Annotated in this window: 47 protein-coding genes and 1 pseudogene (2 of these 48 cut by a window edge); 22 read left to right on the top strand and 26 right to left on the bottom strand. The window is 71.3% G+C overall.

Annotated features, from left to right (window positions below):
* The 4 genes from ACOKM3_RS35560 to ACOKM3_RS35545 all read right to left on the bottom strand — a co-directional run.
* A protein-coding gene (locus ACOKM3_RS35560; RefSeq protein ID WP_426905349.1) for an HNH endonuclease family protein crosses the window boundary here: on the bottom strand, positions 1-636 show its 5' portion. Its footprint begins 99 nt before the window's first position; 636 of the gene's 735 nt are visible here — the first part of the coding sequence; its start codon is at positions 634-636; the stop codon falls past the left edge of the window.
* Between the two features lie 84 nt (positions 637-720).
* Complete coding sequence (locus tag ACOKM3_RS35555; RefSeq protein ID WP_426905348.1) at positions 721-1302, bottom strand: hydrolase; 582 nt, start codon at positions 1300-1302, stop codon at positions 721-723.
* A 56-nt stretch (positions 1303-1358) separates the two neighbouring features.
* Positions 1359-2678 (bottom strand): MFS transporter, encoded by a 1320-nt coding sequence (locus ACOKM3_RS35550; RefSeq protein ID WP_426906979.1) that lies wholly within the window; start codon positions 2676-2678, stop codon positions 1359-1361.
* A 77-nt stretch (positions 2679-2755) separates the two neighbouring features.
* Entirely contained in the window at positions 2756-3211 is a 456-nt protein-coding gene (locus ACOKM3_RS35545) for a MarR family winged helix-turn-helix transcriptional regulator (protein ID WP_426905347.1), read from the bottom strand.
* A gap of 191 nt (positions 3212-3402) precedes the next feature.
* Between ACOKM3_RS35545 and ACOKM3_RS35540 the strand changes: the two genes are divergently transcribed.
* On the top strand, positions 3403-3774 hold the full coding sequence (locus ACOKM3_RS35540; protein WP_426905346.1) for a DoxX family protein: 372 nt from the start codon (positions 3403-3405) through the stop codon (positions 3772-3774).
* Between the two features lie 40 nt (positions 3775-3814).
* On the opposite strand, the gene ACOKM3_RS35535 is transcribed toward ACOKM3_RS35540, so the two are convergent.
* Entirely contained in the window at positions 3815-4627 is an 813-nt protein-coding gene (locus ACOKM3_RS35535) for a MerR family transcriptional regulator (protein ID WP_426905345.1), read from the bottom strand.
* Between the two features lie 46 nt (positions 4628-4673).
* Positions 4674-9992 carry a pullulanase-type alpha-1,6-glucosidase gene (pulA, locus tag ACOKM3_RS35530; RefSeq protein WP_426905344.1) on the bottom strand — a complete coding sequence of 1773 codons (5319 nt, stop codon included), beginning with the start codon at positions 9990-9992 and terminating at the stop codon, positions 4674-4676.
* Positions 9993-10210: 218 nt separating this feature from the next.
* Here pulA and ACOKM3_RS35525 point away from each other — a divergent pair, with 218 nt between their 5' ends.
* Positions 10211-11644, top strand: a complete 1434-nt coding sequence (locus tag ACOKM3_RS35525; protein WP_426905343.1) for an alpha-amylase — start codon at positions 10211-10213, stop codon at positions 11642-11644.
* Positions 11645-11661: 17 nt separating this feature from the next.
* On the opposite strand, the gene ACOKM3_RS35520 is transcribed toward ACOKM3_RS35525, so the two are convergent.
* The 5 genes from ACOKM3_RS35520 to ACOKM3_RS35500 form a co-directional block, all read right to left on the bottom strand.
* Entirely contained in the window at positions 11662-12117 is a 456-nt protein-coding gene (locus ACOKM3_RS35520) for a hypothetical protein (protein ID WP_426905342.1), read from the bottom strand.
* Positions 12118-12189: 72 nt separating this feature from the next.
* Positions 12190-13851: a glycoside hydrolase family 13 protein gene (locus ACOKM3_RS35515; RefSeq protein WP_426905341.1), complete on the bottom strand. Its 1662-nt coding sequence runs from the start codon at positions 13849-13851 to the stop codon at positions 12190-12192.
* A 24-nt stretch (positions 13852-13875) separates the two neighbouring features.
* A complete protein-coding gene (locus tag ACOKM3_RS35510) occupies positions 13876-14799 on the bottom strand; it encodes a sugar ABC transporter permease (RefSeq protein ID WP_426905340.1) in 924 nt (307 codons plus the stop codon).
* A 19-nt stretch (positions 14800-14818) separates the two neighbouring features.
* Positions 14819-15811, bottom strand: a complete 993-nt coding sequence (locus ACOKM3_RS35505) for a carbohydrate ABC transporter permease (protein WP_426905339.1) — start codon at positions 15809-15811, stop codon at positions 14819-14821.
* Between the two features lie 98 nt (positions 15812-15909).
* On the bottom strand, positions 15910-17184 hold the full coding sequence (locus tag ACOKM3_RS35500) for an extracellular solute-binding protein (RefSeq protein ID WP_426905338.1): 1275 nt from the start codon (positions 17182-17184) through the stop codon (positions 15910-15912).
* A gap of 272 nt (positions 17185-17456) precedes the next feature.
* On the opposite strand from ACOKM3_RS35500, the gene ACOKM3_RS35495 reads away from it, so the two are divergent.
* The 6 genes from ACOKM3_RS35495 (at position 17457) to ACOKM3_RS35470 (ending at position 24357) form a co-directional block, all read left to right on the top strand.
* Positions 17457-18542: a LacI family DNA-binding transcriptional regulator gene (locus ACOKM3_RS35495; protein WP_426905337.1), complete on the top strand. Its 1086-nt coding sequence runs from the start codon at positions 17457-17459 to the stop codon at positions 18540-18542.
* 565 nt (positions 18543-19107) lie between these two features.
* A complete protein-coding gene (locus ACOKM3_RS35490; RefSeq protein ID WP_426905336.1) occupies positions 19108-20295 on the top strand; it encodes a hypothetical protein in 1188 nt (395 codons plus the stop codon).
* Entirely contained in the window at positions 20292-22490 is a 2199-nt protein-coding gene (locus ACOKM3_RS35485) for a tetratricopeptide repeat protein (protein ID WP_426905335.1), read from the top strand. The genes ACOKM3_RS35490 and ACOKM3_RS35485 overlap by 4 nt, the downstream gene beginning before the upstream one ends.
* The gene (locus ACOKM3_RS35480) at positions 22487-23068 is read left to right on the top strand and encodes a flavin reductase family protein (RefSeq protein ID WP_426905334.1); all 582 of its coding nucleotides are present in this window, start codon (positions 22487-22489) and stop codon (positions 23066-23068) included. Before ACOKM3_RS35485 ends, ACOKM3_RS35480 begins: the two co-directional genes overlap by 4 nt.
* Positions 23069-23122: 54 nt before the next feature.
* Positions 23123-23608, top strand: coding sequence for an Lrp/AsnC family transcriptional regulator (locus ACOKM3_RS35475; protein WP_266716029.1), 486 nt, complete (start codon positions 23123-23125; stop codon positions 23606-23608).
* A gap of 32 nt (positions 23609-23640) precedes the next feature.
* Entirely contained in the window at positions 23641-24357 is a 717-nt protein-coding gene (locus tag ACOKM3_RS35470) for an HAD family hydrolase (protein ID WP_426905333.1), read from the top strand.
* On the opposite strand, the gene ACOKM3_RS35465 is transcribed toward ACOKM3_RS35470, so the two are convergent.
* A complete protein-coding gene (locus ACOKM3_RS35465; protein ID WP_426905332.1) occupies positions 24305-25969 on the bottom strand; it encodes an AMP-binding protein in 1665 nt (554 codons plus the stop codon). The two genes, ACOKM3_RS35470 and ACOKM3_RS35465, sit on opposite strands and share 53 nt — an antisense overlap.
* 11 nt (positions 25970-25980) lie before the next feature.
* Positions 25981-26634, bottom strand: a complete 654-nt coding sequence (locus ACOKM3_RS35460; protein ID WP_426905330.1) for a TetR/AcrR family transcriptional regulator — start codon at positions 26632-26634, stop codon at positions 25981-25983.
* An 88-nt stretch (positions 26635-26722) separates the two neighbouring features.
* Between ACOKM3_RS35460 and ACOKM3_RS35455 the strand changes: the two genes are divergently transcribed.
* Together ACOKM3_RS35455 and ACOKM3_RS35450 are read left to right on the top strand one after the other, a co-directional pair.
* Entirely contained in the window at positions 26723-29875 is a 3153-nt protein-coding gene (locus ACOKM3_RS35455) for a carboxyl transferase domain-containing protein (RefSeq protein ID WP_426905329.1), read from the top strand.
* 29 nt (positions 29876-29904) lie between these two features.
* On the top strand, positions 29905-30972 hold the full coding sequence (locus ACOKM3_RS35450; RefSeq protein WP_426905328.1) for a Ppx/GppA family phosphatase: 1068 nt from the start codon (positions 29905-29907) through the stop codon (positions 30970-30972).
* Between the two features lie 438 nt (positions 30973-31410).
* Here the strand turns inward: ACOKM3_RS35450 and ACOKM3_RS35445 are convergent, their stop codons facing one another.
* From ACOKM3_RS35445 to ACOKM3_RS35430, 4 genes are all read right to left on the bottom strand, one after another.
* The gene (locus tag ACOKM3_RS35445; protein WP_426905327.1) at positions 31411-32196 is read right to left on the bottom strand and encodes an alpha/beta fold hydrolase; all 786 of its coding nucleotides are present in this window, start codon (positions 32194-32196) and stop codon (positions 31411-31413) included.
* Between the two features lie 937 nt (positions 32197-33133).
* On the bottom strand, positions 33134-34198 hold the full coding sequence (locus ACOKM3_RS35440; protein ID WP_426905326.1) for an LLM class flavin-dependent oxidoreductase: 1065 nt from the start codon (positions 34196-34198) through the stop codon (positions 33134-33136).
* Entirely contained in the window at positions 34198-34710 is a 513-nt protein-coding gene (locus ACOKM3_RS35435) for an SRPBCC family protein (RefSeq protein WP_426905325.1), read from the bottom strand. The genes ACOKM3_RS35440 and ACOKM3_RS35435 overlap by 1 nt, the downstream gene beginning before the upstream one ends.
* 134 nt (positions 34711-34844) lie before the next feature.
* Positions 34845-35342 (bottom strand): winged helix-turn-helix transcriptional regulator, encoded by a 498-nt coding sequence (locus ACOKM3_RS35430; protein ID WP_426905324.1) that lies wholly within the window; start codon positions 35340-35342, stop codon positions 34845-34847.
* Between the two features lie 169 nt (positions 35343-35511).
* Here ACOKM3_RS35430 and ACOKM3_RS35425 point away from each other — a divergent pair, with 169 nt between their 5' ends.
* From ACOKM3_RS35425 to ACOKM3_RS35400, 6 genes are all read left to right on the top strand, one after another.
* Positions 35512-36369, top strand: a complete 858-nt coding sequence (locus ACOKM3_RS35425; RefSeq protein WP_426905323.1) for an AAA family ATPase — start codon at positions 35512-35514, stop codon at positions 36367-36369.
* Positions 36366-37721 carry a vWA domain-containing protein gene (locus ACOKM3_RS35420; RefSeq protein ID WP_426905322.1) on the top strand — a complete coding sequence of 452 codons (1356 nt, stop codon included), beginning with the start codon at positions 36366-36368 and terminating at the stop codon, positions 37719-37721. The genes ACOKM3_RS35425 and ACOKM3_RS35420 overlap by 4 nt, the downstream gene beginning before the upstream one ends.
* Positions 37722-37815: 94 nt before the next feature.
* The gene (locus ACOKM3_RS35415; protein ID WP_426905321.1) at positions 37816-38829 is read left to right on the top strand and encodes an acyltransferase family protein; all 1014 of its coding nucleotides are present in this window, start codon (positions 37816-37818) and stop codon (positions 38827-38829) included.
* A 189-nt stretch (positions 38830-39018) separates the two neighbouring features.
* On the top strand, positions 39019-40371 hold the full coding sequence (locus tag ACOKM3_RS35410) for a uracil-xanthine permease family protein (protein ID WP_426905320.1): 1353 nt from the start codon (positions 39019-39021) through the stop codon (positions 40369-40371).
* Complete coding sequence (locus tag ACOKM3_RS35405; protein ID WP_426905319.1) at positions 40368-41708, top strand: amidohydrolase family protein; 1341 nt, start codon at positions 40368-40370, stop codon at positions 41706-41708. Before ACOKM3_RS35410 ends, ACOKM3_RS35405 begins: the two co-directional genes overlap by 4 nt.
* Before the next feature lie 82 nt (positions 41709-41790).
* Positions 41791-42795, top strand: a complete 1005-nt coding sequence (locus tag ACOKM3_RS35400; RefSeq protein WP_426905318.1) for an isopenicillin N synthase family dioxygenase — start codon at positions 41791-41793, stop codon at positions 42793-42795.
* Positions 42796-42798: 3 nt separating this feature from the next.
* Here the strand turns inward: ACOKM3_RS35400 and ACOKM3_RS35395 are convergent.
* Positions 42799-44264, bottom strand: a pseudogene (locus ACOKM3_RS35395) (aminotransferase class I/II-fold pyridoxal phosphate-dependent enzyme).
* 186 nt (positions 44265-44450) lie between these two features.
* On the opposite strand from ACOKM3_RS35395, the gene ACOKM3_RS35390 reads away from it, so the two are divergent.
* Positions 44451-45482, top strand: a complete 1032-nt coding sequence (locus tag ACOKM3_RS35390; protein ID WP_426905317.1) for a YihY/virulence factor BrkB family protein — start codon at positions 44451-44453, stop codon at positions 45480-45482.
* A gap of 20 nt (positions 45483-45502) precedes the next feature.
* Here the strand turns inward: ACOKM3_RS35390 and ACOKM3_RS35385 are convergent, their stop codons facing one another.
* From ACOKM3_RS35385 to ACOKM3_RS35370, 4 genes are read right to left on the bottom strand one after another with little or no spacing between them, the layout of a single operon-like run.
* Positions 45503-46612 carry an XdhC family protein gene (locus tag ACOKM3_RS35385; protein ID WP_426905316.1) on the bottom strand — a complete coding sequence of 370 codons (1110 nt, stop codon included), beginning with the start codon at positions 46610-46612 and terminating at the stop codon, positions 45503-45505.
* Positions 46605-48734: a xanthine dehydrogenase family protein molybdopterin-binding subunit gene (locus ACOKM3_RS35380; protein ID WP_426905315.1), complete on the bottom strand. Its 2130-nt coding sequence runs from the start codon at positions 48732-48734 to the stop codon at positions 46605-46607. Before ACOKM3_RS35380 ends, ACOKM3_RS35385 begins: the two co-directional genes overlap by 8 nt.
* A complete protein-coding gene (locus ACOKM3_RS35375; protein ID WP_426905314.1) occupies positions 48731-49723 on the bottom strand; it encodes an FAD binding domain-containing protein in 993 nt (330 codons plus the stop codon). Before ACOKM3_RS35375 ends, ACOKM3_RS35380 begins: the two co-directional genes overlap by 4 nt.
* On the bottom strand, positions 49720-50307 hold the full coding sequence (locus ACOKM3_RS35370; RefSeq protein ID WP_426905313.1) for a 2Fe-2S iron-sulfur cluster-binding protein: 588 nt from the start codon (positions 50305-50307) through the stop codon (positions 49720-49722). The genes ACOKM3_RS35375 and ACOKM3_RS35370 overlap by 4 nt, the downstream gene beginning before the upstream one ends.
* A gap of 213 nt (positions 50308-50520) precedes the next feature.
* On the opposite strand from ACOKM3_RS35370, the gene ACOKM3_RS35365 reads away from it, so the two are divergent.
* Complete coding sequence (locus ACOKM3_RS35365) at positions 50521-51162, top strand: TetR/AcrR family transcriptional regulator (protein ID WP_426905312.1); 642 nt, start codon at positions 50521-50523, stop codon at positions 51160-51162.
* A 191-nt stretch (positions 51163-51353) separates the two neighbouring features.
* Here the strand turns inward: ACOKM3_RS35365 and ACOKM3_RS35360 are convergent, their stop codons facing one another.
* The gene (locus tag ACOKM3_RS35360; protein ID WP_426905311.1) at positions 51354-52148 is read right to left on the bottom strand and encodes a LysR family substrate-binding domain-containing protein; all 795 of its coding nucleotides are present in this window, start codon (positions 52146-52148) and stop codon (positions 51354-51356) included.
* A gap of 58 nt (positions 52149-52206) precedes the next feature.
* On the opposite strand from ACOKM3_RS35360, the gene ACOKM3_RS35355 reads away from it, so the two are divergent.
* A complete protein-coding gene (locus tag ACOKM3_RS35355) occupies positions 52207-52611 on the top strand; it encodes a DUF5997 family protein (RefSeq protein ID WP_426905310.1) in 405 nt (134 codons plus the stop codon).
* A 98-nt stretch (positions 52612-52709) separates the two neighbouring features.
* Here the strand turns inward: ACOKM3_RS35355 and ACOKM3_RS35350 are convergent, their stop codons facing one another.
* The gene (locus ACOKM3_RS35350) at positions 52710-53936 is read right to left on the bottom strand and encodes an MFS transporter (RefSeq protein WP_426905309.1); all 1227 of its coding nucleotides are present in this window, start codon (positions 53934-53936) and stop codon (positions 52710-52712) included.
* Positions 53933-54520 (bottom strand): helix-turn-helix domain-containing protein, encoded by a 588-nt coding sequence (locus ACOKM3_RS35345; protein ID WP_426905307.1) that lies wholly within the window; start codon positions 54518-54520, stop codon positions 53933-53935. The genes ACOKM3_RS35350 and ACOKM3_RS35345 overlap by 4 nt, the downstream gene beginning before the upstream one ends.
* Here ACOKM3_RS35345 and ACOKM3_RS35340 point away from each other — a divergent pair.
* The gene (locus ACOKM3_RS35340) at positions 54519-55040 is read left to right on the top strand and encodes a GNAT family N-acetyltransferase (RefSeq protein WP_426905306.1); all 522 of its coding nucleotides are present in this window, start codon (positions 54519-54521) and stop codon (positions 55038-55040) included. The two genes, ACOKM3_RS35345 and ACOKM3_RS35340, sit on opposite strands and share 2 nt — an antisense overlap.
* A 19-nt stretch (positions 55041-55059) precedes the next feature.
* On the opposite strand, the gene ACOKM3_RS35335 is transcribed toward ACOKM3_RS35340, so the two are convergent.
* Complete coding sequence (locus tag ACOKM3_RS35335) at positions 55060-55434, bottom strand: ANTAR domain-containing protein (RefSeq protein WP_426905304.1); 375 nt, start codon at positions 55432-55434, stop codon at positions 55060-55062.
* Between the two features lie 324 nt (positions 55435-55758).
* Between ACOKM3_RS35335 and ACOKM3_RS35330 the strand changes: the two genes are divergently transcribed.
* Positions 55759-56715 carry a helix-turn-helix transcriptional regulator gene (locus ACOKM3_RS35330; protein WP_426905303.1) on the top strand — a complete coding sequence of 319 codons (957 nt, stop codon included), beginning with the start codon at positions 55759-55761 and terminating at the stop codon, positions 56713-56715.
* Positions 56716-56955: 240 nt separating this feature from the next.
* Positions 56956-57671: the beginning of a carbohydrate-binding protein gene (locus tag ACOKM3_RS35325; protein WP_426905302.1), read on the top strand. It continues 883 nt past the right edge of the window; the window shows 716 of its 1599 coding nt (coding positions 1-716); the start codon lies at positions 56956-56958; its stop codon lies beyond the right edge, outside the window.

Here is a 57671-nt window from a genome sequence, read left to right as displayed (position 1 = left end):
GTACGTGCACCAGTAGTCCTTGGCGTCCGGCTGCCACTCGTCGGGCCCCTGGTCACCCTTGGAGCGGTTCGAGTGGGCGGACACCGACAGGAGTTGGGGGTGCTTCAGGTCGTTGGCGAACGTCTTGCGCTGCTCCTGCGTCCACTCGTCGGCGCCGGAGCGCCAGGCGTTGGCGAGCGGGACGGTGTGGTCGATGTCGAGGTCCCCGGAGTCCGTGAACTTCTCGCCGTCGTAGACGCTGACCCAGTTCCCGGAGACCGCGCGGCACTCGTCGTCCGTCTTCACGTCCTTGCCGTCGCGCTTGAGGACCGCTTCGCGGGTGGTGCAGTTGTCGCCCTGCTCCTCCCAGTGCGGGAACTTTTCGCGGCTGTAGCCGGACATGGAGCCGTGGGGCGCCACCTTCAGTTCGGCCAGTTCGGTGCGGGCCTCGCCCGCGCTCGGCACGCCGGGGAGGGTGCCCTCCTGCGCGGGGGCTCCGGTGGTCGCGCTCGCCGAGGTCGAGGGTTCGGCGCCCTGCGCCGGGTCGTCGGACCCACCGCCCACACCCTGACACCCCGCGAGCAACAGCACCGTGAGCGCCGCCGGCACCGCCGACCTGCCCAACCGCCCGAACCGCGTACGTTCCTGAAACCCCATGCCCCGCAACTGCCTTCCGTCGACCGCTTCGTACACCTCGAAGCGTACGGTGCGGCCGACGGAGTGTCAGGGACCGGACATGGCTCAGTGAGTCGAGGCCAGCAGCTTCAGCACCTCGTCCGTCGTGCCGGTCTCCCCCAGGCGCGGGAAGATCCGCTCGACGCTGCCGCGGTGCGCCTCCGGGTCGAGGTCGGTCATGGCGTCGGTGGCGAGGGTGACGTGGTAGCCGTGCTCGTGGGCGGCGCGGGCCGTGGACTCCACGCCGATGCTGGTGGCGACTCCGGTCAGGACGACCTGGGTGATGCCGCGGCGGCGCAGGTGCAGGTCGAGGTCGGTGCCGTAGAACGCCGACCAGTTCCGCTTGGTGACGGTGATGTCCTCCGGGTGCCCGGCGAGCGCGTCGGTGATCTCGTCCCAGCCCTCGGGCATGGCACGGCCGCTGCTGGGCGTCTCGGTGCGGCCGGGCGTCGCGTCGGAGCCGTCGGCGGAGAAGGTGACCCGGACCAGGACCACAGGGAGCCCCGCCCCGCGGAACGCGTCCGCGAGGCGCGCGCTGCGGTCGACGACGTCGGACACGGCGTACGGGGCGCCGGACACGCCCATGAGGCCCTTCTGGAGGTCGACGACGACGAGGGCGGTCTTGGGGTCGAGCGTGGTGAGGGACACGTGAACTTCCTTAGGGGCGAGCAGTGTTGAACAGTCTTGACGGGTGAGTGGTGGCGTCAGTCCCGGCCGACCCGGCGCAGCGCCCGGTCGGCCGCGGTCACCAGGAGCAGCAGCACGGAGACGACGACGAGCATCCAGGCCAGGTCGTGCAGCCCGGCCGTGTCGGCGCCGGCCTTGAAGAACGCGGCGTTCCCTGCGGAGGCGAGCAGCGCGCCGAGGTAGGTGAACGTGCGCAGCAGTCCGGCGGACGCGCCGGTGCGCTCCGGGTCGGCCTGGGCGTAGAGGGCGTTCTGGTTGGCGAGGCCGATGAGGCCCTGCGGGATACCGAAGATCGCACCGATGACGACGAGGAGCCAGATCGGGCTGTCGGAGTTCAGCCCCAACAGGGCGGCCACTCCGACGAGTTGGGCGACACCGCCGACGTACAGCTTGCCGCGCACCTGCGGGCGGCGCCCGGTGAGGACGGTGACACCGATGGCCATCAGGGACATCGGGAGCAGCAGGAGTCCTGCCTGTTCGGGGCCCAGGCCGCGGCCGTCCTGGAGCCACTGGCTGTAGCCGTACAGGAACGCGTACGACGTGGTGTACGCGAGGAGTTGGCGCGCGTACGTGGCGAGCAGCGGGGTGTTGCCGCTCAGTACGCGCAGGTCGATGAAGGGGTCCGCGGAGGCCAGTTCCCTGCGGGCGAAGACCGCGCCCGCGACCGCGCCGATCACCGGCAGGTACCAGTGCGCGACCCCCGGCGACGTGAGGAACAGCATGAACGCGGTGAGCGAGCCGGCGAACAGGAGCATGCCGGGCACGTCCGCGGAGGTGGTGGCGTCGGCTTCGCGGCCCGCCCTGACGTGCTTCGGCAGCCGCAGCGCGCCGAGCACGAGACAGGCGAGCGACAGCGGCACGTTGATCGCGAAGATCAGGTGCCAGCCGCCTAGGCCGATCAGTACGCCGCCGAGGGTCGGGCCGATGACGGCGATGACCTGGTTGGACACCGACAGCGCGGCGAGGATGCCACTGGGGCTCTTCATTCCGGTGCGCTCGGACTCGGTGCGCAGCAGATACATGGAGGCCGGGTACGCGGCGGAGGTGCCGAAGCCGAGCAGCACCCGGGAGACGATCAGCACCCAGAAGCTCGGGGCGAGCACGCCGAGCAGGCCCGCGACACCGACGAGCGCGGTGCCGAGCAGATAGAGCCTGCGCGGCCCGAACGCGTCGACGAGCCGGCCGATCACGGGCTGCCCGACGGCCGTGGCGAGGTAGAGCGCGGAGACGAGCCAGGCCGTCTGAGACGGCGGGACGCCGAAGGCGTGGCCGATCGGGACGAGCGCCACGGCGAGCATCGAGGAGTTGATCGGGTTCAGGATCGACCCGAACATCATCGGCGCGACGAGGCGCCGGTCGAACCCGTCGCCCGCGCCCCGCTTCCGCCCGCTCCGGACGCGCTCGACTATGCCGCTCACGCCTGCGTCACCTCGTCGAGCAGCGCCATCGCCGTGATCACGGCGCGCAGCTGCTCCTCGCTGCCGCGCTCGACGAACTGCCCGGCGAGCCATGCCTGACGGGCCCGGCGCACACCTTGACGGCGCTCGCGCCCCGCCTCGGTGAGCGCGACCAGGCGACGGCGCCCGTCCTCGGGGTCCGCGTGGCGCTCGACGAGACCGCGCTCCTCCAGGGCGATGGCGTGCTTGGCCATGGACTGCGGCCGCACGTACTCGATCGCCGCGAGGTCGCTGGCGGTCGAGGGCCCGTACTTGTCGAGCCGGGAGAGCACGGACGCCTGGGCGGGCGAGAGCTCACCCTCGGGGTCCACGTCGAGCGCCATCAGCTTGCGGCGGAGCCGGCCGATGATCACCCACACCTCGTCGGTGGCCCGGGCCGCGAGCTCCTCGATCGGCGCGCTGTCGTCGTTCATGCCTCCACGGTAGGTCGGCAGCCCAGGCTGTGCAACTTGGGCTGCACAGTTTCTCTGTCGAGTACGAGTGGGTGGTGCCGGTGTCCGGCGTCCCGCACTCTCGACGCCGTTGGTTACCAGTGAGTAAGATCTTGCGGGCCGCGCCACCCCACTGCGCTACCCGTTCGTCCGCCCGCCGCCAGGAGGCTCCTTTGCGTCGCGCCCGTTCCTCCGACCTCCTCGCCGGCCTGCTGGCCGGGGCCGGAGTCGCCCACTTCCTGGTCCCGAAGCAGTTCGACGCCATCGTGCCGCGCCGGCTCCCCGGCTCCCCGCGCTTGTGGACGCAGGCCAGCGGGGTGGTGGAGCTGGCGCTCGCGGCCGGCATCGCCGTCCCGCGCACCCGGGCCCGCTCCGCCACCGCGGCCGCCGCGTTCTTCGTCGCCGTCGTGCCCGCCAACATCAAGATGGCGGCCGACTGGAAGGACCGCCCCGCGCCGCTGCGCCGCGCCGTCCAGGCACGGGTTCCGCTGCAGATCCCGCTGGTGCTGTGGGCACGCAAGGTGGCGCGCGACGCGACGCGCTGAACGTGGTGGGCGCGGGACGGTCCGGGGTGGCGGACTCGGCTCAGGCCAGCGGCTCCTGCAGCTCCGTCACCCACTCCTCCCGGTCCTCCGGGCACTCCAGGCTGATCTCCCTCGGATAGCCGGCCGACCGGTGCCCGTGGGCGTCGATCCAGCGGGCCAGGGTCTGGACCGTCGGCAGGACCGCGTCCATGGAGCCGCGGTGCACGATCGTCGCGGCACGTTCGACGGGCGGCACGTCGAGGATGCGCAGCCCGCCGTCCTCGCGCGGCGCGGCGGACACCTCGACGCCCGCGTGGACGAGGATGCCGCCGCCGGGCGCGTCCTCGTAGCGGGCGATGCCGGGCCCGGTGGGACGGATGCCGGCCGCGTCGAGGCGCTGGAACAGCTCCCCGTACAGCGGCTGGATCACCGGGCTGATGGAGCCGGGCTCGAAGTCGGGGGCCACGGCGGTCAGTTCGGCCACGCGGACAAGTGGCAGGGGCTTGATGACGACGTCGTCGGTGGGCATGAATCCCTCGCTCTCGATGGATCGGAGCCGCGCCTCGACGCCGGTCAGCCGGGCCGCCGCCGCGGCCATCTCCGCCTCCAGGTCCGCGCGCCGCATCCGCAGCATGGCGCGCAGCTGACCGGAGTCGATCTTCTCGTCCAGCAGCTCCCCGACCTGTTCCAGCGTGAAGCCGAGGTCCTTGAGCGCGATCACGCGGTTGAGCCGTGCGAGCTGGGCGGCGGTGTAGTGGCGGTAGCCCGTGGCCGGGTCGACGTGGGCAGGGCGCAGCAGTCCCGTCGCGTCGTAGTGACGCAACATGCGGACCGACACACGCCCGTGCCGGGCGAACTCTCCGATGGTGAACATGATGTCTCCCAGTCCACGGGCTCACACGGTGTGAGGGTCAAGCCGCCTACTTCGCGGTGAACACCGCCACCGTACGGGCCGGTACCTCGAAGGTGCCCGAGCCCTTCGCGTACGACGCCGACTTCACCCCCTCGTCCGAGCCGCCGGCCTGCACCGGATGGAGCCGGTACCCGTTCCCCGCGAGGCCCTCGACCTGCTGCTTCTGCCGGTCGGGCGTCGCGTTGAAGACCACCACGAGGTCGCCGAGCCGCATCGTGATGACACCTGGTGTCTCGTCCTTGCCGGAGAGCGGGAAGGACAGGGACTTCTGGACCTCCGCGGACGTGGACAGCCGGAAGGCCGGCTCGGTGGTGCGGATCTTCAGGAGGTCCTGGTACGCGGCGGACGTCCCCTCCATCTCGGCACAGCCCGGCACCTTCACCGACGCCAACAGGGGCTTCGCGTACGGCCACTTGGCCTTGTTGTCGGCGGCCATCGGCAGGCCCCGGCCGAAGCCGTTGCCCGCGCGGCAGTCCCAGTGGATCGCGTTGAACCAGTCACCGCTGTCGAACGAGTTGCGGTCGAGGGACTTCGAGCGCAGCAGATCGGTGCCGGCCTGGGAGAGCGCCGGGCCCTGCGAGAGGGCCGCCGTGGCCATCGCGAGGACCTGCATGCGGGAGCGGTTCGCCGTGCTCGTGGTCGCGGGCAGTTTGTACGTCAGCGTGTCGTAGAGGGACTCGTTGTCGTGTGCGTCGGCGTAGGCGAGGGCGTCGCCGGGGGCGTCCGCGTAGCCGGCGGGCGCGCCGTTGTAGTCGACGTCGGAGCCCTTGACCGTGCGGCCACCGGTGTCCGTGAACTCGTAGGCCGCTAGGTTCCCCGACAGGCCCACCTTGATGAGGTCCTGGTAGTGCAGCAGTCGGGCCTTCTGCTCGGCCGAAGTGCCGTTCGCCTTCGAGGTGTTGGGGTCGGTGTAGAGGCCGGACGCGAAGCCCTGCACCCCCGGGTCCTCGTCGAAGGGCGAGCCGCCGCGCACCGCGTCCCGCGCCCGGTCGGAGAACGTGGCGATGCCGGTGCCCGCCATGTTCTTCTGCGTGGCCTGGACGAAGCGGGCGTCGTCGGCGATCTCGCCGAAGTTCCAGCCCTCCCCGTAGAGGATGATCTTCTTGCCGTCGACGCCGTCCTTCTTGAGGGTCAGGGCGTCGAGGGCCTTGCGGACGTCCAGGATGTTGGCCTTCGGGTGGTGTCCCATCAGGTCGAAGCGGAAGCCGTCGACCTTGTACTCGCGCGCCCAGGTCACGATCGAGTCGACGACCAGCTTGCCCATCATCCTGTTCTCGGGCGCCGTGTTGGCGCAGCAGGTGGAGTTCGCCACCGAGCCGTCGGCCATGAGCCGCTGGTAGTAGCCGGGCACGGTGCGGTCCAGGACGGATGTCTTGTCCTGACCGCTGGCCGCCGTGTGGTTGTAGACGACGTCCATGACGACCCGCAGGCCGTCCTCGTTCAGCGACTTGACCATCTTGCGGAACTCGACGGTGCGTTCGGTGCCGTCGGGGTCGCTCGCGTACGAGCCCTCGGGGACCGTGTAGTGGTACGGGTCGTAGCCCCAGTTGTAGGCGTCCTTGCCGGCCGTCTTGCCGACGCACTCCTGCTGCTGGTCGCTGTCGGGTGCGGATGCCTTCAAGTCACAGTCGGGTGCGGCCTGTTCGGACTTCTTCTCGGGGATCGTCGCGATGTCGAAGGCCGGCAGCAGGTGCACGTACGAGGTGCCGGACTTCGCGAGTTCGCGCAGGTGCTTCGAGCCGTCGGTGTTCTTGTCGGTGAAGGCGCGGTACGTGCCGCGGTCCTTCGCCGGTGTCGTCTTGTCCTCCACCGAGAAGTCCCGGACGTGGAGTTCCTGGATCTGCGCGTCCTTCATGGGTACGGCCTTGGGCTTGGTCAGGCCCGACCAACCTTGCGGCGCGAGAGACTTGTCGGCGAGGTCGGCGACGAGGCTGCGCTCCGAGTTCGCGGTCAGCGCCACGGAGTACGGGTCGGTGACCTTGTTCGTGACGAGTTTCTGGACGCTGGGCGCCCACACCCGCACGGCGTACCGGTACTCCTCGCCGCGCCACACGGCCGCGGGCCCGGTCGCGGACCAGACTCCGCTCGCGTCGTCGCGGCGCATGGGCAGGGTCTTTCCGGCGAGTTCGAGGGACACCTCACGGGCGGTCGGCGCCCACACCGACAGGGTCACCTTTCCGTTCTTGAACACCGGGCCGAGCGACGCCTTTTGAGCGGCGTCCGCGTAGGTGTCGTCGAGGACGCCTGCCGTCTGCACTCCGGTCGCCGCGAGCAGCGCCCCGTTCGACGCCCGCTGCGTGGCGATCAGCTGGCCGCGCAGCGCCTGACGCACCCGGTCGCGGTCGCGCGGGTCGACGGTGAACGCCGGATAGTCCTTGAGGTGGGGGTACTTGGCCTTCTGTGCGTCGCTCAACGCACCGGGGTTCAGCCGCAGCCACTGACCCTCGTCGGTCAGCGCGCCGTCCTCGACGCCGATCCCGCCTTCCGGCGCGTACACCAGCTGCTGGCTGGTGGCGGCGGTGGCCTTCACCTTCCAGAGGACGGTGTCGGAGTCGATCCACTGCGCCTCGGACTTCGAGAGGTCGAGGTCCGCTCCCGAGCCCACGGATGGCAGGAGGTAATTGGTGTCACCGGCGTTGAGCCATGCCTCCTTGCCGTAGGTGGCGAAGTCGAGCGAGCGGTCCGTGGCGATGTCCTTCTCGTCGCCCTTGTGGAGGATGTAGCTGAGCGACGTCGCGCCGTCGGCGAGCGGCACCTCGAAGGTCACGCCGTACGCGTCCTTGCCGGTGGGTTGCAGCGGCTTCGACCAGTCGGTGGAGTTCGCGGCGCCGGTCCAGGTGTGCAGGCCCCAGCCGTCGTAGTCGCCGTCGGGGCGGTGCACGTGGATGACGGCCTTCTTCTCGTCCTGCGGCGGATAGGCGCCGTCGGGCCTGGTCGCGGCCTGTTCGTCCCTGCCCTGCTCGACCCAGACCTCGCCGGTCTTCCCGAGGTCGACGGTGCGCTGCGGCCCGTCGGCCGTGCCGGACTTGTCGATCGTGTACGACACCGATCCCGCGCCGTCGGGGACCTTCACCCAGGCGAAGGCTCCGTAGGCGTCCCGGCCCACGAACTCGGCCGACGTGTCACCGGACTTGAGGCGCCATCCGTCGTAGTCGCCGTCGGCACGCTTGTAGTGGACGACCGCGTAGTCACGGTCGATGGCCGTGGGCTTCTCGGGCGCGGGTGCCTGCCCCGCCGTCGTGTCGGCGAGGGCGCTCGCGGCGCGTCCGGCGCGGTCGACCACAACTGCCTTGTACCGCAAGGGCGTTCCTGCCGCCACCGTGTCCGGGATGTGCTGCGTGATCTTGTATGGGGCGTGGTCCACGGAGCCGAGCGTGCGCCACTTGCCGTCGCCGGCCTGGGCGGCGAAGACGACGCGCGCGGAGGCCGTGTCGCCGGGGTCGGCGGAGAGGGTGACCGTGCCGGCGGCTCCGGCGGCGGGGGCCTTCAGGGCCAGCGTGGGCTTCGCGGTCGGCGCGGGGAGCTTCGACGAGGCGCGCAGGACGAGCGCGGACAGGGCGGGCACGGTGACCTTCACGCGGCCGTCGGACGCCGCCACGGAACCCGAATCACCGTATACGGAACGGAACTTGGCCGACTCCACCGGCAGCTCGACCGTCTTCGCCTCGCTCGCGTTGTTCACGGCGACGACGTACTCGCGGTCGTCGCCGGTGCGCGAGAAGGCGTACACGGAGTCCTTCGCGTACAGCTCCTTCTGCGCTCCGTCGGTGAGCGCCGGGTTGTCCTTGCGGAGCTTCGACAGCGCGGCGATGGACGTGAACAGCGGGTGCTTCGTGTCGTACGCGGCATCGGCGTGCGTGCGGTCGGTGCCGAGTTCGTCGTCGTCGACGTAGTCCGCGACCTTCGAGCCGAACATCGTCTGCCGGGCGTCCTTGTCGCCGCCGGCGCCGGTGAAGCCCTGTTCGTCGCCGTAGTAGACGACGGGGTTGCCGCGTGACAGGAACATCAACTCGTTGGCGAGCTTGTCGCGTTGGACGAGTTCCGTGTCGGGCGCCTTCGGGTTGTCGGACTTCAGGAAGGTGCCGATGCGGCCCATGTCGTGGTTGCCGAGGAAGGTGACCTGCTCGTACGCGTTCGCCTTGTCGGTGGCGTACTTGTAGTCGTCGGCGAAGACCTTGGCGAGCTTGTCGGCGGAGGCACCCTGCGAGGCGTAGGCGCGGGCCGCGTCCTGGAACGGGAAGTCGAGCGTCGCGTCGAGGCGGCCCTGGGTGACGTACGGCGATGTCACGTCGGTGTCGGCCGAGTAGACCTCGCCGAACATGAAGAAGTCCTTGCGGCCGCGTTCGGCGGCGTACTTGTCGAGCGCCGTCGCCCACTGCGTCCAGAAGTGCATGTTCACGTGCTTGGTGGTGTCGATGCGGAAGCCGTCGACGGCGAAGTCCCGCACCCACTTCTCGTAGATCTTCTCCATGCCGGAGACGACCTCGGGGCGCTCCGTCCACAGGTCGTCGAGGCCTGAGAAGTCGCCGTACGTCGTGGACTCGCCCTCCCAGGTCGAGTCACCCCGGTTGTGGTACATCGTGGGGTCATTGAGCCAGGACGGCACCATCTCGCCGGTGTTCTTCGGTGTGTACGGGAAGGAGTCGGCGTCGACCTTCGCCGTGACACCCTTGCTGTCGTCGAAGGGGCGCCCCTTGGTGTCGAGGTACGGGTAGGCGCCCTTGGGGCGGTAGCCGTACTTCTTCTCGGTGTAATCGACGGTGTCGGCGGTGTGGTTGGTGATGACGTCGAAGAAGACCTTCATGCCCTGGCCGTGGGCCTTGGCGATCAGGTTCTTGAGGTCGGCGTTGCTGCCGAAGTGCGGGTCGACCTGCGTGAAGTCGGTGATCCAGTAGCCGTGGTAGCCGGCCGAGGCGTCCTTGCCCTCGCCCTGCACGGGCTTGTTCTTGAAGATCGGGGCGAGCCAGATCGCCGTGGTGCCCAGGTCCTTGATGTAGTCGAGCCGGTTCGTCAGGCCCTTGAGGTCGCCGCCCTGGTAGAAGCCCTTGTCGGTGGGGTCGTAGCCGGTCGCGAGGCGTGAACCGGTCAGCCCGCCCTTGTCGTTGGCGGTGTCACCGTTCGCGAAGCGGTCCGGGAGCACGAAGTAGTACTGCTCGCGGGTGAGGTCGTGTCGGGCCGGCTCGGCCGCAAGCTTTGCGTCCGACGGTGGCGGAGGTGGCGCGGCGGCGCGGGCCGCCAGGGGCTGAGCCAGCGTCACGAGGAGCGCGGCGGCCGCGGTGTACGCGGCGGCGCGTCTGTGCGGTACGCGAATCGGGCTGCGGCTCACGTCATGAACTCCTCGCGGGATGCGGCGTCTTGGGGCGGACCGGCCACGCGCGTGGGGAGGTCGGGCCGGTCCGCCGCGTGACCGTAACGCCTGCCGGAACACGACTGCAAGAGTTGCGAAAGATGTAGCAAGAAATTTCAACCAGCCCATTGACGGGGCCCACTCGTCTGCCCCACGCTCACGACGCGCCACCAGAACCCCACATTCAGGAGCCGCACATGCAGCACGACACATCCCTCACACCCAAAAGCCCTCGTCGGCGCCGCCGCACAGCCACCGCGGTGGCCCTCGGCGCCCTCACCCTCGGCGGCATGGTGACACTGCCCGCCTCCACCGCGACCGCCGCCGACACCGGCACACCCAACGGTGATGTCATCGCCAACCTGTGGCAGTGGAACTGGACTTCGGTCGCCAAGGAGTGCACCGACACCCTCGACCCGGCGGGCTACGGAGCCGTCCAGGTGGCCCCGCCCGAGGAGTCCCTCAAGCAGGCCGACCTCTACTGGTGGGACGTCTACCAGCCGTACTCGTACAAGCTCGACAGCCGCTTCGGCAGCGCGAGCGACTTCAAGTCCATGGTCGACACCTGCCACTCGGCCGGCATCGAGGTCTACACGGACGCCGTCATCAACCACACGGCCGCCCAGACCGGCACCGGCTACGCGGGCACCACCCTCGGCAACAAGTACGACACCACGGACTACGACCCGGCCGACAGCGACGACTGCAAGAAGACGATCGCCAACTGGTCGGACCAGCAGGAGGTGCAGAACTGCGAGCTGCTCGGCATGCCCGACCTCGACACGGGTGAGTCCGGCGTCCGCGAGAAGATCGCGGGCTTCCTCAACAAGCAGATCGACCTCGGTGTCGACGGCTTCCGCGTCGACGCCGCGAAGCACATACCCACCGGCGATCTGAACGCCATCGTGGGCGCCCTGCACACCACGACCGCGGGCGACGCCCCGTACATCACCCAGGAGGTGTATCCCGGCACCCCACCGGCCACCGGGGACTATTATGGCAACGGTGACGTCCTCGACTTCACGTACGCGGCCGCCATGAAGTCGCAGTTCGGCGGCGGTGACATCGCCAACCTGTCCTCGTTCGGCAGCAGTTGGGGGCTGGCCGACGAGGAGCACTCCAACACCTTCGTCACCAACCACGACACCGAGCGCAACGGCTACACGCTCAGCTACAAGGACGGCGCGACCGCCACCCTCGCCAACGTCTTCCAGCTGGCGCGCGGTTACGGGCGTCCCTCGGTCTACGCGGCCTGGAAGTTCGACCAGAGCGACCAGGCACCGCCGAACGACGGCGGCGGCATGGTCACCGGCACCGACTGCTCGGGCGCCTGGGCGTGCCTGGACCGCGACAAGGCGATCACCGGCATGGTGGGCTGGCACAACGCGGCCGCCGGCAAGGCGGTGGCGGACTGGCAGTCACCCACCTCGAACGTGATCGGCTTCGGGCGCGGTGACACCGGATTCGTCGCCATCAACAACTCGTCCGCCGAGAACACGCACACGTACACGACGAGCGTGCCCGACGGCACGTACGACAATGTCGTCGGCGAGGGCTCGGTGACGGTCTCCGGCGGCAAGGTGGAGCTCAAGGTGCCCGCCAAGGGCGCGGTGGCCTTCCACACCTCGTAGCCGCACCACATAGCTGTTCAGTGCGGGTCGCGGGCGCGCCGCATCGCCCACATCACGTAGGCGGTCGCGCCCGCGACGGCGAGGGCCGCGCCGTAGCCGAACACCATCGCGCTCTCCGGCGGTGCCTCGTCGACATGTGCCGAACCGGAGGCGGAGACCCAGATGCGCAGCGGGCCGAGAGTCTGTCCCGGTTCGAGCGCCTCGTCGTAGTACCCCTTCTCCCCGAGGCCGTGCACGATTCCGTGCACGGCCTCTCCGTGCGGTGTCTTCCACACGAAGGTGTCACTGTTCTCCGCCTGCTCGCTGTTCTCCGTCTGCTCGTTCGCCGTGGCCCAGTACCCGTCCACGTACGCACGTGTCGCCACCAGCGCATGGCGCAGCGGCAGCGCGAAGGCGACGAGCACCAGCGCCCACACCACGGCCCGCACGGCCCAGCGGGCGCCCGGTGTCCGGCCGCCCCTCCCCTGTGACATCACATCCGGGAGCCTATGCCGCAGGGGCGGCACCCGGTCGGGTGCCGCCCCTTTCTGGTGCCGTAGCGGGGGTCAGGCGATCTCCCACCACACCGTCGTGTCGGCTGGCAGCTCGATGTCTCCGTCGGCCACCGTGACCGGCGCCGAGGCGAGCAGCACCGTGCCGGGCGCCGGGATGCGCACCGCCGCGCCCGTCGTGTTGACCGTGCAGGCGAAGCCGGAACGCTCGAAGTGGAGCACACCCTGCGGGGCGTCCCCGTGCCACTTCACACCGTCGCCTGCGCCGAGGCCCGGCGTGGCCCGACGCAGCGCGAGCGCCGAACGGTACATCTCCAGCGTCGAGTCCGGATCGCCGGTCTGCGCCTCGACGCTCAACTCGCCCCAGCTGTCGGGCTGCGGGAGCCAGCTGCCTCCGTCACCGAACCCGTACGAGGATCCCGTGCGGGTCCACGGGATCGGCACGCGGCAGCCGTCGCGGAAGCCGTCCTGGCCCTCGGCGCGGAAGTACGAGGGGTCCTGGCGGACCTCGTCGGGCAGGTCGGTGACGTCCGGGAGGCCGAGTTCCTCGCCCTGGTAGATGTACGCCGAGCCGGGCAGGGCGAGCATCAGCAGGGTGGCGGCGCGGGCGCGGCGCAGGCCGAGTTCGCGGTCGCCGGGGGTGCGGATCTGGGTGCCGCCGGGCGGGTTGGCGTAGCGGGTGGCGTGCCGGGTGACGTCGTGGTTGGAGAGGACCCAGGTGGCCGGGGCGCCGACGGGGCGCATCGCGTCGAGCGAGCTGTCGATGATCTCGCGCAGGCCCTCCGCGTCCCAAGGGGCGCCCAGGTACTGGAAGTTGAAGGCCTGGTGCAGCTCGTCGGGGCGGACGTAGTTCGCGGTGCGCTCGACGGTCGGTGTCCAGGCCTCCGCGACGAAAATGCGCTCGCCGTCGTACTCGTCCAGGATCGTGCGCCACGAACGGTAGATCTCGTGCACGCCGTCCTGGTCGAAGAACGGCATCACGTCGTTGCCGAGGAGCTTCAGTTGCTCGCCGCCGCCGATGTCCGGGAGCCCTTCCGCCTTGACCAGGCCGTGGGCGACGTCGACGCGGAATCCGTCGACGCCCATGTCCAGCCAGAAGCGCAGGATGGAGCGGAACTCGTCGGCGACCGCCGGGTGTTCCCAGTTGAGGTCGGGCTGCTCGGGCGCGAAGAGGTGCAGGTACCACTCGCCGTCCGGGAGCCGGGTCCAGGCGGGGCCGCCGAAGATGGACTCCCAGTCGTTGGGCGGGAGTTCACCGTTCGCGCCCTTGCCGGTACGGAAGTGGTAGCGGTCGCGCAGCGGCGATCCGGGGCCGTCCGCGACCGCCCGCTTGAACCACTCGTGCTGGTCCGAGGAGTGGTTGGGCACGAGGTCGACGATGATGCGCAGGTCGAGGGCGTGCGCGTCGCGGATCACCGCGTCGGCGTCGAGGAGGGTGCCGTACATCGGGTCGACGGCCCGGTAGTCGGCGACGTCGTAGCCGCCGTCGGCCTGCGGCGAGGCGTAGAAGGGGGACAGCCACACCGCGTCCACGCCCAACTCGCGCAGATGCGGCAGGTGTCGGCGGATGCCTTCGAGGTCACCGGTGCCATCGCCGTCGCTGTCCGCGAAGCTGCGCGGATAGACCTGGTAGATGACCGCGTCCCGCCACCAGTCGGTGGCCCGGCGGGTCGTGGTGGCGGCGGCCACCGGCTCGTCCGTGGAGTGCTGGCTCATGATGTCCTTGCTGCGTAGCCGGGTTCAGCCCTTGGTCCCGCCGGCGGTCAGGCCGGTGACCAGGTGCTTCTGGACAAGGTAGAAGAAAGCGGTCACCGGGATGGCGATCAACACCGCGGTCGCCGCCATCAGGTTCCACTGCGCGTCGTGTTCGCTGACGAAGCTCGACAGGCCGATCGCGAAGGTGTACTTGGTGTCGCTGAGCAGGAAGGTGTTGGCGAAGGCGACCTCGGCGAACGCCGTGATGAAGGCGTAGAACGCGGCGACCGCGATGCCCGGCTTCGCGAGCGGCAGGATCAGCCGCCAAAAGGTGCCGAACGGGCTGAGCCCGTCGATCCGGCCCGCCTCGTCGATCTCGCCGGGGATGGTGTCGAAGTAGCCCTTCAGCAGCCAGGTGCAGTAGGGCACGATCGTCGTGCAGTTGATGAGGATGAGGCCCTGGTAAGTGTCGATCAGGCCGAGTTCCGAGAAGATCTCGTAGATCGGCACGATCAGCACGGCGATCGGGAAGGCCTGCGTCAGCAGCAGCACCCACATCAGCGGGCGGTAGCCGGGGAAGCGCATGCGGGAGACGGCGTAGCCGGTGGTCGCCGCGAACAGCACGCCGACGAGCGTGGTGCCGAGCGCCACGATCAGCGTCGAGGCCGCCCAGTGGAAGAACTGGGTGTGCTCCAGGACGTAGCCGTAGTTGTCGAAGGTCGCCTTGCTGAGGATCTTGCCCGGGTGCAGATAGTCGTCCTTGTCGGGCCCGAGCGACAGATACGTCAGCCAGACGACGGGGAAGAGCGCGATGAGGCTCGCCACGGCGAGGACGCCGTGCGTGAGTGCCTTCGCGAGGGGGCTGCGCTCGCCGCGCCTGCGTACGCGCCGGTTGTTCGTGGGAGCGGCGTCGGTCGCGGGGCGCTGTGCGGGGATCCGCGACGCGGAGCGGGTGGTCGTGGTGCTCATGATGTCGGCTCCTGCGGCGTCAGAGGGCGAGCTGCTCATTGCGCTTCAGCCAGCGGTAGTAGAAGGACGTGAAGACGGTGAGGATCGACAGGAGCAGCACGCCGTACGCGGCGGACTGCGCGAAGTCGCGCGGCTGCTGCCCGAAGCCGAGGCGGTAGGCCCAGGTGACGAGGATCTGCGCGTCCGGTGCCGTGTTGCCGAAGAGCAGGAAGATGATCGCGAACTGGTTGAACGTCCAGATGATGCCGAGCAGCACGACGGTGGAGCTGACCGGCCTGAGGCCCGGCAGCGTGATGTGCCGGAAGCGCTGCCAGGCGCTCGCGCCGTCCATCTCGGCGGCCTCGTACAGCGACCCGTCGATGGACTGGAGCCCGCCGAGCAGCGAGATCATCATGAACGGCACACCGCACCACGTGTTGACGAGGATCGCGGCGATCCGCTGGAAGTTCGGGTCCTCCAGCCAGCTCGGCTGCGGCAGATGCAGCGAGCCGAGGGCCACGTTGATGATCCCGGAGTCGGCGAGCATGATGCGCCACGCGAAGACGGTGACGAAGGTCGGGACCGCCCACGGGAGGATCAGCAGCAGCCGGTAGAACGTGCGTCCGCGCAGCTTCTCGTTGAGGAGCAGCGCGAGGCCGAGCCCGATGCAGTAGTGCAGGGCGACGCAGATCGCCGTCCACGCGATGGTCCACACGAAGTGCGACCAGAAGCGGTCGTACGAGGAGGGGCCCCACAGGATGTCGGCGTAGTTGTCGAGGCCGACGAACTTGTAGGTGGCCTCGATCTGGTTGACACCGATGGTGCGGGCCGAGTTGAGGCTGTTGGCGTCGGTGAGCGTCAGGTAGAAGCCGCGCACCAGCGGGTAGACAACGAGGACACCGAGCACGACGACCACCGGGGTGATCATCGCGTACGCGTACCAGTACTTGCGGTACGAGTCCTTGAAGCGCCGGATCGGGCCTGGGCGCGGCGCGCGCTTCTTCGCGGCCGGGCGGTCGACGGCAAGGGTCATGCGGGGCACCTTCTGAATCGAACTGCGGCAGGGCTGCGACAGGGCTGTGCCGGTTCGCGCCCACCCCTCCGGGGCGCGAACCGGCCGTTGCTAGCGGGTCACTTGGAGAAGCCGGGCAGCAGCTTGGCGAACGAGGTCTCCAGGCTGCTCACGCCCTGGTCCAGGGACTCCTTGCCGGTGGCGACCTTCGGCAGCTCCTGGTCCATCGGCGTCCACAGCGAGCTGTACTCGGGCAGCTCCGGGCGCGGCTGCGCGCTGGAGAGCACCTTCTGGTAGCCGGCGATGCCGGGGTCGGCGGTGACCTTCGCGGTGTACGCGTCCTGGCGGGTGGGCAGCGTCGCGTTCTTCAGGGCGATCTGCTCCTGCGTCTTCGCCGACGTCATCCACTTCACGAACTTCAGCGAGGCCTCCTGGTGGGCCTTGTCCGAGCCCGCGTAGAGGGACAGGTTGTGGCCGCCCGTCGGGGCGCCCGGCTTGCCTCCGGACCCTGCCGGGACGGTGGCGATGCCCAGGTTCTTCTTGTCCTTGAACGCGGAGCCCTTGTAGAAGTTCGTGATCTCCCACGGGCCCTGGATGGTCGAGGCGACCTTGCCGTTCACGAACGCGTCCTGGATGTGCGCGTACGCGTCGGCGGTGGCGTCGGCCTTGTGCAGGCCCTTGCCGCTGAACAGGCCCTTCCAGGTGGTGAGGCCCTTCTTGGCAGCGGCGGAGCCGATGGTTATCTTCTTGCCCGCGGGGTCGACGGTGTCGGTGCCCTCGCCCATCAGGAACGGCTCGGCGTAGTAGCCGGCCGTGGAGCCCCAGAAGCCGTCAGCGCCGGTCTCGGCCTTCACCTTGGCCGCGTCCTTCTTCAACTGGTCCCAGGTGGTGGGCGCTTCGGTGATGCCCGCCTTTTTGAAGAGGGCCTTGTTGTAGACGAAGGCGAGGGTGTCGGTGACGAGCGGGACACCGTAGGTCTTGCCGTCGAACTGGGCCTGCTTGATGAGCGACGCCTGGAATTTGTCCTTGTCGGCGAGCGCCTCGGTGCCGTCGAGCGGCAGCAGGTAGCTCTTCTTGGCGAACGCCGGGGTCCAGCCGACCTCGGCGCGCAGCACGTCGGGGGCGCCGCTCGCGCCGGCCGCCGTGTCGAACTTGTTCTGCGCCTGGTCGAAGGGCACGTTGACGTACTTGACCTTGATGTCCGGGTTGGCCTTGGTGAAGTCCTTGGCCAACTGCTTGTACGTGGGTGCCTCGTTCGTCGCGTTCGAGGTGTCCCACCACGTGATGGTGACCGGGCCCGACGCCTTGTCGCCGCTGTCGTCACTTCCACCGCAGGCCGTCGCCGCGAGTGCGAGGGACGCCACCACCGCGGTGGCCACAATGCCACGCCGCATGAGAACTCCTAGAGGGTTGGGCCCGACTGAGCGACGTGAACGTAACAGCGCTGCAAGCCCGAGGAAAGACCTTGCTGAAAAATATTGCAGAGATGGGCGGAGGTTACGGCTTCGTGACCTCCAAGTTGCGGCGCTGAGCGGGTGGTTATCGCCCGTTACATGGGCCTATGTGGCACTGCAAGGGCCTGCAAGCTCTTGCCACGGGGCCGCGTCACAGGGATCATCGGGACTCTTGCAAGCTCCCTCAGCTCTTGGCCCCCACAAGGAGTGCGATGACCCAGCTGCCCGCCCAGGCCGCCCGCAAGGCGGTCCCGGCTCCGCCCGCGACCGCGCGCCTCGCCGACATCGCGGCGCAGGCAGGGGTGAGCGAGGCGACGGTGAGCCGGGTCCTCAACAGCAAGCCGGGCGTCGCCGCGGCCACCCGCCAGTCGGTCCTCGCCGCGCTCGACGTGCTCGGCTACGAACGTCCTGTACGGCTGCGCCGGCGCAGCGAGGGGCTCGTCGGCCTGATCACGCCCGAGCTGGAGAACCCGATCTTCCCGGCGCTCGCCCAGGTCATCGGCCAGGCCCTGACCCGCCAGGGCTACACACCCGTCCTCGCGACGCAGACCCCGGGTGGCTCGACAGAGGACGAGCTGACGGAGATGCTCGTCGACCGTGGTGTCACCGGCATCATCTACGTGTCGGGACTGCACGCGGACACCACCGCGGACATGCGTCGCTACGAGCAACTCCGGGCACAGGGTGTGCCGTTCGTGCTCGTGGACGGGTTCTCGCCGCAGGTGCGGGCGCCGTTCATCTCGCCGGACGACCGGGCGGCCATGCAACTGGCGGTCACCCACCTCGGCTCGCTGGGCCATACGCGGATCGGCCTGGCGCTCGGGCCGAAGCGGTTCGTGCCGGTGCAGCGGAAGATCGAGGGCTTCGTGCGGGCGATGCGCGACCGGTTCGACCTCTCCCCCGACGACATCGAGCGCGAGTTCGTCCAGCACTCCCTGTACACGCTGGAGGGCGGGCAGGCAGCCGCCTTCGACCTGATGGACCGCGGCTGCACGGCGATCGTGTGCGCGAGCGACATGATGGCGCTCGGGGCGATCCGGGCGGCGCGGCAGCGGGGTCTTGAGGTGCCGGACGACATCTCGGTGGTCGGCTTCGACGACTCCCCGCTCATCGCGTTCACGGACCCGCCGCTCACGACGATCCGCAAGCCGGTGCAGGCGATGGGGCAGGCGGCGGTCCGCACGGTGCTCGAGGAGATCGGTGGGACTCCCGCGCCGCACACGGAGTTCGTGTTCATGCCGGAGCTGGTGGTCCGGGGGTCGACGGCGTCGGGTCCGGGCGTCATCGGCCGGCGATAGAAACAAGGCCCGAAGCGCTGAACGCTGCGCCACCCCGCTCCGTATCCCGCACTGAGCCCGGGGCGCACCGGGCTGCTACGGGGGCCGTGCGGGAGGCACGGATGGCACGCAGAGCGCACCGCTGATCACGGGCGGCGCGGCCGACCGAAGGCGCCGCGCCCGTTTCGATCTCTTCTCCTTGCTTGCCGAGTGAACTCTGCTTTCTTTTTTCCCCGTGTGAGGAGTGCCGCTTCCCCCTGCCCGGAAACAGCGGGAAAGCGGCCGCGAAAACAGTTCCGGAAGTTGTGTACGGATGCTTCAATTCCGCGTTGACATGCCCGAATTGGCATGTCAAAGCTTGCTCCAGCACCGCGATTCCGGAATTCGCACCACTCCGATGCCCCGGAAGGGGGAACACCATGAAGAAGATTTCTGTCCGCAAGGCAGGGCCGATCCGTCTGACCACGGCCTGCTACTACCTCTGCGGCGACGCCGCGTAATTTGCGCCTCCTCGGCCGGGGCCGGACCGCCTTCGGGGTCCGGCCCCGGCCACCTGACTTCCGTCTCCCACAAGGGGGTGTGCCGGATGAACGACACCGTTCGTCTGCACCGGCTCACGATGGTCGCCGAGGACGACGGCGTGATGATCGGCCGGCCCGACACCGGTTCGTACGCGGTGTTCCCCGAGGAGGGGGCACAGGCGCTGCGGATGTTCGCCGACGGGGCGTCCGTCGGCGAGGTCGCCGACTGGTACGAGCGCACGTGCGGCGACCCGCTCGACATGGACGACTTCCTGGAAACCCTCGCCGACCTCGGCTTCCTGCACACCGGCGAACCGGTCGTGGAACAGCGGCGGGTGCGCAGGCAGGGGCTCGGCAGAGCGCTGTTCTCCTGGCCGGCCTGGACCGCGTACGCCGTCCTGGTGGCGGCCGCGGTGGCCATGATGGTGCGCGAGCCCGGGCTGCGGCCCTCGTACCACCAGGTGTTCTTCACGCACTATCTGACGCTCATTCCGCTGACCGTCTTCGCGCTCGCGCTGCCGTGCATCGTCGTGCACGAGGCGTTCCACGCGCTCGCCGCGCGGCGGCTCGGCCTGCCGTCCACGCTCGGCATCGGGCGCAGGCTGTACTACATCGTCGCGGAGACGCGGCTCGATTCGCTGCTCAGCGTGGAGCGCGGGAAACGCTATCTGGTCTTCTGCGCAGGCATGTTGGCGGATGTTGTTCTGCTGTGCGGTTTCACGCTGCTTTCGCTCGCGCTTGACACGAACGTAATTCCGTCGTGGATTCACAAACTCTGTCTCGCTGTCGCCTTCACCTGTGTCCTGCGTCTCATCTGGCAATTCCTGTTCTATTTGGAGACGGACATCTATTACGTGGTGACGACCGCCACCGGATGTACGGATCTGCAGAATGCGTCGCGGTTCCGGCTGCGTACCGGGTTCCGCAAAGCACTTCGGCTCGCGCCGCCCACGGCGGACACCGAGTGGTCGCCGCGCGACCGTGCCATGGCCCGCTGGTACGCACCGCTGCTCTTCGCCGGATACGGGTTCTCGCTGGCCTCGCTGGCCTGGGCCGGGATCCCGACCGCCACACGCTTTTGGACGACGGTCGCCGACCGGCTCGGCGATCCGCACACCCCGTTCTGGGACCTGGTCGACGCGGCGGGCTTCCTGCTCCTGTCCGGCCTTCAGATCGGTCTGCTCGTCCACATCACGCTGCGGGACCGGCGGAACCGGTCCCGTACCAAGTCACCTCAAGGAGCCCTGACATGACCGCCCACCTCTCGACACACCACTGGTGGTTCGACGCCACCGCGGACACCACGGCCGCCGAGTCACCACCGTCACCGTCCCTGGAGGTCGCCTGCCACCGCCGGTTACGCGGCCCGTTCACCGCCGCGCACTTCCTCCTGCACCGGGCCGTGCCCCAACTGGTCGAGCGTGACAGCAAGTTGGTGGCGTCGGCGCGGGCGGCCGAGGTGGAGTCGATCGCCCCGGAGCTGATGGAGATCGTGCCGACGCCGCCGCAGACCCTCACCAACCTCGCCGACGCCAAGGAGCGCACCCGCTTCTATGCGGCGACCCGCGCCCTGCGCATCGCGCACGGCGTGGCCGAACTCCTCATGGACTGGGCGCGGGTGGCCCACCCTCGCGGCCTCACCCTCGCCTTCCGGGGCCTGGACGAGGCCGATCCCACGGACCGGGATCTGGTGGCCGTGCTGCTGCGGCGCTGCGATCCCGCCACCCTGACCGTGGTCGTCGACGGCGCGGGGGCGGCCGACGACCTGCTCGGCAAGGCGCTCGCCGCGCACACCCACCGGGTCCCCCGACTCCCCATCGTGGACGCGGAGTTGCTTCCCGACACGGACCTCGCGCAGCGCTACATCGACAGCGACGGCACCAGTGACGACGCCCGTCTGCGGCGCGCCTACGAAGCACTGCCCGCCGCCGAGCGTTCCCGCCGGCACACCCTCCGCGCCGAACTGCTCGCCGGTCGGGACGAGCCGACGCTGCGGCTCGGGGCGATCCCGTACCACCTGGAGCACGGCACGGACCCGCGGGGCGCGGGCGTCGAGGCGATCGTCCAGGCCGTCAACTCCTGCTTCAACAAAGGGTTCTACGAGGCGGTGGTGGACCTCGCCGAACGCGGCAGGGCGCTGCTGGCCGGCGTCGAGCCCGACCGTACGTACTGGAACCTGACGCACAAGACCGGCGCCTGCCTGTGCTATCTGGGGCGCGGCGCGGACGCGTTCGCGTACTTCGAGGAGATGCGGCGCGGCTCCACCTCGCAGGACGCGCACATGGGAACCGCGTACCTCATGGCGATGCTGTACACCCGGTTCCTGCCGAAGGCCGCGCACGACGAGGACCTCGCGCTGGCCTGGGTGAACACGGCGATCGCGATCGCGGACGTGCACCCCGACCCGCACAAGCGGGTCCTGGTACGGGCGTTCATGCGCAACGCACGGGCACTGGTCGAGCTGCACCGCGGCAACGCCGACGGTTCGCTCGCCCTGGTCGAGGAGGCGATGGCGATCACGGACGCCGACTTCGGCCCGGACGAGCAACTCCTGCACCGCTCCGTGCTGTTGTACAACCGGGCGCAGGTGCGCGGCGCGCGCGGCGACCACACCGCTTCGCTGGCCGACTACGACGAGGTGATCCGCCGCGACCCGGACTACGGCGACTACTACTTCGAGCGGGCCGCCCAGCACCGCGCGCTCGGCGCTGCCCACGAGGCGCTCGCCGACTACGCGACCGCGATCCGCCTCACGCCGCCGTTCTACGAGGCGCACTTCAACCGGGCCGATCTGCTGCGGGAGTTGGGCGACGACGCGGGCGCGCTGCGCGATCTGGACCATGCCCTCGCCATCGAGCCGGACCACCTCGACTCGCTGCTGCACCGCGCGGACCTGTCCCTGGAGCGCGGCGACTTCGACCGGGCCCGCGCCGACATCGACCACGGCCTCGGCATCGCGCCCGACAACTCCCACTTCCTCGCCACGCAGGGCGCGTTGCACTCCGAACTGGGCGACACGGGAGCCGCGTACGAGAGCTATTCGGCGGCGCTGAAGGCGGATCCGGGCTGCCTCGCCGCCTGGGCGAACCGGGCCGTCCTCGCCTTCGACGCGGGCCGCCCCGCCGAGGCCGTCGCCGACCTGGACGCGGCCCTCGCGCTCGACGACGACGCGGAGTTACGGGCCAACCGGGCCGTGGCGCTCCAGTCCCTCGGCGATCACCGGCGCGCGGCCGCCGATCTGGACCGGGCGATGGCCTCGGCCGGCGGCGCGCCCGACCCGGAGCTGCTGTACCTGCGGGGCGTCAGCCGCTTGGCCCTCGACGACCCGTCCGGGGCGCTCACGGACTGGCGCGCCCACTTGGCCGCGTACGAGCGCGGCAGCGCCTCGCCGCACGCCGAGGAGATCCACGCCCGCGCCGGGGCCGCGCTGCGGGAGGGCGCGGCGTGACCGCCGAGGCGACGAGTCCGCCGGGTGTCGAAGCGGCCGAGCCCGAACTCGTACGGTCCGCGCTGCGGCGGCACGCCAAGGGGGTCGCCGTGATCACGGTCGGCGGGGAGCGGCCCGCCGGATTCTGTGTCACCTCGCTCGCCTCGCTCTCCCTGGACCCGCCGCTCCTGTCGTTCACGGTCGGCCTGCGGTCGGGTTCGTGGGAGGCGGTGCGGGGCGCGACGCATGTGATGGTGCAGCTGCTCGCGGCCGGTCAGGAGGAGGTGGCGCGGGCCTTCGCGGGCCCGCGCCACGCCCGCTTCGGGCCGGGCACCTCCTGGCACCGCGACGCGCTGGGCCTGCCCGCCCTGGACGGCGTGCTGGCCCGCTTCGTGCTCACGCCGGTCAGCACCCGGCCGGTGGGCGACCACGCGCTGGTCATCGGGCTCGTGGTGCGGGCGGACCGGGTCACGGACGCGGGGCCGCTGGTGCACCACGACGGGACGTTCGTCGGCCTCCCGGGGCTGCCGGGCACGCCCGGCGCGACCGGCGGCACTGGCACCATCGGCACGACAGGCACGACAGGTGCCAGGCACTGAGCCATTGGTACAGTCGGCCGCGTTCCGCCGCGCCACCGAAGGAGCCCGACGCCCATGGCAGTGGACCAGCTCGACACCCGCATCCTGCGGCTCCTCCTGGAACAGCCCCGCACCAGCATGCGCGAGTACGCCCGGATCCTCGGCGTGGCCCGCGGCACGCTCCAGGCCCGGCTCGACCGGATGGAGCGGGACGGTGTGATCACGGGCGTGCAGCCGTCCCTCTCCCCCGCGGCCCTCGGCCACCCGGTGCTCGCCTTCGTGCACATCGAGACCACGCAGGGCCACCTGGGGGACGTCGGGGACGAGCTCGCGGGGGTGCCGGAGATCATCGAGGCGTACTCCACCACGGGCGGCGGTGATCTCCTCGCCCGCGTGGCGGCGCGCGACGCCGAGCATCTGGAGGATGTGATCCAGCAGCTCAACCGCCTGCCCGGCGTGGTCCGCACCCGCACCGAGGTGGCGCTGCGCGAGCGCGTCCCGCACCGGCTGCTGCCGCTGGTCGAGGCGATCGGGAAGGCGGCGGGACAGCCGCGCGGATGATCCGGGGTCCCCGGTCCTGCATCCTGGTTCCCATGAGCGACGCGAACCACCCCTCGTACCACTTCGGCGACACCGCGATCGTCTTCGATCTCGACGGCACCCTCGTGGACAGCGAGCCGAACTACTTCCGGGCCTCCCTGGCCACCCTCGCCCGCCAGGGCGTCAACGACTTCTCGTGGGCCGACCACGAGACGTACGTCGGGATCTCCACGCTGGAGACCATCGGCATCTGGAAGCGGAAGTACGGCATCGAGGCGCCGGACGGCGAGCTGCTCGAGGAGATGAACGCCCGCTATCTGGAGCTCGCGCGCGCCGACACCCATGTCTTCCCGCAGATGCGGCTGTTCGTCGAGCGGCTGCACGCGGCGGGCGTGCCGATGATCGTCGCGTCGGGCTCGTCCCCGGAGGCGATCGACGCGATCCTCACCGGTACCGGGCTCATGGCGCAGCTGCCGCTGTACGTGTCGGCGGACGAGGTCGAGCACGGCAAGCCGGCCCCCGACGTGTTCCTTGAGGCGGCGCGCAGGCTCGGCACGCAGGCCCCGCACTGTGTGGTCCTGGAGGACGCGGCGCCGGGGGCCGCCGCCGCGCACGCGGCCGGCATGCGCTGCATCGCGCTGCCGTATGTCGCGGCGCAGGCGGAGGACCCGGCGTTCACCACGGCCGACCTGCTGTTCAAGGGCGGTCAGGAGGAGTTCACGGCGCGGGCCGCGTGCGAGTGGCTCGAGCGCTCAGCTCCGTCTTCCTGATCTTCCCGGTGGGGGTGAGCGGCAGCTCGTCGAGGATCTCGACGATGTGCGGGACCTTGTACGTCGCCATGGCCCCGGCCGCCCACTCCTTGAGCGCGTCCCCGGTGAGCGCGGACCCGGGGACGGTGCGCGCGAACGCGTACGGGCGCTGACCGCTGTCCGGGTCGTCGACGGCGACGACCGCGGCGGCGAGCACGTCGGGGTGCTGGGCGAGCAGTGTCTCCACTTCCGTCGGGAAGACACTCATGCCCTTCACCTTGATCATGTCCTTGTCGCGGCCCAGGTAGTGCAGGCAGCCCTCTTCGTCGAGGGCGCCGATGTCCCCGGTGTGCAGCCACCCGTCGCGCAGCGCGCTCGCGGTGGCCTCGGGCGCGCGCCAGTAGCGGGTGAGCACGGACGGGCCGCGCACCACGATCTCGCCCCGCTCCCCCAGCGGCAGCGGCTCGCCGGTGGTGAAGTCGACGACCATGAAGTCCGTTCCGGGGACCGGGAGTCCGCAGAACACCGGGTCGCTCAGCAGATCGTGGTCGCCGTCCTGGAAGCCGAGTGTGTTGGTGTCACTGGTGTGTGTCTCGGTCATCCCGTACGAGGCCTCGCGCAGCACACTGTGCTCGCCGACGGCCTCCTTCCACCGCGCGCGCAGGGCCGGGGTGAGCTTGCGGATGAAGGAGACGGTGAGCGGGCTCGACAGGCTCGTCAGGTCGTGGCGCGCGAAGTCGGGGTGGTCGAGGAGTTCGAGGTAGTTCTCGACGGTGCCGGCCATGGTGGTCGCGCCGTGGGTCTCGATGGCGTCGAGGACCTCGCCCGCGTTCCAGCGGGTGAGCAGGATGCTGGTCCCGCCGGAGACCAGCGGGGCGAGGATGCCGAGGTTCTCGCCGGCTATCCAGAAGATGGGCAGGTAGCAGACCGAGACGATGCCGCGCTCGCGCTCCGCGTCCGTGGCCGTGCGGCCGTTGTCGATGGCGGTGGCCGTGTAGACCATGTGCCGCTGGGTGTGTTCGCAGCCCTTGGGGAGCCCGGTGGTGCCTCCGGTGTAGTTGAGGGCGGCGAGCGCGTCGAGGTCGTCGGCGATGGACTCGTGGCGCTCGTGTGCGACTGCCCGCGGCCAGTCGGCGTCGGCCAGCACGGTACGTACGGGGGTGTCGGGGCGCACCTCGTCGACGGCGGGCAGCAGTGCGTCCCGTGTGACGACCAACTCCGGTGCGGCATCGTTCAGTTCATGCCGCAGCTCGGCCGCACGGAACATCGGGTTCACCGGTACGTGCACCGCGCCGATGCGCAGCACGGCGAGCAGGGCGACGACGAAGCGGGCCCCGTTCGGCAGGAAGACGCCGACGCGGTCGCCCGGCCGTACGCCCTGTTCGGTCATCCATCCCGCCAACCGGGCGCTCTGGTCGTCGAGTTGCCGGTAGCTGAGGGTCTCGGCCGCCGTGACGATCGCGGGCCGGTCCGGATGGCGCACGGCCCAGCGGGCCACATGTCCGGGGAGCGTCAACTCCCCGGCCTCGTGGCGGGTTTCGGACGACTGGCGGCCGGACCTGGACTTCACCTGGCGGGCGCGCAGGTCGCGCAGATACGCCTCTGTGTCGATGGTGGACGTGCCGTGAGACAACGTGCGGCTCCCTACTGCTGCGGTGCTGCTCCGATACCGAGAAGGTGCAGGTACATGACGGTCGCGTCGGCGACCGCCCGGTCGTACGTGTCCGGTCGCTCGGCGACGAGCCGCGCGAACTCGATGCTCATGCCGCCGACGGCCCGGGACAGGGTGAGCGGGTCGACGACCGGGTGCGCCCTGCCCTCGGCCGCGACCCGGCGTACGTAGCGGGCGGCGCGGCGGACCGGACGCTCGCGGATCTCCTCCCACAGGGCGCGCACCTCGGCGTCGCCCCGCGCCTGCTGTTCGAGCAGGACGAGCAGCGGCAGGTGGCGCGCGTAGGCGGCGATGAACGCGGCCGTGGAGGCCCGCGCGACCGCAGCCACGTCGTCGGGGTCCACCCCGGGAACGTCCTGCGCGGTGAGGAACGCGTCCCGTACGCGCCCCGCGAGCACCCGGAAGACCTCTTCCTTGGACGCGAAGTAGACGTAGAAGCCGGCCCGTGACACCTCGGCCTGCGTCGTGATGTCGGCGATCGTCGCCGGGCCGTAGCCGAGCCGGGCGAAGACCTGCTCGGCCGCGTCGAGCAGCCGTCCGCGCGCCGGGGCGTCGGTCCGGTCGCGGGCGGTGCGGGTCGCCCATTCCTGCCGCCGGGGCGGTCTGTCCTGCTGACTGCGTGCCACAGCGCCCAGAGTATTGACGTTGACGTCAGTGTCAATGAACATGACGGAATCCGTTCCTGAATCCGAATTCGACTTCCCGGAGGGGCACATGGGGTCTGCCGCCGTTCTCGTCGCCAACCGAGGGGAGATCGCCGTACGGGTGCTGCGCGCCGCCGCCGAACTCGGGCTGCGCACGGTGGCCGTGCACGAGCCGGGCGACGAGGCGCACCTGCACCTGGCGGACGAGGCCGTGCCGCTCGCGGCGGGCGGCTATCTGGATGCCGAGGCGCTGGTCGCGGCCGCGCGCCGGTCCGGGTGTACGTATCTCCACCCCGGCTACGGCTTCCTGAGCGAGTCCGCGGCGTTCGCGCGCCGGTGCGCGGACGCCGGGCTCACCTTCGTGGGCCCTTCTCCGGAGGTGCTCGACCTGTTCGGGGACAAGGCACGTGCCCGTGCGCTCGCGGTCGGGACCGGGGTGCCGGTGCTGCCCGGCACGGAGGGTGACACCACGCTGGAGGAGGCGCGGGCGTTCCTCGCCGAAGGGCCGGTGATGGTCAAGGCCGTGGGCGGGGGCGGCGGGCGCGGGATGCGGGTCGTACGGGACGCGGCGGAGCTCGACGAGGCGTGGGAGCGGTGTGCCTCCGAGGCCCAACAAGCCTTTGGTCGCGGCGAGTTGTATGTGGAGCGGCTGTGGGAGGGCGCCCGGCACATCGAGGTGCAGGTCGTCGGCGACGGCGGCATGGTGAGTCACCTGTGGGAGCGGGACTGCAGCGCACAACGCCGCCACCAGAAGCTCGTCGAGATCGCCCCGGCGCCCGGCCTCGACGCCACCGTGCGCGGTCGGCTCCTCGACGCCGCCCTGAGCCTGACCGGCGCCGCCCGTTACGCAGGGGTCGGCACGGTCGAATTCCTGGTCCGGGGCGAGGAGTTCGTGTTCATGGAGGCCAATCCGCGCCTCCAGGTGGAGCACACGGTGACGGAGGAGGTGACGGGTGTCGACCTGGTCGCGACGCAGCTGCGGATCGCTGCGGGCGAGCCCCTGGCCGGCCTCGGTCTCGCCGGGGAGCCGCCCGAGCCACGCGGCTTCGCCGTACAGCTGCGGGTGAACGCGGAGGTCACGGGCCCGGACGGTGCGGTGCGCCCGTCGGCGGGGCGGCTCGCGCGCCTCGACGTGCCGACGGGCCCCGGTGTGCGCGTCGACACCGCCGCCCGCACCGGCACCGAACTCGGCACGCGCTACGACTCCCTCCTCGCCAAGGTCGTCGCGCACGCGCCGGCCGGAGACTTCGCGGCAGCGTGCGCGCGGGCGCGGCGGGCGCTCGACGAGTTCACGGTGGAGGGTGTGCGGACCGGAATCCTCTTCCTGGCCCGGCTGCTGGACCACCCCGGCTTCACGGCGGGCGGCTTCGACACCGGATTCGTCCAGCGCCACCTCGCGGAACTCGTACCGCCCGCCGACACCGATCCGGAAGGCGGTACGGAACCGGGCACGGTGACCGCGCCCATGGCGGGCACGGTCGTCACCGTCGAGGCCGAGCCCGGCCAACTCGTCGCGGCGGGCGCCACCTTGCTCGTACTGGAAGCGATGAAGATGGAGCACGTGGTGCGCGCCGAGCACGCGGGTGTCGTACGTGCCGTGGGCGCGGGAGTGGGCGAAACGGTCGCCGAGGGCGCCTCGTTGGTACTCCTTGACGTGGCCGAGAGCGGTGATGCCCAGGAGGACGTGGCCGAGGAGCTCGACCTCGACGCGGTGCGCCCCGACCTCGCGCAGGTCATCGAGCGACACGCCTTCGGCCTGGACGAGAACCGCCCCGAAGCGGTCGCCAAGCGGCATGCGACCGGGCTGCGTACGGCCCGCGAGAACATCGAGGACCTGTGCGACCCGGGGACGTTCACCGAGTACGGCGCGCTCGCGGTGGCCGCGCAGCGGCGGCGCCGCCCGCTGGACGACCTGATCCGCTCGACACCCGCCGACGGCATGGTCACCGGCACGGGCCGGATCGGCGGCGCGCCCGCGGTCGCGATGTCGTACGACTACACGGTGCTCGCCGGGACGCAGGGCCACAACAACCACCGCAAGACCGACCGGATGCTGCACCTGGCCGAGGAACGCGGACTGCCCGTCGTGCTGTTCGCGGAGGGCGGCGGAGGCCGCCCCGGCGACACGGACACCTCCTCGATCGCCGGCCTGGACGTCATGACGTTCCACCAAATGGCCCGCCTCAACGGCAAGGTGCCGCTCGTCGGTATCGCCTCGGGCCGCTGCTTCGCGGGGAACGCGGCGCTGCTCGGCTGCTGCGACGTCATCATCGCGACGCCCGAGGCGAACATCGGCATGGGCGGCCCCGCGATGATCGAGGGCGGTGGCCTCGGTGTGCACCGCCCCGAGGACATCGGCCCGCTGTCGGTGCAGGTACCGAACGGGGTCGTGGACGTCCCGGTCGCCGACGAGGCGGAGGCGGTGCGTGTGGCCCGCGCCTACCTCTCGTACTTCCAGGGTCCGCAGGTGAGTTGGGAGGCACCGGACCCGCGACGCCTGCGCCACGCGGTGCCCGAGAACCGGCGTCGCGCCTACGACATCCGCGCCGCGATCGAGGGACTCGCCGACACGGACTCGGTGCTCGAACTGCGCCGCGGCTTCGGGGCGGGAGTCATCACGGCGCTGGTGCGGATCGAGGGCCGCCCGATGGGCCTGGTCGCCAACAATCCGGCGCACCTCGGCGGCGCCGTCGACCGGGATGCCGCGGACAAGGCGGCGCGCTTCCTGCGGCTGTGCGAGGCGTTCGGCCTCCCGGTCGTCTCACTGTGCGACACACCGGGGTTCATGGTCGGCCCTGAGTCCGAACGCACCGCGACGGTACGCCAGTTCGCGGACCTGTTCGTGGCGGGCGCCCGCCTCACCGTGCCACTGGTGTGCCTCGTGCTGCGCAAGGCGTACGGGCTCGGGGCGATGGCCATGATGGGCGGCTCGACGCGGGCGCCGCTCGGCACCGCGGCCTGGCCGAGCGGCGAGTTCGGCGGGATGGGCCTGGAGGGCGCGGTGCGGCTCGGCTACCGGCGCGAACTGGAGGCGATCGCCGATCCCGCCGAGCGGGAGCGGGCGTTCGAGGCGCGGGTCGCCGAGCTGTACGAGCACGGCAAGGCGGTGAACGCGGCGGCGGCGCTGGAGATCGACGCGGTCATCGACCCGGCGGATTCCAGGAGTTGGATCCTGTCGGCCCTTGACGTACGGGCCATGGCCTCGGACACACCCGCGCATTGACGCACCCCAACAGGGGTACTCCGTCGATCATGCGAATCAGTGTGGTGGATGTCGGTTCGAACACCGTGCGCCTCGCGATCGCGGACGCACGCGACGGGGCGCCGCTGCCGGTGCACACGGCCAAGCGGCGGCTGCGCCTGTCGGAGCTGGTGGACGGCGACCGCAGACTGGGCCCCGCGGCCGTCGAGCGTCTCGTGGAGGCGGTGCGGGCGGCGATCGCGGAGGCCGAACGCTGGGGCAGCGACGAGCCGTTCGTCTTCGCCACGGCCATCGTCCGGGACGCGCCGAACCGGGACGAGGTGCTCGACGCCGTCGAGGCGGGCAGCGGGGTGCGGCCCCGGGTACTGCCCGGCGAGGTGGAGGCCGAGCTGACGTTCCTCGCGGCGCGGCGCTGGATGGGCTGGCGGGCCGGGCCGCTCGGCGTCCTCGACATCGGCGGCGGTTCGCTCGAGGTCGCCTTCGGGCGCGGCCGGCTCCCCGAGTTCGCGATCTCGCTGCCGCTCGGGGCGGGTCGGCTCACCCGCGAGCACCTGCCGGACGACGGATCGCCGCCGACGGAACAGCAGTTGAAGGCGTTGCGGCGCCATGTGCGGCACCAGCTCAGGGACGTCGCGGCGCGGATCCGCTGGGAGGGGCCGCTGACGGCGGCGGCGACGTCCCGCACGTTCACGCAGCTGGCGCGCCTGTGCGGGGCGCCGCCCGGGCGTCACGGCCCGTTCGTGCCACGCCAGTTGACCCGCAGGGCGCTGGGCTCGGCGGTCACGGAGCTGGCGGCGCTCCCGGCCGAGCGGCGCGCGGAGCTGCCGGGCATCTCCGCGCCCCGGGCGTCGCAGTCCCTGGCGGGGGCGCTCGTCGGCCACACGGCGATGAAGCTCATGGGCATCCGCGAGCTGACGGTCTCCCCGTGGGCGATCCGCGAGGGCATTCTGCTGCGCCACATCGAGGGGGACGTGGGCTGGGGCCGCTCCCCGGCGCCGACGCTCCGCTTGGCAGCCGGCGACACCCCTTCACCCCGCACCGGGGCGACCCCCTGGGGCCTCCACCCCCAGCCCCCTCGCCGCCCGACGGGCTCCCCGTCGAACGCGGGGCGGGTTTGATCGGGCCCCGCGCCCCTGGGCACAATCCCCGGGGTGTTGGGCAACGCGGGGGTGGCTCCGCCGTGTTGGGCCACGGGTGGGCTGTGCGGCCGCGTTGGGCCACGCGTGGGCCGCGCCGGTCAGCCCGTCGCTCGCGCCGTGCGGTCGCCCATCTCCCACCCACCCGCCCCCTCCGGGTGCGTCGGCCCGACGGGGTGCCGCAACCGCCCTGGCCGACCCGTCCCCGGGCAGCTCCCCACCCACGGCGACGCGACCGACCGCCACCCGCCTGGGGCACTTCTTCCGGATCTTGGTCCGGGGACACGGACTCCGTCGAGGTCGAGCTGTACGAGCGCACGGCAGATCCCCTGGTGCTTGCGATTGATCGTGCCCAGAGGTCCCGCGCTGGGCAGTACGCCAGGCACGTGCGGCGATTTCGAGAGCGTCAGCGGCGCAAGGTCACAAGGAGCTGAGGAACCCTCGGACAGCTGCGGCGAACTCCGCTGGGACCGTCTCGTGGACGGTGTGTCCGGCCGGGAGTTCAACGAGCTGGGTATGGGGGCGCCGGCCGGCCATGTCCTTCGCGTGCTCAGCGCTGAGGACCTTGCTGCGGTTGCCGCGGATGAGCAGGGTCGGGCAGGTGCCGGCGAGCCAGTCGTCCCAGTGATCGCCGTTGAGGTGCTGCTGTGAGGCGTTCATGTCCTTCGGGTCGAAGGCAAGGCCCCAGCCGTCGGGGTACTCACGCACGGCGTCCGTGAGATAGCTCGCCGACGGACCGAGCCCCTCCAGCAGCTCGGCCCGGGTCGGTGCCCGATGTGGCCAGGCCAGACTGAAGGACAGCTCGTCATCGACTTCGGCGCCGATGTCCTCGACGATCAGGGCGTCCACGAGCCCGGGGTGCCGAGCGGCGAGTTGGTAGGCGTTGATGCCTCCGAGGGAGTGGCCGAGCACGACCGCGTTGTCGATCTCCAGATGTGCCAGCACGGTCGCGGCGTCCTCGACGTAGCCGGTGCGGGAGAAGTCTGCGGGACGGTCGGAGTACCCGTGCCCACGCTGGTCGAGGGCGACGACCCGCCAGGAGTCGTCCAGTTCCCGGGCCAGGCGCGTGAAGGTACGGCCTTCTCCGAAGTGTCCGTGCAGGGCCAGCAGGGGGCGTCCCGGGCCGCCGAAGTCGAGGAAGGAGAGGCGGCGCCCGGCCACCATCGTGGCCGCGCGCCGCGGTTCGGCCGGGTTCGTCGACGTCATGACCGTCAGTATCCGCGCGTGGCTGCCGCACTCTGCCGCAGGGGCAGGAAGTCGGCGTTCATACTCCGGCGCAGCTCAGCTCAGCACAGTGCCGCGATGCTCCAGCTCGGCGACGATCTCGGCACCGCGGTCCTCACCGGCGGCCGCTGGACAGTGCCTGAGCAATCGGCCGCCTACGGCGGCAGGGTGGTCACGACGGTCTGCGTTGCCGCGCGCCCACCACCGCGGGCACCGTTCCCGGCACAGCACCTGGGCCCCGGCGGACCGTAACCCCCGGAGGGGCGGGTGGTGGGAGACGAACGGACACCGGCGCAGCGGCCGCGAGACCGGCTCCGCGCACCAACGACATGGCACGCCACCCCCGACGCACGCCCCCGAACCACCACCACAAACGCCGCCCCCGGCACCACACCCCGGCCCCGGCCCCGGCTGACCGCAGCCCCCGCAGGGGCGGGCGGCGGGAAACCGCCCGGCACCCGGCACCCGGCACCCGGCACCCGGCACAGCCAAAAGGAACCCCCGCCGCGCCCCAACGACGCGGCACACCAACCCCGACACACGGCCCCGAACGACCACCCCGGCACCCATCACCACAAACGCCGACCCCAGCACCACACCCGGCCCCGGCTGACCTAAGCCCCCGGAGGGGGCGGGCGGGTGGGAGACGACCAGGCCCCAGCGAGCGGGTGGGAAACCTCCGAACACCGGCGTCCGGGTGACACACGGCCGTACACCGGCCCCGCGGATGGCACACGGCCGGGCACCGGCGTCCGGGTGACACACGGCCCTGCACCGGCCCCGCAGATGGCACACGGCCGTACACCGCCCCCGCGGATGGGAAACCGCCATGCACCGGCGTCCAGGTGGCACACGGCCGTGCACCAGCCCCGCCGGTGAGGCATCCGTGCCGCCGGTCGGAAGCCGCAGGGGCCCGCCCCTACTCCCGCCCGACGCCAAGCGCCGCGGCCCGTACCAGCTCGATCGCCCGCCCCAGCGTCGCAAGGCGCGCGTCCACCGTGTCTCCGGCCGGGTACAGCCGCACCGTGTCCACCCCCGCGTCCCGCCACACCTTCAACCGGTCCCGCACCATGTCCTCCGTGCCGATGAGCGTCGTGGCGAGGACCATGTCGTCGGTGACCAGGGCGGCCGCCCCCTCGCGGTCGCCGGACTGCCAGCGTTCGCGGACCTCCGCCGCGACGTCGGCCCAACCCTGCCTGCTGTAGGCCTGGTTGTAGAAGTTGGTCGAGGCGGAGCCCATGCCGCCGAGGCTGAAGGCGAGCTCCTTCTTCCGGCCGCCCACGACCGCGGCCAGCTCCTCCTCGTCCTCGACGAAGTTCACCTCCGCCCCCTGGCAGATGTCGAGGTCGGCCCTGGTCCGCCCGGACGCCGCGAGCCCGGCGTCCAAGTGGTCGAAGTACGCCTCCTTCGCCCCCTCGGGCACGAAGCTCGTGCCGAGCCACCCGTCGGCGACCTCCCCGGTGAGCCGCAGCATCTTCGGCGACAACGTGGCCAGGTAGATGGGGAGTTCGTGCTCCGCCCGCATCGACAGCCGCATCGGTTTCGCGTCGCCACCGGGCAACGGCAGCGTGAACTCCCGCCCCTCGTACGCGATCTTCTCGCCGGTCGCCGCCATCCGCACGATCTCGGCGGTCTCCCGCATCCGGCCCAACGGCCGCGCGAACGGCACCCCGTGCAGCCCCTCGATCACCTGCGGCCCGGACGGACCGAGCCCGAGGAGGAAGCGGCCCTCGGAGATGTTCGACAGCGTGATCGCGGCGCGCGCGATGGCGGCCGGGGTGCGGGTCGCGAGCTGGATGATGCCGGAGCCGAGCAGCATCCGCTCGGTGCGCGCCGCCAAGTACCCCAGCGGGGAAGGCGCTTCGGAACCCCAGGCCTCCGCGACCCAGCAGATGTCAAGCCCAAGTCGCTCGGCCTCGGTGACGAAGTCGACGGTCTCCCGCCAGTTCCCGCCGGACGCCTCGATGGTGGTGGAGGTGCGCATCAGGCGACCGCCCCTTCCGCGAGGCCCTTCAGGGCATCGAGCGTGGCACCCATGCCCTGCTCGAACTCCTTCAGCCGGACGTGCACGATCTTCTGCTCCTTCTCCGGCATCCGGTCGATCGCGAAGGAGAGGCCGGAGCGCCCCGGCCCCATCCGCACCCACTGGGCCAGCTCCGTCGCCCCGTCGTCCAGCGCGTCGAGGGTGAACCGCCAGACGGCGCTGGGCACTTCGGGGTCGGAGACCGCCCACGCGAACACGCGCGGCGCCGTGCACTCGACGACGTACGAGGTGGTCTCCCACGCGCCGAACGCCTCGTGCCGATTGCGTCCCACGAACCGGGCGCCCACGCCGCGCTCCTCACCGAGCCACTCGGCGGACTGCAACTCGGCGCTGAACCGCGGCATGAGGCCGATGTCCGTCACCAGCTCCCACACCCGCTCCGGGGACGCCTCGATCCTGCGCCGCACCTCGACGGTCGGGGTGTCCGCATAGCGCGCGCCCGTCCACTCCATCGTGGCCCACCTCTCTCTCGTATCGCCTCGAAGCAGAGAGTTTCGTAGTTGGACTCACCACGTCAAGAGGGGTACAGACCCCCGCGGAGATCCGTTCAGCGCGTGAAGTCAGCGCGTGAAGTCAGCGGGTGAGGTCAGCGCGTGAAGCGCGCCGCGATGTCCGGGCGCCGCGCGAGCTTCTCGGGGTAGCCGGGGCCCATCCGCGCGTGGGTGTCCTCGGCGGTCAGCGGCTCCCCGCAGTGCCCGCACACGACCTCCGCCTCGGCGGCATGCCCGCACCGGTCGTGTTCGAAGACGACGGGCGCGCCCTCCTCGCCGGACAGCCAACGGTTGCCCCAAGCGTTCATGGCGGCCAGGACGCCGAAGAAGTCGCGCCCCTTCTCCGTGAGGACGTAGTCGTGCCGCACGGGAGCACTGTCGTAGGCGCGCTTCTCCATCAGCCCCGCCTCGACCAGCCGCCGCAGCCGCTCCGCCAGGGTCGTCCGGGCGATGCCGAGCTCCTGCTGGAACACGTCGAAACGGGTGATGCCGTAGAACGCCTCGCGCAGCACCAGCGGCGTCCACCAGTCCCCCAGGAGGTCCATGGTGCGCGCGATGGAGCAGGGCCAGTCGGCAAAGGAAGTGCGCCTCATGCCGTCAGGATACGAAGGGTCCGCAAGTAGGTACGCCTACGAGACGGAGCCGGTCATCGCCGCACACCACCGGGAGTGACGTTCACCATGAACGGCGCGAGCCCATTGTGGAGGTGCCCCCGCACCTGATCACCTGAAGGTTCGACAACGCACCGAGCTGGAGGCCCCGTTGTTCGCTTCCGTGGATGAAGTCACCACGCGCCTTGCCGGGACCGGCTATCTGGCCTCGCCCGCCGTGGCGACCACCGTCTTCCTGGCCGCCAAGCTCGGCAAGCCGCTTCTCGTCGAGGGCCCGGCGGGCGTCGGCAAGACGGAACTCGCGAAGGCGGTGGCCGCGATCAGCGACGCCCGCCTGATCCGCCTCCAGTGCTACGAGGGCGTCGACGAGAGCCGCGCGCTCTACGAGTGGAACCACGCCAAGCAGCTGCTGCGCATCACGGCGGGCCAGGGCGAGACCTGGGACCAGACCCGCACGGACATCTTCAGCGAGGAGTACCTCCTCTCGCGCCCGCTCCTGACCGCGATCCGCGGCGAGGACGCGAAGGTCCTCCTCATCGACGAGATGGACAAGGCGGACGTAGAGGTGGAAGGTCTCCTCCTCGAAGTCCTCTCCGACTTCCAGGTCACCGTCCCCGAGCTGGGCACCATCGCCGCCACCCGGCGCCCCTTCGTGGTCCTCACCTCCAACGCGAGCCGCGAACTGTCGGAGGCGCTGCGCCGCCGCTGCCTCTTCCTCCACATCGGCTTCCCCGAGGAGGAGTTGGAGCGCCGCATCGTCGCCCTGAAGGTGCCCGAGCTCGACGCGGTGCTCGCCGAGTCCCTCGTACGGGTCGTGGGCGCGCTGCGCGCGATGGATCTGCGCAAGGTGCCCTCGGTCGCGGAGACGGTCGACTGGGCGCGCACCCTGCTGGCGCTCGGCGCGGACCGCCTGGACGAGGAGGTCGTACGGGCGTCCCTCGGCGTTGTCCTCAAGCATCAGGAGGACGTGAACACGGCAGCGGCGAAGCTCGACCTGGACGCGGTGTGAGCACGGCTCTCTCGGTCGCGGACCGGGTCACCTCGCTCGTACGGGCGCTGCGCGCGCACGGCATCCGGATCGGCACGGGAGAGAGCGTGGACGCCGCGCAGGCGGTGGCGGCGCTGGGCCTCGACAGCCGGGACCGGCTGCGCGAGGGGCTGGCCGCCACGCTCCTGCACGACCAGGGCCAGCGCGCGGTCTTCGACCCGGTCTTCGACGTGTACTTCCCGCACGCCGTGGGCGCGCCCGGCGAGGCCGGCCCCACCGACCGGGACAGCCTCCGCGAACGCCTCACCGAGGCCCTGGCCAAGAACGACAGCGCCGCCCTCGCCCGCCTGGCCGCGGCGGCGGTGGACGCCCTCGGCGGCTACGACGCGAACGGCTGGTCGTCCCAGCAGACGCTGGACCGGCTGCGCCCGCAGACGCTCCTCGCCCCGGTCATGTCGGCGATCCGGGCGGGCGGCAGCGGCCAGTCCGGGGCGTTCACCGACCGCATCGAGGCGGACGAGATCCGCCGCCGCATCGAGGCCTTCCGCGAAGGGGTGCGCGGCGAGGCCCGCCGCCGGGTCGCGGAGGCCCGCAACCGCGACGAGCTGGCGCGCCGCATGCCGGTCCAGACCCCCGACCGCACCCTGTTCCTCTACGCGGACAAGGCCCAGCTCGCCGAGCTGCGCCGCACGGTCCACCCCCTGGCCCGCAAGCTGGCCACCCGCCTCGCGGCCCGCAGACGCCGCGCGGCCCGCGGCCACATCGACCTGCGCCGCACGCTGCGCGGCTCGCTGTCGACGGGCGGCGTCCCCATGAAGCCCGTCCTGCGCAGGCGCCGCCCGACCCGCCCGGAACTGGTCCTGCTCTGCGACGTGTCGGGCTCCGTGGCCGGCTTCGCGAACTTCACGATGCTCCTGGTCCAGGCCCTGCACGACCAGTTCAGCAAGATCCGCGTCTTCGCGTTCGTCAACCGGATCGACGAGGTCACCGACCTCATCGCGCACGGCGCCGCGGACGCGGAGGGCCTCGGCGCCCGCATCGCGTCCGAGGCCACGCTGACCGGCTGGCACGGCAGCAGCGACTACGGCACGGCGCTCGGCGAGTTCGTGGAGCGGTACGAGTCCGCGGTCGGCCCCCGCAGCACGGTCCTCGTCCTCGGCGACGCCCGCAACAACCAGCAGAACCCGAACCTCCCGGCCCTGCGCCGCATCACCCGCGCCTCCCGCCGCACCTACTGGCTCAACCCGGAACCCCGCTCCCAGTGGGACACGGGCGACTCGGCGGCGTCCACGTACGCCGAGGTGGTGGAGATGTACGAGTGCCGCAACGCCCGGCAGCTCAGCGCGCTGGTGGGGCGGCTGCTCCCCGTCTAGCGGAACTTCGCGCCCTGCGCGGCCCGCTCGCTTGCGCGATCGCCGGGGTCCGTGAAGCGTGAGCGGGAGGTTCACCGACCGGGACGGAGACCGCATGAAGGCGGACGGCCGCGACGCGTACTTCGACAATGCCAAGTACCTGGCGATCGTCCTCGTCGCGCTCGGCCATGCCTGGGAGCCGCTGCGCGGGGACAGCCGGGCGGCCTCCGCGCTCTACTTCACCGTCTACACGTTCCACATGCCGGCGTTCATCGTGATCTCCGGATACTTCTCGCGGTCGTTCGACGCGAGCCCACGCCGGATGAAACGCCTGGTCACGGGCGTACTGGTGCCGTACGTGATCTTCGAGCTCGCGTACACCTTCTTCAAGCGCACGGTGGGCGACGACCCCGACTACCCGATCACGCTGCTCGACCCCTGGTATCTGACCTGGTTCCTGATCGCGCTCTTCATCTGGCGGATCACCACCCCACTGTGGAAGATCATCCGCTGGCCTTTGCCGCTTGCTCTCGCGATCGCCGTGCTCGCCGCCGTCTCCCCCGACATCGGCGACGACCTCGATCTGCAGCGGGTGCTCCAGTTCCTGCCCTTCTTCGTGCTCGGTCTGTGCCTCAAGCCGCAGCACTTCAACCTGGTGCGGCGCCGCGAGGCCCGACTGCTCGCCCTGCCGGTGTTCGCGGGCGCGCTGCTCGTGGCGTACTGGGCGGCGCCGCGGATGACCGCCACGTGGTTCTACCGCCGTGACAGCGCGCAGGAGCTGGGAGCGCCCGGCTGGACCGGCGTGGTGATGACGCTCGCCCTGTTCGCCTGCTCGGTGATCCTGATGGCCTGCTTCTTCGCGTGGGTCCCTGGGCGTCACATGTGGTGCACGGTGCTCGGGGCGGGCACCCTGTACGGCTACCTCCTGCACGGCTTCCTGGCGAAGGGCTCCCGCTTCTGGGGCTGGTACGACAACGACTGGGTGCACACCCCGCTCGGCGAGATCACCGTCACCGTGATCGCGGCGGGTGTCATCACCGCACTGTGCACCCCACCCGTCCAGCGACTGTTCCACTGGGCCATGGAGCCCGAGATGAAGTGGGCCTTCAAGAAGGAACCGGCTCCCTAGCTCCCCGGGCCCAGTTTCCCTGGACAGGGGCCAGGTTCCGCGGCGGTTTCCTGAACGCAACGCCGCCGAAACACCCGCTCCCTAGCGTCCCCATCACACCGGTCATGGCTGCAACGGCCGGTGGGCGTCCGCGCGTTGACCCGCCACGGCGCTAACCAGCCGTCTTCCGCCGAGCTTTGAGGAGGAACGATGGCTGTCGCCGAGCATGCCGTCGCGCCCGCACACCAAGGCCCCCACCCCGTCGACACCCGGCCGCCGCTGCGCCGGCTCGTGCCGCTCAGCCTGCAGCACCTGCTCGTCGCGTACGCGGGCATGGCCACGATGCCGCTGCTCGTGGGCACCGCGCTGCATCTTCCGGAGGACCGGATCCGGCTGCTCATCAGCGCCAATCTGCTGGTCAGCGGGGTCGCGACGGTGTTGCAGTCGATGGGGGCCAAGTGGCTGGGAGCGCGGCTTCCCATCGTCATGGGGTCCACGTTCACCGCCATCACGCCCGCCATCATCATCGGCGAGGAGCACGGGCTCGCCGCCGTGTTCGGCGCCACGATCGTGTCGGGTCTCGTGACGCTGGCGATCGCGCCGTGGTTCGGGCGGTGCCTGCATCTGTTCCCGCCGCTGGTGACGGGGACGGTCATCGCCGTGATCGGGTTCTCGCTCGTACCGTCGGCGGCAGGACTCGTCACCGGCGACGGCGGAGGCGGGGGCGGGGGCGGGGGCGGCAAGGCTCTCGTGCTCGCCGCCGCGACCGTGCTGCTCGTCGTGCTGGTGCAGCGGCTCGCGCCGCCGGCGGTCGCCCGGTTCTCGGTGCTCGTCGCGATGGCCGCCGGGACCGTACTCGCCCTGCCGCTCGGCCTGTTCGACGGTTCGGAGGTGGCGGAAGCGCGCGTGGTGACGGCGCCCGATCCGACCGCGTTCGGGGCGCCCACCTTCGTGGTGCCGGCCATCGCGGCGATGCTCGTCGTGCAGCTCGTGAACATGGTCGAGTCCGTCGGTGACACCCTCGCGGTGGGCCAGATCGTCGGCCGCGGCGACGACGCTCCCACCGTCGTACGGGCGCTGCGCGCGGACGGTGCCGCCACGGTCGTCTCCGGGGCGATGGCCTCGTTCCCCATCGTGACGTTCGGCCAGTCGGTCGGTCTGGTGAGCGTGACCCGAGTGAAGAGCCGTCATGTCGTGGCGCTGTCCGGGGTGTTGATGGTGGTGCTCGCGTTCGTGCCCGTGCTCGGGGCCGCCGTCGCCGCCGTGCCGGGGCCGGTCCTCGGCGGGGTGTCGCTCGTCATGTTCGGGACCGTGGGCGCGGTCGGCCTGCGCATCCTGGCGCGCGCCGATCTGACCGACTCCCGGAACCTGCTGACCGTCGCACTCGCCTTCGCGCTCGGCATGATCCCGGTCGGCGCGCCGGACTTCTACGCGCCGCTCCCCTCGTACGTACGCACCGTCCTGGACAGCGGCATCGCCGTCACCGGGATCGTGGCGTTCCTGCTCAACCTGCTGTTCCACCACACGGGACCGGCCCGTCTCCGGAAGGAGCCCGCCCGATGAACATCCGGACGATGAACCCCCACCCGATGGACCCGCGGACGATCACGGACGTCACCGTTTACAGCGGGGGCCACTGGCTGCCGGGGATGGATGTGCACATCGCCGACGGGCGGGTCACGGCACTCGTGCCGCACGGTGAACTCCCTTGCGGTGGTGAGGTGTTGGACGGCAACGGCGGTCACCTGACTCCCGGCCTCGTCAACACTCACACCCACCTCTTCCAGGCGGGGCTGCGCGGCATCGGTGAGGGGCTCGGGCTGCTCGCGTGGCTGAGCGCCGTCGGCGAGGAGGCGGCGCGGCTCACACCCGAGCGGGCCTACGCGACCGCTGCCGCCGCCGCTGCCGAGGCGCTGCGCAGCGGCACCACCACCCTCGTCGAGCACATGTGGCCGCACCCGTCGCCCGAGGTGCACGACGCGGTGCTGCGGGCCCTCAAGGACAGCGGCGTGCGGGCCGTGCTGTGCCGGGGCGTCGCCGACCGGGCGGACCGGAGCCGCAAGTGGGGCTTCGACCCGCGGCTGATGCAGCCGCTGAAGGAGGCCCTCGCGCACACGGACGAGCTGATCGCGCAGGCGCGCGGCAGCCGGGTGGACGTGGGGGTGGCCGTGCCCAACCCGCGGTGCCTGACGCCGGACGGGATGGCCGCCGTACGCGCGTACGCGGACGAGCGCGACCTGCCCGTCTCGCTGCACCTGCTGGAGACGATGACGGACGACGCGATGTGCCGCGACCGTACGGGAGTTGGCGCCGTCGAGTATCTGGAGCGGGCCGGGTTCCTGTGGGACCGGCTGCTCGCCGTGCACTGTGTGGAGCTGGACGCCGAGGGGCGGTCCACCCTCGCCCGGCACGGCGTCGGTGTCTCGTACAACCCGCTGAGCAACATGCGGCTCGGCAGCGGGATCGCGCCGGTGCCCGCGATGCTGGAGGCCGGCCTGGGCGTCGGGCTCGGGGTCGACGGGGCCGCCAGCAATGACACGCAGGACATCCTGGAGGCGCTGCGCATCGGCGCGTACTTGCAGCGGGCCGCGCACCGCAAGGCGGATCTGTTCGGGTTCTCCGAGATGTTCGCGATGGCGGCGGGCGGCGCGAACCGGGTCCTCGGGATCGAGGAGAACCCGGACGGCGGAGTACGGGTCGGAATGCGGGCGGACCTCGTCCTGCACCGCTTCGACCGGGACTACGCCTGCCTTCCGGTACGCGACCCGGGCGCGACGCTCCTGACATGCGCGGGCAGCAGGACCGTGGCGGCCGTCCTGGTCGACGGCGAGGTCCTGGTGCGCGACGGGGAGCATGTCCGGTTGCCGTCACAGGAGTTGGCGGCAGGCCTCACCGTTTGAGCCCCGCTCTTCGAACGAGAACCGGCGGAGCCCCGCGACCGCAACCACGGACCGCCCTCACACCTCAAGGAGCGAACCCACGATGACCGACACCACCACCACGTACGACCTCGCCGAACTGACCAAGGAAACCCGCATGGGCGGCGCCGGGACGGAGACGTCCGCCCGGGAGATCCGCCGCATCGACCTCACCGACTTCGAGAACCGCAAGGCGGAGATCACCGAGGAGCTGTGGGCCGCCGCCACCGACATCGGCTTCTTCCAGCTGGTGAACCACGGCATCGAACCCGGCGCCGTGGACGGCGCGTTCGCCGACGCCGAGGCGTTCTTCGCGCTGCCGGAGGAGACGAAGGCGCGGCACGGCCTGAAGAAGGGGCTCAACTCCGGCTGGGAGTCGATGACCCAGGTGCGTCCCTCGATCGGGACGCCGGACCAGAAGGAGTCGTACCAGCTGACCCGCCCGCACATGGACGGACTGTGGCCGGACGACGCGCTGCCCGGCTTCCGCGGGCGCACTCTCGAATTCGAGGCGCGCTGCCGGGAGTTGGCGATGCGCGTACTGGGCTGCTTCGCCGACAAGCTGGGCCTGCCGGACGGATTCTTCGCGCGCGCCCACGACCCGGCGAGCCCGCAGTACCAGTCGACGCTGCGAATGCTGCACTACTTCGCCGTGCCCGAGGACGCCGTGATTCCCGAGAACGTGTGGCGGGCCGGGGCGCACACCGACTTCGACTGCCTGACGCTGCTGTTCCAGCGGGACGGGCAGGGCGGGCTTCAGGTGTGCCCGGGCAAGGAGGCCGAGGCGCAGGAGTGGACGCCGGTCGAGCCGGCGGACTCCGTGATCACCTGCAACATCGGGGACATGCTGATGCGGTGGAGCGACGACCGGCTCCCGTCGAACTTCCACCGGGTCAGGTCGCCGGGCCCGGACGACGACCGGTCGGCCCGCCACAGCATCGCGTTCTTCGCGCAGGCCGACCGTGACGTGGTGATCAAGGGCCCGGAGGGCCGCTACCCGCCGATCACCGCGGCCGACTACATCCAGCAGCGGATCGCTGCCAACTTCGCCCGGCAGCAGGGTGATTGACGTTCAGGCGGGTTCCACCGCCACCCGGATCGTGCGCAGTTCCGGGTCCGACGGATCGGGGACGTTCATGCCCGCCGTGAGGCCCGTACGAAGGTAGGTGAGCACGGGGTCGGTGAGCCGCTCGCCCGGCAGCACCGTCGGGATGCCCGGCGGGTACGGGGTGGCCATCTCGGCGGCGACGCGTCCCGCGGCGCGTTCCAGCGGCACGTCCTCGATCGGCCCGAAGTACGCGTCGCGCGGCAACATGGCCTGTTCAAGGCGGAGTTCGGACGGCTTCGGTACGGTGACGGTGGGCGCGCCGCGCAGGTCGGCGCGGTGTTCGGTGACGTCGCGCAGGCCGTCGAGGAGGGCGCCGAGCGTCGCCGGGGAGTCCGCGAAGGTGAGCTGGGCGCCGACCCTGCGGTGGTCGGCGATGTGCACGTCGAGGGCGCGGTGGGAGCGCAGCCAGTCGGCGACGCGGTAGCCGCTCGTGTCGAGGCCGGCCACGTCGATGAGGACGGGCAGCGGGTCGAGGCCGTGCGCGAGGCCGGCGCCGGTGAGGTCGTCGCGGCCGTACACGTGCAGGCCGTCGATCGCGTCGATGCTCTCCCGTGCCTCCGTCGCGAGGTCGAGGGCGTCGCCCAGGAGTTCGCGGCCGTGCAGCCGCATCTGGCGCCGCCAGCCGTCGAGGCCCGCGTAGATGAGGACGGAGGGGCTGGTGGTGCCGAGCAGGTCGGCGCGGGAGGCGAGCGTGTCCCGGTCGATGAGGTCGCCGCGCAGATGGAACACCGAGCCCTGCTCCAGGCCGCTGCCCATCTTGTGGATGCTGGTGACACACACGTCGGCGCCCGCGTCCATGGCCCACTTGGGCAGGTCGGGGTGGAACGGCAGGTGCGCGCCCCACGCCTCGTCGACGATCAGTGGCCTGCCGCGCGCGTGGCAGACCTCGGCGATCCGCTCCAGGTCGGCACAAGTCCCGTACGGGGTCGGGCTGGTGATCAGCGCTCCGCGCGCGTCCGGATGACGTTCGAAGGCCTCCTCGTACGCCTGCGGGGAGGGCGGGTGCGCGAGGCCCCGCTCGGCGTCCCACTGCGGTTCGACCCACACGGGGTCGATGCCGCACAGGATCAGCCCGCTCACCACGGACTTGTGGGCGTCGCGCCCGATGAGCAGCTGCTCGTGGGGCCCGGCGACGGCCAGCATGGCGGCCTTGACCGCCAAGAGCTGCCGCACGTGGTGAAGAAGGTGTGGTCGGCGTGGACCGCGTCGGCCATCAGCTCCTCGGCGCGCCGCAGCACCCGGCCACGCATCCGGCGGTCGTCCAGGCCGCCGTTCGCGAGGACGTCCGAGTGGAAGGCGTCGCCGAGCACTCTCCTGGCCTGCTCGTCGGCGCCGCGCGCCTGCTTGTGACCGGGTGGCGTGAAGGCGAGCCTGCCGTGCGCGTGGTACGAGTCGAGGGCTTCCAGGACGGGGGCGGCGGTGTGATCCATGGAGACCGGGTACCGGGTACCGGGCCTGTTCATGCCACCCGCGCCTGCCCGGTCGTACGGTGTGGAACGGATTCGGCCGCGCTCCGGCCGGGCCCGGTACCCGGATTCGGGGCGTGAGCAGCCCCTTCGAGGGGACTCGGGAGACATGACCGCCCCCTGGCGCCGAGCGCGAGTTGAGGGAGCACCATGACCCACCACGAGCATCGCGAACACGACGAGGACGGGCCCGCCGAGACGGCGACGACGAATGAGCCTGGCCCGCAGGACCCGACGGACCTTCCGCCCCGCTCCTGGTGGGCGGTGCTGCGCCGCACCGGGAAGGAGTTCCTCGACGACGACCTGCCCGACCGGGCGGCCGCGCTGACGTACTACGGCGTCCTCTCGCTCTTTCCCGCGCTGCTCGTCCTGGTGTCCCTCCTCGGCGTGATCGGCGAGCGGGCGACGACGGGCGTCCTGGACAACCTGCGCCACCTCACACCGGGACCAGTACGCGATCTGCTGGACGACGCCGTGCGGCAGTTGCAGGACAGCGGCGGGGCCAGCGGCGCGGTCGCGCTCGTGAGCCTGCTGGTCGCGGTCTGGTCGGCCTCCCGCTATGTCGCCGCGTTCATCCGCACCGCGAACGCCGTCTACGACACGGAGGAGGGCCGCCCGGTCTGGAAGCTGACGCCGCTGACCGTCGCACTCACGGCCGCGCTGATGGTGCTGCTCGCGATGAGCTCGATCATCATCGTGTTCACCGGGCCGCTGGCCAAGCGCGCGGGCGAGGCGCTCGGGGCGGGCGACGCCGCGCTCATGACGTGGAACATCGCGAAGTGGCCGGTGCTGCTCGCACTGGTCGTCCTGATGGTGGCGCTGCTGTTCTGGCGCGCGCCCAACGTCCGTGGCCCCGGCTTCCGTTGGCTGAGCCCCGGCAGCTTCCTCGCGGTGCTGCTGTGGCTGGCGGCCTCGGGCGGCTTCGCGGTGTACGTGGCCTGCTTCGGCTCGTACAACAAGACGTACGGCACGCTGGCCGGCGCCATCATCTTCCTGGTCTGGCTGTGGCTGTCGAACCTGGCGCTGCTGCTCGGCCTGGAATTCGACGCGGAGCTGGCCCGGGAGCGCGCCATCGGCGGCGGCCACCCCGAGGACGAGGAGCCCTACGTGGAGCCGCGCGACACCCGCAAGTGGCCGGCACGGCTCCGCCGCAAGGCAGCCCCCGGCGGCCGACCGGCGTAGCGCGCCCGCGGCGCCGCCGGTCAGCCGTGGATCGCCCCTTCGCCGGTGCGCAGCGGCTGTCCGCTCCCGCCGCGCCGTGCCGCGACGATCTCCGCGCCGATCGACACCGCGGTCTCCTCCGGTGTACGGCCACCGATGTCGAGCCCTATCGGGGAGTGCAGGCGCTCCAAATCGGCCTCGCCCAGCCCGACTTCGCGCAGCTTCTCCATCCGGTCCTCGTGCGTGCGCCGCGAGCCCATCGCCCCGACGTACGCGACCGGCAGCCGCAACGCGACCTCCAGCAACGGCACATCGAACTTCGCGTCGTGCGTCAGCACACACAGCACCGTGCGCTCGTCGGTCTCGGTCGAGCGGAGGTAGCGGTCCGGCCACTCCACGACCACCTCGTCCGCCTCGGGGAAGCGGGCCCGCGTGGCGAAGACGCCGCGCGCGTCGCAGAGGGTGACGTGGAAGCCGAGCAGCTTGCCGACCTTGACCAGCGCGCCCGCGAAGTCCACCGCGCCGAACACGATCATCCGCGCGGGCGGCACGCTCGACTCGACGAACAGGGTGACGTCGCCGTCGCAGCGCGCCTTGCTCTCCGGTACCTCGCACAGCCCGGTGCGGCCGAGGTCGAGGTAGGCGCGGGTCTGCGCCGCGAGCCCCGAGTCGTCACCCGCCGTGAGCCGACCCTCGTGCGAACCGTCGGGGCGGATCATCAACAGGCCACCGGCGGAAGGGAGTTCGCCCGGCCCGTCGAGAATGCGGGCCAGCGCCACCGCCTCGCCGCGCGCCGCGACGGCGAGCGCCTCGACGACCGTCGCCCGGGACGGCGAGTCCAGCCGCACCGGTACGACGTGCACCTCGACCTCACCGCCGCAGGTCAGACCCACGGCGAACGCGTCGTCGTCGCTGTAGCCGAACCGCTCGCGGGCCGGCGTACCGTCCGCGAGCGCCTGGACACACAGTTCGTACACCGCGCCCTCGACACAGCCGCCGGACACCGAGCCGATGACCTCGCCCGCCGAGTCGACAGCGAGGGCCGCGCCGGGCGGCCGGGGCGCGCTGCCGCTCACCGAGACGACGGTGGCGACAGCGAACTCCCGGCCCTGCTCGGCCCATTCGCTCAGCTCGGCGGCGAGGTCAAGCATTGCGCTCCGCCTCGGCGAGCAGCACCCGGTCGGGCCGCAGCGGCAGATCCCGGTGGCGCACCCCGGTCGCGTGCCACACGGCGTTGCCGATCGCGGCGGCCGTGCCGACGATGCCGATCTCGCCGACGCCCTTGATGCCGACGGGGTCGTCCGGGTCGTTGTCGTCGACCCAGTGCGCCTCGATGACCGGCACGTCAGCGTTTGCGGCGACGTGGTAGCCCGCGAAGTCGGCGCCGACGTGCCCGCCGTCCGCCGCGTCCCGGACGGCCTCCTCGTGCAGGGCCATGGAGATGCCCCACGTCATGCCGCCCACCAACTGGCTGCGCGCGGTGAGGGGGTTGATGATGCGGCCCGCGGAGAAGACACCGAGGAGGCGGCGCACGCGGACCTCGCCGCTCGCGACGTCCACGGCGACCTCGGCGAACTGCGCGCCGTAGGAGTAGCGCTCCTTCTGCGCGAGGGCGCCGACCAGTTCGGTGGTGTCCGTGCGGACCGTGAGGCCCTCGGTCGGAATGGGGGCGGTCGGGGACAGCCGGTCGCGCAGTTCACGGCTGGCCGCCATCACGGCCCAGCCCCACGACCGGGTGCCCATCGAGCCGCCCGACAGCCATGCCTGCCCGAAGTCGCTGTCGGCGATCCGCACCCGCACCAGGCCCTGGTCGACGCCGAGTTCGTCGGCGGCGATCTGGGTGAGCGCGGTACGGGCACCGGTGCCGACGTCCGCCGCCGTGATCCGGACCGTGAACGTACCGTCGTGCTCGGCGGTGACGGACGCCGTGGACGGGGCGACACCGGACGGGAAGGAGCAGGCGGCCACACCCGTACCGAGGAGCCAGCGGCCCTCGCGGCGCACCCGCGGCCGCGGATCGCGGCCCGCCCAGCCGAAGCGGCGCGCGCCCTCCTCGTAGCAGCCGAGGAGATTGCGGCTGCTGAAGGGCAGCCCGGAGACCGGACCGACCTCGGGCTCATTGCGCACGCGCAGTTCGACCGGGTCCATGCCGAGCTTCTCGGCGAGCTCGTCGAGCGCCGACTCCACGGCGTACGAGCCGGGGGCCTCGCCGGGCGCCCGGACGAACCCCGGGGTCGGCAGGTCCACGGGCACCACACGGTTCACCGAGTAGTGCGCCTCGGACGCGTACATCACGCGCCCGTATCCGGCGCTCGCCTCGACGAACTCGCGGATGTTCGACGTCAGCGACTGCGCGTCGTGCCCGAACGCGCGCAGCCGTCCGTCGGCGTCGGCGCCGAGCCGCATTCGCTGGGTGGTGGGGCTGCGGTAGGTCGTGATCGCGAAGACCTGACGACGCGTCAGGGCGAGCCGGACGGGGCGCTGGAGTTCGGTCGCGGCCATCACGGCGGCGATGTGGTGCGCCGCCACGAGCTTGCCGCCGAAGGCACCGCCGACGTGTTCCGAGCGCACGCGCACGGCGGACGGGTCGAGCGAGAAGGTCTGCGCGAGCTGGTCGGCGACGGCCTTGCTGCCCTGGTTGGCGTCGTACACCTCCAGGCGCCCGTCCTCCCAGCGCACGGTCACCGCGTGCGGCTCCATGGCGGTGTGATGCGTCTCGGGGGTGGTGTAGCGCTCGTCCACCACGGCGGCGGAAGCGGCGAGTTCGGCCTCCAGGTCGCCCTTCGTCGCCTCCGAGCCCTCGGGCGCGTAGGTTCCGGGCCTGTCGGCCTCGAAGGCGATGTCGTGCGGCTCGGTGTCGTACTCGACGACGAGCGCCTCCGCGGCCTCCCGGGCCTGCTCGGACGTCTCGGCGACGACGAGCGCGACGGGCCAGCCCGCGTGCCTCACCTTGTCGTCCTGGAAGACGTGGAGGATGCCGTCGGGCGGCCCCATCAGGGTGAGGTAGTCGGTGTTGATGCGCGGCGCGTTGCCGTGGTGCATGACGGCCAGCACGCCGGGCATGGCGCGTACGGCGTCCTCACCGACCGAGCGGACCCGGCCGCGTGCCACGGTGGACAGCACGAGCCAGCCGTGCGCGAGGTCGGTGAACGGGAACTCGCCCGCGTACCGGGCGGCGCCCGTGACCTTCTCGCGCCCCTCGATCCGGCTGCGCCCGACACCCACCGAGTCCGATTTCGTCGTGCCGGCCGCTGTGGTGGTGGTCGTCGTCATCGGGTGGCCTCCGAGGCGAGTTCGGTGAGCAGCGCAACGATCAGATTGCGCATCAGGGGCACCTTGTACCTGCTGTCGGGCAGCGGCTTCGCCGCCGCGAGTTCGGCGTCCGCGGCGGCCGCGAACGTCGCGCCCTCGGCGGGCTGCCCGATCAGCGCCGCCTCCGCGGCACGGGCCCGCCACGGCCGCGAGGCGACCGCGCCGAGCGCGATCCGCGCGTCCCGTACGACGCCGTCCTGTACGTCGACGGCGGCGGCCACCGAGCCGATCGCGAAGGCGTACGAGGCGCGCTCGCGGACCTTGCGGTACACCGAGTTCGCCGCGACGGGCGCGGGCGGCAGGGTGACGGCGGTGATGAGCGCACCGGCCGGAAGCCCGGTCTCCAGGTGCGGGGTGTCACCGACGGGCCGGTAGAAGTCGGAAAGCGCCAACTCCCCACGACTGTCGGCGGTTTCATACTCCACGACGGCGTCGAACGCGGCGAGCGCGACACCCATGTCGGACGGGTGCACGGCCACGCAGTGCTCGCTCGCGCCGAGGATGGCGTGATTGCGGTGCTCGCCCTCGACGGCCGGGCAACCACTGCCGGGCTCCCGCTTGTTGCACGGCTTGCTGACGTCGGTGAAGTAGCCGCAGCGGGTGCGCTGGAGCAGATTGCCGCCGACGGTGGCCATGTTGCGCAGCTGCCCGGAGGCCCCGGCGAGCACGGCCTGCGTCAACGCCGGGTAGCGGCGCCGCACTTCGGGGTGGGCGGCGAGGTCGCTGTTGGTGACGGTGGCCCCGATACGGAGCCCGCCGTCAGCGGTCACCTCGATCTCGCCGAGCGGCAGTTCCCGCACGTCGACGAGGCGCGCGGGCCGCTCGACGCCGATCTTCATCAGGTCGACGAGGTTGGTGCCGCCGCCGAGGAAGCGCGCCTCGGGGTCGGCGCCGAGCACCGCCACCGCGCCCGACACATCGGACGCCCGCTCGTATCCGAACTCCCTCACGCCACGGTCTCCTTCGCGTCGTCGGCGGAGTGCGCGGCCGCGTGAGCGACCGCTTGCACGATCGACACGTACGCGCCGCAGCGGCACAGGTTTCCGCTCATGCGCTCCCTGATCTCCTCCGGGGTCAGCGGCTGCGGCCCGGCCTCGGGCCGCACGTCGCCGGTGGCCGCGGACGGCCAGCCCGCGGCGTGCTCCTCGATGACGGCGAGGGCCGAACAGATCTGGCCGGGCGTGCAGTAGCCGCACTGGTACCCGTCGAGCTCGACGAACGCCTCCTGCACCGGGTGCAGTTCGCCGTCCGGACCCGCCACGCCCTCGATGGTGGTGACCTCGCGGCCCTCGGCGGCGACCGCGAGCTGCAGACAGGCCACGGTCCTGCGCCCGTCGACGAGCACCGTGCAGGCGCCGCACTGCCCCTGGTCGCAGCCCTTCTTCGTGCCGGTCAGATCGAGCCGCTCGCGCAGGGCGTCGAGCAGCGTGGTGCGGTGGTCGACGGGCAGCGTGTGCTTCTCCCCGTTGATGTTCAAGGTGACGACGCTGGACGTAGCGGACACGGTCGTGCCGCCGGTGTCAGCTGGGGGCATGTGTGCAGCCTTCTTTCGCGTGTCTGGTGCGTGGAGAATCGGCGCTGTACGCAGGGTGGGACGCGGACCGGACATGGATGCGGTCCGGGGCCCGGACCACTATGGTGTGGACTCTAACCGGACAGCTGTCCGTTCAACGGGACACGAACGTAGTGGACAACTGTCCGCCTAGCAAGGACTATTCCCCGCCACGGCGGAAGGAGGAGAAGTCGCGTGGGCTACGCGAAGAAGTCGGCCGCGCTGCGCTCGGACGCGCAGCGCAATCGCGACCGCATCCTCGAGGTGGCCCTGGCCGAGCTGACGCGCTCCGCCGACACGCCGCTCAGCGCGATCGCGAAGAAGGCGGGCGTCGGGCAGGGCACGTTCTACCGCAACTTCCCCAGCCGTGAGGCGCTCGTCCTCGAGGTGTACCGCTACGAGGTGGAGCAGGTCGCCGACGCGGCCTGCGAGTTGCTGTGCGGACGGCCGCCGGAGCTGGCGCTGCGCGAGTGGATGGACCGCCTCGCCCAGTACGCGATGGCCAAGGCGGGCCTCGCGGACGCCCTCCGCGAGGCGACCAGCGCGCGCGGCACGATGAAGCAGCTCGCGCACGCCCCCCTGACCGAGGCGGTCACGCACCTCCTGGAGGCGAACGCGAAGGCAGGCACGATCAGCCCCGACGTCACCCCGGACGACTTCATGCTGGCCATCGCGGGATTGTGGCTGATCGACCCACGAGGCGACTGGCAGACACGGGCGGGACGCCTGCTGGACCTGGTGATGGACGGCCTGCGGGCGGGGGCACCGTCGCCTCCGGCGGACCAGAACAGCCCTTGCGGCGATCAACCGCACCCATCAAGCCCCTGCGGCGATTGAGCAGATCCAGCCCCGCCGGCGTTTGAGGCGCGGGGCCCGGGGCAGAGCCCCGATCTTTCAGCCCCGCCGGCGTTTGAGGCGCGGGGTCCGGGGCGGAGCCCCGATCTTTCAGCCCCGCCGGCGTTTGAGGCGCGGGGTCCGGGGCGGAGCCCCGTGACCGGAGGACGGTCGACCGTGCGCGGACCGGTGCCTCAGGAACGCTTCCGCGGCTTACCACCCTTCGCGTTCCTCGCCGGCTTATTGGCACTCCGCTTCGACTGCGGCTTCCCGTCCTGCCGAAGGCGCCCCGGCTTCACGAACGGCTTCTTCCCGGGCTGCCGCTTCTTGTCGGCCGCCTTCTTCTCGGGCTCCGCCTGCGTACGCCCCCGCGAACTGTTCACCGTGCGGCCACGCACGATGCCGATGAAGTCCTCCACGTGATCCGTGGTGCGCTCCTCCGGCCACGCGAGCACCACGCTCGACTCCGGCGCGTCGGTGACCGTGCGGTACGTGAGGTCGCGGCGGTGGTGCAGACGGGCGAGCGACATCGGGACGACGAGCAGGCCCACTCCCGCCGCGACCAGCTCGATCGCGTCGGCCGTCGTGGCGGGCCGCTCGAAGGCGGGCTGCCCCGGCGGCCGCTCCCAGCCGAGCACGTCGTCGAGCGGATGCTGCACGATCTCGTCGGCGAGGTCCGCGAGGCCGACCTCGTCCGCGGCGGTCACGAGGTGGTCCTTCGGGGCCACGACCACGGTCTTCTCGGTGTAGAGCGGGATCGCGCTGAAGTACGTACGGTCAACGGGCGGCCGCACCAGGCCCGCGTCGGCGTCCCCGCGGCGCAGCACGTCGGGCACCTCGGCCGCGGTCACCTGCACCAGGTCCAGCGGCACGTCGGGCAGACGCTCACGCCAGATCCGCACCCACTTGGCGGGGGTGGCCCCGGGAACGTAGGCCAGTCGGAAGCGGGGTCCTGAGGGCGGTGCGGGGGTCTCTTGCGTGCCGGTCACGGGGCAAGGCTACCCGCCGTGGTCGGCGGGCCCCGTCGCGATCGATACCCTTGACCTCATGAGTTCGCACCAGAGCACCCAGACCATGAAGCCCGCGACCGCGGCGAAGAAGCTGGGTGTGTTCCTCGACGCCACGCCCGCCGAGTTCCAGGAGGGCGTCGTCTCGCGCGCCGAGCTGACCGCGCTGCAGGCCGAGCCGCCGCAGTGGCTCGTCGACCTGCGCGCGAACGGGCCGCACCCGCGCCCCGTGGTGGCGCAGAAGCTGGGCGTCTCCATCTCGGGCCTTGCCCGCGGTGGCGTCACGGAGGCGCTGACCACGGAGCAGATCGAGGCGATCAAGGCCGAGAACCCCGAGTGGCTGCAGGCGGAGCGGGCCACGCAGGCGGATGTCCGCAAGGAGAACGTCCGCGTCAAGAAGCTGCACGCGGAGCAGGCGGAGAAGCGGGCGCGGCGCGAGGCGTGAACCGGGTGGGGCGTTGAGGTCACCGGGTGGCCTGCGCCCCACCGCACGGGGCTCTGCCCCGGACCCCGCGCCTCAAACGCCGGCGGGGCTGGATCTGCTCAATCGCCGCAGGGGCTTGAATTGCTCACCTTGGGCATGGAGCGATCTGTCTCAACAACAGGCTCCCCCGCCCACCGGGGAAGGACTGTCAGCGCCCCCGCCACCACCAGCGCCCCACAAACCACCCCACTCGCCGCGCCCCAACCCCCCACCCCGACAAGCGGCGCCGCCACGCCCGCTCCGAGGGCTCCCGCCAGGAAGTACAGGAGCAGGTAGACGCCGCTGAGGCTGCCGCTGCGGGCCGGGTCGATGGACATGACGCGGGTCTGGTTGGCGGCCTGGGCCGTGAAGCAGCCCGCGTCGACCAGGGCGAGGCCCGCCGCCGTCACCGCGGGCCGGTCGAGCCCCGTGCACAGCAGCGCCGCTCCGACGGCCGCCACCCCCATGCTCCCGGCGATCACCGCACGCGGCGAGTACCGGTCCCCCAGCCGCCCGGCCACGGGCAACGCCGCGAACCCGAGCGCCCCGGCCAGGCTGTAGAGGCCGATGTGCGCGGCATCGAGCCCGTACGGCGGCTGCGCGAGCCGCACCGTGAGCGCGACCCAGACGAGGCTGAAGGCCAGGTACCAGAGGCTGCCGGTCAGCACCGCGAGCCGCAGCGCACGGTGCCGACGCAGCAGTCCGGGCAGCGCGGCGAGGGTGCCGAGGTACCCGCCGCTGCCGGCGCCCTCGGGCCGCTCCCCCGGCAGCCGCACCCACGCGGTCGCCCCGCACACCACCACGAGCCCCGCGAACGCGAGCAGCATCCCCCGCCAGCCGAGCGCGTCCGCGAGCGCCCCGCCGACGAGCCGGCTCAGCAGGATCCCCGCCGACATGCCCGCCGCGACGCCCGCGACGGCCGTCCCGCGCCGCTCCCCCGGCACCCCGCGCCCGGCGATCGTGGACGCCATCGCGCTGACGCTCGCCCCCGCGCCCACCATCACGTACGCGAGGAGCAGCAGGCCGAGGCCGGGGGCGCAGGAGGCGAGCAGCAGGCCCGCCGTGAGCAGCGCGAGCTGTCCCGCGACGAGCCGGCGCGGCGCCGCCCGGTCCGCGAGCGGCAGCAGGAAGGCGAATCCGGCGATGCATCCGCCGAGCGCGGCCGTTGTGACGAGGCCGATGGCGGCGGCCGAGGAGCCGGTGTCGCGGGCGACGTCGCCGAGCGCCGGCTGGATCGCATAGTTGTTGGCGAGCGCCACTCCGGCGGTGCAGGAGAGCACCGCGACGCCTCCACGCGGCAGCCTCACGGCGCCTCTCCGCGCACGAGGACCACGGCGTAACGGCAGTCCTGCCGCGTGGAGTTGGCGAAGACACAGGCCGTGGGCGGGCCCAGTTCGACCGTGTCGCCCGCGTCGAGTTCGTGCACGACGTCGCCCTCGTGGAACGTCAGGTGTCCTTCGAGCGCCCAGATGATCTGGCGGTGGAACGCGAACGCCGCGGCGGGGTAAGGGACTTCGGCCCCGGCCGGCAGCCGGATCTCGGCCACCTCCGCGGGGAAACCGGGCCCCGACACCTGCCGCCGCGCGTATCCGGTCTCCGGGTCGTGCCACCGCGGCGCCGCCTCCGCGCGCCGCACCCGTTCCTCGGCCGACCCGGGCTCCGGTTCCGGCTCCGGGTCGAGGAGCGTCGCCACGCTCAGCCGGAACGCCGCCGACAGCTTGCCGAGGATCACGGCGCTCGGGCTGCTCTCGCCGCGCTCGATCCGGTGGATCATCGCCCGCGACACCCCGGACTCCTCGGCCAGCTCCGCGAGGGTCCAACGGCGCCGGTCCCGCTCCACGCGGATCCGGGCACCGATGCGCTCCACCAGGGGGTCTACGATATTGGACATGGTTCTACGATACGAGACACGGGCCCCGGCGGTGAAGGTCCGCCCGGCCCACGAGGACGACCTGGACGCCGTCCTCGCCATCCGCAATCACGCCATCGAGCACGGCACGGCGCTGTGGACGGACACGCCGCAGTCCCGCGAGGAGGGCGCGGACTGGCTGGGCGCGCATCTCGAGCGCGGTTCGGCCTACGTGGCCGAGATGGGCGGGGAGGTCGTCGGGTTCGGTGTCTACGGGCCCTGGAAGGCGTACTCCGGCTTCCGGCACACCGTGGAGAACTCCGTGTACGTCACCGGCGGCCACCAGGGGGCCGGCATCGGTTCCGCACTCTTGACGACGCTCGTCGAATCGGCCACCGCGGCGGGCCTGCACATCATGATCGCCGGGATCGAGTCGGGCAACACGGCCTCGATCCGCCTGCACCAACGGCACGGTTTCGAGCATGCCGGAACGGTCCGCGAAGTGGGGACCAAGTTCGGCCGCTGGCTCGATCTGACGCTCATGCGGCGGCAGTTGAGCTGACCGGCCGCGGCCGCCGCCCTCACTCCGCGGACTGCTCCGACGACGGCGACGACGGGGGCCGCAGCGCGGCATAGCGCGCGCAAGCCCGCTGCAACTCCATTCGCTCCTCGTCCGGCAGGAGGCCGCCCTGGGCGAACTCCAGGAGGTGCTCGGCCACCAGGTTCAGCTTGACGTTGGTGCGCTGCGACACGTCGCGCAGCACGCGCCACGCGTCCTCGGGCGGGATCCGGCCCAGGACGACGACCACCCCGATCGCCTGGTCCACGAGGGCGTGCGAGGTCACGGCCTGCTTGAGCTGGGCGACCTCCGTGTGCAGCCGTTCGTGCTCCTTGGCGAGGTCGGTGGCGGACAGGAGGGTGAGCGGCCGCGTCGAGGACAGCATGAAGAAGGCCATGGGGCCACCAGGTTCGGAAGCGGGAGCGGGCAGGGCGTTCACCTTTCTCAGACTGCGACGGGAGCGCCGGGCAATCACAAGCACTCTCGACCCGTAGCCGCCACGGTACTTGGGCAAGAGAAGGGCCGACATCCTGATGCTCGGGCCTTCCGCACGGAACTCGCAGTCCTCTGAGCGAAGTGTCGGGCGGAGCTTCATCCAGTAAACGAAAAGCGCAGGCCGCACGCCCTCGCAGGTACGCGCCGTGGCAGGTGCGCCGGCGCCCGTCGTAAAATCACCGCACCGGGCATATTCAGTGGGGATTCTGCGGGGAGCGCGGCGCACATGGGAACACTGCATTTCGACAGCAGCGACCTTGAGGTCACCGAGGATTTTCTCAGTCGTCACTATGCCCGGATGCGCATCGGCAACGGCACCCCCGAGTCCAGCCGGGCGCGGATCAGGCGCGAGGAGATGCCGGGGGTGACCGTCGACGAACTCGACCTCGACTTCGACATGCGCTACGCGGTGACGCCGCTGCAGAAGATCTGCCTGTGCCTCGTCCACGACGGCACCGTCCAGGATCACGCCTTCGGTGACGTCGAGGACGCCTTCGGCCCCGGCGACATGGTCTCCTTCGCCCCGCCCGAACTGCCCTACGAGGGGCGGATCTGCGGCGCCCGGTACAACATCACCATGCTCGACCCCGACCTCCTGAACCAGGTCGCGGCCAACGTTCCGGGAGCGGAGCCGGGGCCGGTCCGGCTCACCGGCCACCGGCCCGTCTCCGATGCCGCGGCCCTGCACCTGAAGCGGACCATCATCCACGTCCGCGATCACGTGCTGGCCGACCCCGAGGTCGCCGCCGAGCCGTTGGTCACCTCGACCGCCGCCCAGCACCTGGCCGCGAGCGTGCTGATGGCCTTCCCCAACACCGCGCTCATCCGGCCCACCGGGACGGACCGGCACGACGCCCACTCCGCGACACTGCGGCGCGCCGTCGCCCATATCGACGCGCACGCGCAGGAGCCGCTCACCGTCGCCGAGATCGCGGCGGCGTCCCATGTCACCGTCCGGGCGCTGCAGTACGCCTTCCGGCGGCATCTGGACACCACGCCGCTGGCCTATCTGCGCCGGGTGCGGCTCGCGCACGCGCACGACGAGCTGCGGGACTCCGATCCGGCGAGCACGACGGTCACCGCGATCGCCGCGCGGTGGGGCTTCCACCACTCCGGCCGCTTCGCCGCGCTCTACCGCGACGCCTACGGACGCACCCCGCTCCAGACGCTGACCGGGACCTGAGGCCTGCCGGGGCCCGGGTCGGACGGCCTTCCCACCCCCTGATCCATTACTGACCCACCCCTTGATCGTTCATATTCACGAACAACGATCACATACATAGCCGTTGACGCGGACACGACGCCAGCTCTACCGTCACGTCGACCGCCCGCAGAAAGGGCTTTCCCCGGCCTGATTATGGCGCCTCCGGACGGTCGCGTTCACGGATTCGAACCAGTCACCTTCAGCACCTGGAGACGAACGATGAACTTACGAGCCGCGAGACCCCTCGTCACCGTCACCTCCGCCGGCCTCCTGGCCGGCGCCCTCGTCGCCCTGTCCGGCACCTCCGCCCAGGCCGCGACCACCCGCTACCAGGCCGAGACCTCCCCGGCCGTGTGCACCGGCGTCGTCGAGACCGAATGGTCCGGCTACACCGGCTCCGGCTACTGCAACGCCACCAACGCCAGTGGCGCGTATGCCCAGTTGACGGTGGACTCGCCCGCCGCGGGCACCGCCACCCTCACCGTCCGCTACGCGAACGGCACCACCACCGCGCGGGCCACGGACATCGTGGTCAACGGCAGCACGGCGTCCTCGACCTCGTTCGCGGGCACCGGGGCGTGGACGACGTGGGCCACGAAGACCGTGACCGTGCCGGTCAAGGCGGGCAGCAACACGATCCGCCTCAACCCGACCGCCTCCGCCGGGCTCCCCAACATCGACTACGTGGATGTCGACGCGCCGGTGGGCGACACCACCACCCCGCCGGCGAGCGACGCCCTGTACGTGTCGCCGACCGGGACCGACGGCGCGGCCGGTACCGAGTCCGCGCCCACCACGCTCACTTCGGCGATCAGCCGCGTCACCGCGGGCGGCACCATCTACCTGCGCGGCGGCACGTACGCGTACTCCTCGACGGTCACCATCCCCGAGAGCAAGAACGGCACCTCCTCCGCCCGCACCAAGCTGACCGCCTA

The sequence above is a fragment of the Streptomyces nidicola genome (assembly GCF_050106155.1).
Lineage (GTDB): Bacteria > Actinomycetota > Actinomycetes > Streptomycetales > Streptomycetaceae > Streptomyces.
Note: the sequence above shows the minus strand (reverse complement) of the source record. Positions and strands in the feature narration are given on the sequence as shown.

What these genes read in the sequence shown, in the direction of transcription:
- ACOKM3_RS35550 (WP_426906979.1), bottom strand. Translation starts at nt 2,678, where the DNA reads ATGATGTTCGGGTCGATCCTGAACCCGATCAACTCCTCGATGCTCGCC.
- ACOKM3_RS35545 (WP_426905347.1), bottom strand. Translation starts at nt 3,211, where the DNA reads ATGAACGACGACAGCGCGCCGATCGAGGAGCTCGCGGCCCGGGCCACC.
- ACOKM3_RS35535 (WP_426905345.1), bottom strand. Translation starts at nt 4,627, where the DNA reads ATGTTCACCATCGGAGAGTTCGCCCGGCACGGGCGTGTGTCGGTCCGC.
- ACOKM3_RS35525 (WP_426905343.1), top strand. Translation starts at nt 10,211, where the DNA reads ATGCAGCACGACACATCCCTCACACCCAAAAGCCCTCGTCGGCGCCGC.
- ACOKM3_RS35520 (WP_426905342.1), bottom strand. Translation starts at nt 12,117, where the DNA reads ATGTCACAGGGGAGGGGCGGCCGGACACCGGGCGCCCGCTGGGCCGTG.
- ACOKM3_RS35515 (WP_426905341.1), bottom strand. Translation starts at nt 13,851, where the DNA reads ATGAGCCAGCACTCCACGGACGAGCCGGTGGCCGCCGCCACCACGACC.
- ACOKM3_RS35510 (WP_426905340.1), bottom strand. Translation starts at nt 14,799, where the DNA reads ATGAGCACCACGACCACCCGCTCCGCGTCGCGGATCCCCGCACAGCGC.
- ACOKM3_RS35505 (WP_426905339.1), bottom strand. Translation starts at nt 15,811, where the DNA reads ATGACCCTTGCCGTCGACCGCCCGGCCGCGAAGAAGCGCGCGCCGCGC.
- ACOKM3_RS35500 (WP_426905338.1), bottom strand. Translation starts at nt 17,184, where the DNA reads ATGCGGCGTGGCATTGTGGCCACCGCGGTGGTGGCGTCCCTCGCACTC.
- ACOKM3_RS35495 (WP_426905337.1), top strand. Translation starts at nt 17,457, where the DNA reads ATGACCCAGCTGCCCGCCCAGGCCGCCCGCAAGGCGGTCCCGGCTCCG.
- ACOKM3_RS35490 (WP_426905336.1), top strand. Translation starts at nt 19,108, where the DNA reads ATGAACGACACCGTTCGTCTGCACCGGCTCACGATGGTCGCCGAGGAC.
- ACOKM3_RS35485 (WP_426905335.1), top strand. Translation starts at nt 20,292, where the DNA reads ATGACCGCCCACCTCTCGACACACCACTGGTGGTTCGACGCCACCGCG.
- ACOKM3_RS35475 (WP_266716029.1), top strand. Translation starts at nt 23,123, where the DNA reads ATGGCAGTGGACCAGCTCGACACCCGCATCCTGCGGCTCCTCCTGGAA.
- ACOKM3_RS35470 (WP_426905333.1), top strand. Translation starts at nt 23,641, where the DNA reads ATGAGCGACGCGAACCACCCCTCGTACCACTTCGGCGACACCGCGATC.
- ACOKM3_RS35455 (WP_426905329.1), top strand. Translation starts at nt 26,723, where the DNA reads ATGGGGTCTGCCGCCGTTCTCGTCGCCAACCGAGGGGAGATCGCCGTA.
- ACOKM3_RS35450 (WP_426905328.1), top strand. Translation starts at nt 29,905, where the DNA reads ATGCGAATCAGTGTGGTGGATGTCGGTTCGAACACCGTGCGCCTCGCG.
- ACOKM3_RS35445 (WP_426905327.1), bottom strand. Translation starts at nt 32,196, where the DNA reads ATGACGTCGACGAACCCGGCCGAACCGCGGCGCGCGGCCACGATGGTG.
- ACOKM3_RS35440 (WP_426905326.1), bottom strand. Translation starts at nt 34,198, where the DNA reads ATGCGCACCTCCACCACCATCGAGGCGTCCGGCGGGAACTGGCGGGAG.
- ACOKM3_RS35435 (WP_426905325.1), bottom strand. Translation starts at nt 34,710, where the DNA reads ATGGAGTGGACGGGCGCGCGCTATGCGGACACCCCGACCGTCGAGGTG.
- ACOKM3_RS35430 (WP_426905324.1), bottom strand. Translation starts at nt 35,342, where the DNA reads ATGAGGCGCACTTCCTTTGCCGACTGGCCCTGCTCCATCGCGCGCACC.
- ACOKM3_RS35415 (WP_426905321.1), top strand. Translation starts at nt 37,816, where the DNA reads ATGAAGGCGGACGGCCGCGACGCGTACTTCGACAATGCCAAGTACCTG.
- ACOKM3_RS35410 (WP_426905320.1), top strand. Translation starts at nt 39,019, where the DNA reads ATGGCTGTCGCCGAGCATGCCGTCGCGCCCGCACACCAAGGCCCCCAC.
- ACOKM3_RS35405 (WP_426905319.1), top strand. Translation starts at nt 40,368, where the DNA reads ATGAACATCCGGACGATGAACCCCCACCCGATGGACCCGCGGACGATC.
- ACOKM3_RS35400 (WP_426905318.1), top strand. Translation starts at nt 41,791, where the DNA reads ATGACCGACACCACCACCACGTACGACCTCGCCGAACTGACCAAGGAA.
- ACOKM3_RS35390 (WP_426905317.1), top strand. Translation starts at nt 44,451, where the DNA reads ATGACCCACCACGAGCATCGCGAACACGACGAGGACGGGCCCGCCGAG.
- ACOKM3_RS35385 (WP_426905316.1), bottom strand. Translation starts at nt 46,612, where the DNA reads ATGCTTGACCTCGCCGCCGAGCTGAGCGAATGGGCCGAGCAGGGCCGG.
- ACOKM3_RS35380 (WP_426905315.1), bottom strand. Translation starts at nt 48,734, where the DNA reads ATGACGACGACCACCACCACAGCGGCCGGCACGACGAAATCGGACTCG.
- ACOKM3_RS35370 (WP_426905313.1), bottom strand. Translation starts at nt 50,307, where the DNA reads ATGCCCCCAGCTGACACCGGCGGCACGACCGTGTCCGCTACGTCCAGC.
- ACOKM3_RS35355 (WP_426905310.1), top strand. Translation starts at nt 52,207, where the DNA reads ATGAGTTCGCACCAGAGCACCCAGACCATGAAGCCCGCGACCGCGGCG.
- ACOKM3_RS35340 (WP_426905306.1), top strand. Translation starts at nt 54,519, where the DNA reads ATGGTTCTACGATACGAGACACGGGCCCCGGCGGTGAAGGTCCGCCCG.
- ACOKM3_RS35345 (WP_426905307.1), bottom strand. Translation starts at nt 54,520, where the DNA reads ATGTCCAATATCGTAGACCCCCTGGTGGAGCGCATCGGTGCCCGGATC.
- ACOKM3_RS35335 (WP_426905304.1), bottom strand. Translation starts at nt 55,434, where the DNA reads ATGGCCTTCTTCATGCTGTCCTCGACGCGGCCGCTCACCCTCCTGTCC.
- ACOKM3_RS35330 (WP_426905303.1), top strand. Translation starts at nt 55,759, where the DNA reads ATGGGAACACTGCATTTCGACAGCAGCGACCTTGAGGTCACCGAGGAT.